Below are 45,368 nucleotides of genomic sequence, written 5' to 3' on the forward strand. Positions count from 1 at the left end.
CTTCTTCATATTCGTAGAAGTTCTCCCTTCCTTTTTCTGAATAAACGTAGAACTCCCAGTCCGGTGCGGCCATGGAAACCGGTCGTATCAGGATCTCAACTCTCCTGATACCCTTTGCAGCTAATGCTCCTGCGGCATTACCCACACTTGCAAATTCCGGTAATATGATCTCTGCATCCAGCAAGTTATTCATCTCTTCAAGATATGCGATCACAGGACCACCTATTAGCACCACTGGAACTCCTACTTTGAACTGGATGGGTGATTCAACATCGAAGATATTACGTATCTCATCCCTTGATATGTTCTCCAGGAAGAATGAAACAAGGTCCGCCGCCATGTTCTTGGCAAACTCCTTTTTGACATAGGATGCGAACTCCTCTGCTTCCATCTTACAAAGGGATCCGAGATACTGCGCACCGATGCGGGATGCCTCTGCATTATACTCCGTATATTCACCAAGCACATGCAAAGCATCCGTGGGTGTAAAATTGATGGGTTGTATTAGCCTTTTCTGCATGAGTATGTCCAGGTGCTTCGATGAAGGATATTTGTTTATGCGTTTGCGTATTTCCTTGAGGGATGTCGGCTCAGCCGGGATCGCATTAAGGATCTCTGTTTCTATATCGCTCAATTCCATCGGCTCATACTTCGTTCTTATGTAGAACTTGGTCGGCTGGAAGTTTATTCCTATTAAACCCTTTGAAGGCATTGGATTATTGGCAAGTTGTTCGACGAATTGGGGGAACTGTGCCGCTGCCCTGCATAGGGGTATGACCCTTCGCGGTCCGAAATTTACCTTTGATGTACGGACCCAGATATCACTGTCCCCTCCAAGTGCTGATGTTTCCATTCTGATGGCCTTGACCCTCGTCTTCCATCCGCCTACAACAGCGCCGGCTTCACTCATTTCCGGGACGCCATCTCTTATCACGGACACGTCAGTACTCGTTCCGCCTACATCTATGACTGCACAGCTATCTCTCTTTGAAAGGAAAGAAGCACCTACAAGACTTCCGGCAGGACCCGAGAATATAGATTCGATGGGTTTTTCCAGTGCACCCTTGATGCCAACTACCGACCCGTCACATTTGAGCATGAATATCTTGGCTTTCATTCCACGGTTGCGGATCTCGGATTCCACACTGGACATGAACTTCTCCGTTATGGGCAGCAATTGTGCGTTGAAGAATGCCGTCACAGCCCTCTCAAATGCGCCAAGGTCCTGTGAAAGCTCATGTGCACATACCACTGGCATGCCTGTGGTCTTCCTGACGATTTCCTTGACCCTCAGTTCATGCTCATGGTTTCGAATGCTGAAATATGAAGAAACAGCAAATGCTGCAACATGCTCCTTTGTCCTCTGTGCAAATTCCCTTACTGCATTTTCATCAAGTGGCTCTGCTTCAGCACCCTTGCTATCGTGCCCTCCTTTGACCTGTATAAAATGTTCTGTGGGCAGGTCTGTGCTGATAAAATAGTCTCCTACGAGGATGAGTCCCACAGGGAAACCGGTGCCTTCAAGGATCGTGTTGGTGGAGAGGGTGGTCGATACTGACACAACATCTATCTGTGAAAGAATGTTCTGATCGATCCCGTCAAGAGCTTCACGAATACCATCCAGTGGATCTGGATAGGTTGTCAAAGCCTTATAGGACGCAATTATAGAATCATCCGGGCTTCTTACAACAACGGCATCTGTATAAGTGCCTCCTGCATCAATTCCAAGATTTAGTTTCATGCTGATCTCCATTTATATAACTCGTATTCATGTCACAGTTCCTTAAGCCTGTAATCTGAATAAAGCGTATTTTCTATTTTCTGTGGGTTCTTTCTCATTGATACAAGGCGTGTTTTGCCATATCTTCCCCTGCTTCGTACAGGTGCGGAAATGATCCCTTTCATGTCGAACTCTGAGACAATCCCGGAAACGCTGGTGCGTCCCAGGGGATTAGTGCCTATCCGGTCACAAAATTTCCTGTAGAGCGTCTCAATTTGCCCTGTTGTGATCTTGTCGTTCAGCTCTCTGGTCAACCTGATGATGCTAAGCAATACAAGTTTTGAATGTATTGGAAGATTTTCCAGTGAACTTACGAGATAGTTATCTCCCATCTCTTCATTTGCGAGTAGCACATGGTTCTCAGTAACCTTTTCTGCATTCGAACTATCGGCGATGTCCCCAGCCCTTTCTAACAATCTCAGGGATTTTCCTGAATCATGTTCTTCCCCGGATAGCTCTGCACACAATGGGATGACTTCCTTTTCAACGATATCTTCCTCAAACGCAATGGCACAGCGTCCATTCAGTATTTGCTCGATCTGAACCTTGCTATATGGGGGATATACAATGTTCCTGTGTTGAAGTGATGAAACAATATTCTGCTCAATTCTCCCCGAAAAGAACATATCGTCAGTTATTCCAATGATGCCTATGAATATATCATCTTCGATGCTCATATTCTCACCGGCATGGCTTAGGTCGTAGAGTATGCTGTGGTTCTTCAGCGCTTCGATCTCATCAAAGACCACAATGATTGTAGTTCTCTTTTCGTTCAGTGCTTTCCATAGCGCTCTATAATATTTGCCCATGGAAAGCCCGGTCTTTGGTACTTCTGTTTCTGGTGATACTTTATCCAAGATCTCAAGTATGATCTTGCTGGTCGTGTTGATCTTCCGGCAGTTGATAAAGACGGGCACAACATTAAGCCCTTCTTTCTCAATGGTCCCGGTCAGTTGTTTTAGAACAAATCTAACAACAGTTGTCTTGCCGGTTCCTTTTTTTCCGGATATCAAGGCATTTACAGGTTCTCCGTGGTGGAGTACAGGCCTGATCAGCGAAGCCACTTCTTTTACCTGCTCTTCTCTTCCAACAAGCTGGTCCGGAAGATATTGTGAAGATAGCACAGACCTGTTCCTGAATTTCTGTATTCCGTTTATTCCGAAAATATCATTCATGATAATTCCACGAATCTTATTCAATACCGCAGTATCCGCTAACCTCTGCAAACACATCCCTGTAGAGTCCCATATATTCATCTGTGGGTCTCATCTCATATTCCGATCTTACGTCATAGCATTCTCTGAAAGGTTTACCTTCAGGAGCATGTACCAGCAAGTTCTCATATTTTTTGTAGATCTTTCGGACAGCTTCATCTGCTTCTGCAAGTGACAGGCTTGTAGCCATGTGTGCTACTTCTCCCATGAACCGGGATTCAAGTCCAGTGGAGTGGTCTGCACCCGCTCCGCGAGCTCCGACAGGTCCGATAAGCATGTCCCTTCCGGAAACAGTATCTCCAATAGCCTGTGCAGCGGTCTCATAGAACATCATGTCAGTACAGCATCCTGCAAGATTCCAGTAATATCGTGCTGTGTAGTGGTGCATGTTGCGTGAAATGGCAATGGATGATAGATTAGATCCCCACATGATCTCTTTTGTTGAGGATGAATTTGTATTCACATGCACAGCACCGGATACGTGTACACTTGCACTGGTAAGTATCTTTGACTGGATGGTCTCTGCTACATCAACGATGGCCAGTCCTTCAGGTGTACCAATACCTGTACCCCCGAAAACCGGACATTGCCCGCTCAGGAAATGATTTCCGTGCTCAAGGTGGAATATGGATTTGTAGAACGTTTCATAGTCGGTCTTTAGTTCATCCAGCTGATAGACCTCCTGAACATCTGCACTGGAGTAAAGTTCATCAGAAGATACCAGCATGTATGCCGGTGAAATAGTTGGTGTTCCCGGCCCCATCAATGCAAGACCTTCACGTCCTGCAAGTTTTGTTGCAAGCCTTTCCTCCCTCGCTTCTTTCAGGGCGGCAAGCATCTCAAAAGGTGTTTTACCGCGTATTCCTTTTCCACCCATCTTTTCCAGGGCGCCTGCATATAAGCCCTGTACGATAGGCTCCATGGCCGAGCTTAAGTGAACTTCAAGGAAGTTTTCCTCGGAAACCGTACCTCCCATGGGACCTCCGATTATAACCGGTGGTTCGGAGTCCATTGTGTATCTAAAAGGAACGATGACCTTTTCCTTTAGTCTTCCGATCTCAAGCATCTCAGAGGTGTTCAGGGATTTGATAATATCCTCTTCTTCGATCTTTATCGTTTTCTTTGTGTCGATACAGTAGATCCCCTGGGATCTCAAAAGCTGGACTGCAGCTTCAAATACAGAGTCTGCAAGGCTCGTATCAGTTGGAACGATACTCTCGCCATCATATTTGATATCATATTCCTCTGCCAGTTCCTGTGATCGCATGAACACTTCCATGTCATGTTTTTCTTCGGACTTTTCTTCCCCGGTGGTAGCATATTTGAGGTATTTGTAGATATTATTCATAATATTGACTCCTTTGTTTTTCATTAATGGTTTTGTTTTTATTTATGGAAATTCCATGCAAATGTACTCTAAACCTCTATTGACATGAAGCGGTACATATAACTTTCCATGTTTTTATTATCTGACCACAATTGACATGGAAAATCTTTGGTAATAATGTCTAATTATTTGTTATCTTTAACATATGGCAGAAAACGGCAGAATACTTTCACCCCGCTTGGCAGTCATTAATATATCCAGAAGTAATACTGTTAATTGAGGTGAAATATATGGATGATTTCTTTACAGAACTGGTAAACAGGGCAAGATACTATGAACAATTCGAAGAATTCGTAAGAGCGCACAAATGAGCTCGTTTAAGCACTGGCCGTAGTTCCTCCATCCCGTCAGGATTGTTTGCTTTCGCTGCGGCCCCTCTTTTTCAAATTGTTTTTTCTCTTGAATAACGTCTGTTTACTTTCGCTTTGATGTATTCGAATGTGTTCGATGATCAATATTAGCTTTTATTCGTTTTCCTTATCTTACTAAGAAAACGCGTTGTTCTATGCTGTTCTTTCCTTTTCTGTTCAGCCAGGCGTGTCTGGTAGATGCGAATTGAGCGTAAGAAATCGATCTTGCGGAACTCCGGCCAGAATGGTGCACAGAAGTATGCGGCACATTCATTCCCGTTGGCCTGCCACGGCAGGAAATTTGATACTCTTTCATTTCCTCCTGTGCGTATTATAAGGTCAACGTTGGATACGGCTGCTCCTTCTGCAGGACAAAAATGGTCGCCAATTGTGGTTTCATTAATATCGTCCAATGATAGCTGACGCTTCAGTACCTTATCTGCCATTTTCCTGACAGCCTGTACGATATCCTGTCTTCCACCATATGCTAGGGCAACGTTCAGGTTGAATTTGTCATAATCCTTCGTCGCCTGTTCAATTCTTTCAGCGGATTCCTGAAGGTCCTCTGGCAGGAGGGTGCGGTCTCCTATCACACGCACTCTGATCTTTTTTTCATGTGTGCGTTCGCTCTCTCGCATATGATCGAACTTCTTTCCAATAAGCTCAAAGAGTTGCACTGTTTCATCGGTGGAACGATTGAAGTTCTCTGTAGAAAATGCATAAATAGTAAGTTCCTTAACACCGATCTCATATGACCATTCTATAACCTGCTCGGTTATATCGGCTCCTCTTGTGTGTCCGTAATTTGTCTTTTTCCCAAGTTTGTTGGCAAACCTGCGGTTTCCGTCCATAATTATAGCTATATGTTCCGGGACAGGTCCGCTTTTAACGTCTCTTGAAAGAGACCTTTCATAAGTGCCATAGAAAAGGTTCAGTATGGATCTTATCATGAAGATTCCACCCAAAGAACTAACAAAAGAGAATGGGTAACATCCTGTGGATGCTCAATAGTTGTCAAGAACTGCCTTAACTATAGGTTTATAGTCTTCTTTCAGCAGGTAGATATTATGATCACCGGTTACGTCTATACTGAGTATGCCAAGTCTCGTGTTCATGAGACCAACCATTGCTGAAACGCCTCTGTAACTCACATCAAATTTTTTCTCATTAAGATGTTTGTAGACATCGCCTGTAGTGAAGGTTCCTCCTTCCAGGAAGAGTTTCAACACATCTTCACGTATACCTGTATCATCACGGCCTAAATATTTAATAAGCCTTGCTTTAACCCGGTCTTCAATAGTCTCCAGCACAAACACCTCATTTACATCTATGTAATTTCTATTTATAAACTTATGCTAATTTATTTGTTTTATGATACAGAACGCGTTCCCACTACAACATTAATCCTTATAAATGTTGGTATCAGAGTGGGATTACCTCAACAACCAGTCCATTCTCAAAAGGATATCTCTCAATGATCGATGGAACAAATCCTTCATCCTTTAATTCTTCTGCCATGTCCTCGATGAGCCACCAGGGTAACTCTATAGTTTTGTCCTTTACTTCGAACAGGTCATCAGATAGTTCGAACTGATGTAATACCTCAATCATCCTGTCAGTATCAGCACCTTCAATGGATCCATAAACAATGGTCCCTTCTTCCGTTATCTCATCGATCTGGCGTGCTGTCTTTCTGGCTATCCTGAGCAGACGTTCACGCAGTTGTCCTGCATCCTTATATCTTGACGAACAAAAATGTATCTTTGGAACATTGTCTGCAAGTTCGATCGCATATGCTTCCGATCCTTCCACAGCGTTGCTCATGTCGTTCTTAAGCAGGAAATTCCTCTCTTTCATAGCTATTGCATTCGTATCCGCGAATTCGAGTTCGTTGAGGTTCAGGAAACAACCTGTGTCTATGACAACATCCCTGACATCGCTCACCCCTTCTATGGAGGGGATTTCCATACCCACTTCCATGCCAAGTTCAGTGGAATCCTTTATTGCACGCTCAAATTCAGATCCTTTAAGCTTCTTCCACAAATGTTGTGGTGGGTGGAACCTGATCTCATCCAGCCCAGCTTCTGAAAGGGCTTTTAGTAAATTCCTGTCAGGGGCGATCGAAGTGTACAGATGTATGTGATGTTCTTTACCAAACTGTTCTTTCAGAAGTTTGATGTAATGCAGGACTAGGTCCGACCTTATAAGTGGCTCTCCTCCGGTAATGCCTGTTCCCAAAGCATCCATCTGGAGCACTTCATTGATAACATCCTCATCGCTTTTCACCAGACGTTCATTGGCATAGGTGACATCCTTCTTTCGTTCCTCTGAAAGTGGACAATAGAAACATCCCCTGCCGCATATACCAGTAATGAAAAGCACCATCTTGGCACCTTTCTGGCACAGTTTGCAGCCTTCTGTGAGATAATTGTAGAAAGACCCTTTATCCGTATGGATGATTCCTTTCATATTGTCGTTCATATTTCCTCTTGTATATAAGTCTGGTTTAGATGCAAAAGCGTATCTATTTTGTGATATTATTGTTTGAAGATGAGTAAGGCAGAAGGCTGTATAGCTGTCATCGGATGCAATAATTGTGGCAAATGTGATAACATTTGTCCCTACGGGGCTTTACAACGCAGGGCTGGAAAGGTCAGCATTGATCATAGCAGATGCACTGTTTGCATGAAGTGCATCAATGTCTGTCCTGTGAAAGCTCTTGTCTATGTGGATTGATCCCATTTTGAATGTTGTTTTTTGATCATTCTCTTTTGAATATCGAGTTTTGGAGATTGCTTTTTGAACATCGGGTTTTGGAATTTGCTCTTGCAATACTGCTTTTTGGATATTGTCATATAAGCCCTCTGAAGAATATCCTTGAGACTATTGCAGTGACAGTAAAAACTATTATGGAGATCGGCAGAGACTGCCCGAGATCATACATGAATTGTGTTCTATCTCCTCCATTTTCGATCGTACTTGAAAATCTCACAAGAATGGCTGTGATGAGTATGAGGTATATCCCAATTGACAGCATGAACAGGTCTGGTGATATTGTCTGGTCAAGATTTTCAGGAGATATCTGTGCAGGTCCGGGGACGATGTTCTGAGGAAGTCTTGAAACTCCTTCTGCAACGTTCTGGAGGATCCTGGAGATAACTTCCGAGAGCGCTATCGTCACACCTGCGATAAGTGGTGCAAATATGCAGGCGGTCGTTCTCATTGTGGATGTCATATCATACAATGAGTGCTTGATGTTCTTCTCCACAGCCTGCAACTCTTTCAGATGGTCAGCAAGTTTGATAATTGCAATACCTGCTGAAAGATGACTTTTATGAACGCTCTCCGTGAACATGATCATTGTGGTCTGGATCCTGTCTGAATATATGTCCTTGAAAGCCCCGAACTCTTCATCGAATATTGCAGCCCTTATATTCGTTCGCATGGTTATCAGGTTGATAGAGATCCTTTCGAACACTTTTCCGATATGTGAACCTTTCATGGTCTTAGATGTGTGTGCAAATGATTCTTCCGCAGAACGCCCTTCTGATATCCTTCTGCCAAGTATGAACAATGCATCTGCAAATTCACTTTCCATCTTGTGGATATCGTCGCGTATCTTCTTGTATGGGGAATATGCCGCATTCATGTAGATGGAAAAAGCAATTACTATTCCCCAGATGATGAGCAATGTGGGAGGCATTATCCCTTCAAGGGTTGCTGTTGAAATTATGTTCAGGGGATTTCCAAGATACGTGTAAATGTAACCTGAAAAACTGACGAAGAGTCCGATCATAACTGCCATGGTAGTTGCAACTTTCCTCTTTTTCCTTATGTCCTTTAGCTGGGGATGGGTTTCCGGAATGGTTTGGGGAAGAAATGTTGCCGGTCGCTGCATCAGGATATATTCAGCATATACAAAAGTGGCAAGTGGCAGGATCACATTATAGAGTATTACAAGGGTCAAAGCGTCGAACCTTATTCCTACAACGGTAATTGCAGGAAGTAATGCCACAAGTGCCAGGGGGATAAGTATGAAGATCGAATACAGGACGTATGTTGGGGTCTTCAGGCGTGCTGCATACTGTTCCATCATTTCCTTTGTACCATCCAGCACGATGTCTAGGGCGCGGTTTAGTGTAATGACCCTCTGGGCTTCGTCAGGTTCGCTGGTTGAACTTTTGATAAGGTGAAGGGAACGTTTGAAATGTTCACTGTTCTTTCCCCACATCTCTGCAAAATCCAGCAATGCATCATCCATGCTTGAATACATGCGCACCTGCAGGTTCCAGAGCATCTTCCTGAGATCATTTGCAAGTGGCCTGCTTGAGTTCAGCGCAGCAAAATGGATTGCCTTTTCCATGTTCGAGACAAGTCTCATGGACATTACCACGTAGCTCAGGACTTCGGGGATGTCTCCTATGGATCGTATCTTCATGTATTTGGCATGAATCTTCACATACTCGCTCAGGTAGAGCAGTATTCCGAAAGGTACAAGCAATGTCATCAAGGCTACGAATGTCAGTACAGTTGGGTTGAACGTGGTTATCTGGAACAGCACTGCATCCAGGGTGAGAAATATGATAAGTGCTATCAACGAACCTGCGTAAGAGAAAAGCACGGTTTCGAAAGGCTCTATCACAAATCCTGTAAAGATGATCGCATCCCGGTATTCCTGACTGACCGATCCTTCGGTCTTTTTAGAAAAAGCATTGATGTCTCTTATGAATCTGGAAAAGTGAAGTGATGTGAATTTGCAGCTACGCACATACCAGTTCTCTGACATTCCTGTTTCCATTTTACCACTCCTGTTAAAAGTAGACCGAGGAGAAATTGTCGAACCAGCTGTTCCATTTCTCATAGACCTTTTCATAGTCCGGTCCGCCGACATTGTTCTTTTCCATATCCATGTACAGCCAGAAAATGTTGTTTGCTTTGCTCACCACATCTGCTTCCACAAGTCTGGGATCCAGTGAACCCGCATGGGCTATTTTCTGCTTTATCCTTGCTCTTATACGTATGTTGAGCGACGCATCATCGATGTTGATCCCCCATTTGCGTGCGATCTTCTCAATAAGCTCGGACTGTCCCCTGTCCAGTATATCTGTAGGGATCAATGAGTCATCAGCAGCGTTGTATTGCATGATCTCTGCAAAGATCTCCTCCGGGTCAGCATCGTCATCCCAGCCAGTGGTAACCTCTGAGATCTGCGTCAGTCTGCGTTTCTTGCTCATGCCTCCTCCGACCCGTGTGTTGGTACAGACCACCACTGCATCAGTTGACTTGAAAGATGCAGGTGGCACTCCAAGGGTGTGTACTATACGCTCATAAACCGCTCTTGTGGATGCTCCGTGTATGGTTCCCAGAACAGAATTGCCTGCAGTACCTACCTGCATTGCTTCATAAAGCACTTTGACCTCAGGTCCCCTGACCTCTCCAATAACGAGCGAGGAATTTCCAAGACGCAGGGCTGCACGTAATGCAACGTCAGGGCTCACCTCTATACTGGTATTCAGTATCGATGAGCGTGAGCTCATGCCTTGGATCTTCCATCCCAGCTGCTGCAGGTCCTCAATGGGAATCTCTCTTGTGTCCTCTATTGTCAGGATACGATATTTCTGAGGGATCTCCATCATCATTGCAGACAGCAGTGAGGTCTTGCCTGCTCCCACGTCTCCTGCTACAAGTATCGATGCTTCCCCGTCCATTAGGAAGCTCAGGAGGCCGGCTGTAAGAGGTGAGATCGATCCGGTATTGATGAGCTTTGGTAATGTCCATGGTGTCCTTGCATGTTTCCTGAAGGCATAAGCAAGCCCATTGGCACTTAGAGGATCACCGATAACGGATACACGAACTCCGAATTCCGGAAGCTCCATCTCCAGTATGGGAGTTGCTTCCCCGAAAGGTCTGCCGCTAATGGCTCGAAATCTTGAGACCATGGAGTCCAGATCATCCTGTGAAAGAAAGATGTTGGTGATACATTCATCTCCATCCACTACTACATGGACCGGGTTGATGTCTGCAGGTGCATTCACATAGACATCCGTGATCTTCGGGTCTGAAAGCACATCTTCCAGTATTCCCAGACCAGTGGTATATTTTGCAAGAATGTCAGAATATGTCCTCATTTCAAGTGGATTAAGCGTGATTCTATGAACCTTTGAATCCTCTTCAAACATCTGTTTTCCGATCCTGCGGATGTATTCCCTTGAGTTCACAGGATCTGCGAAGTTCATGTTGTCAGGACGGAATCTTATCAGCTTTTTCCTGACCCGTTCGATCATGCCGAGGTCTTCATGGGACAGGTTGTATTCAAGGGGAATCACCATGTACAGCTTTTCAGGTCGGTCCGTCATCTCATATATGGAGATCTGAAGCATCCTTCCATCATTGTTCCTGACGTCATAACATTCCATGAATCGGGTATTCTCGGGCGGTTCCGTGTATATGCGGGACGTTGAAAAGGCGGGTCTTACGTGAGGTTTGATCTGTTTATCATAATCATACCCAATTTGATCGCTACCATCGCTACCATCGTTGTCAGTATCAATGTCATCATCGCAGGCAATTTCGCAGGTAAGGTCGATGTTAAGTTCAGAAGTAATCTCCTGCATTTCCCTGACAATGGAATGGAAGTTTGCAATACATCCTGAGCATTCCGGATGGTCAGGCATCTCGATCATCTCAATGTTGATCTCTTTAAGGAGCTTGTATGATACTGATGGTTCACTCTTTGAGCAACTGATGATGTTATTGATAAGTTCCTTTCTATAAGAAATGCAGTTGTCATATTCCCTGTGTGAACAATTGCATGTAACCTGGACATTATTGTAGTTTGCAAGAGCATCTCCCAACTTTGCAAATTCATACAGGATCGCAAGTTCCTTTCCTTCATAGTCGCGCTCGTAAAGGTGGGAAAGAATAAGCCTGTTCGATATGGGTTCTGTAAGAATTGTATTGAATATCATCTCACGGCAGACTGGGTCATTAAGGGTAGAAGTGCGGTTGCATTGAGAACAATTAATCTGTATGGTCCTCTGGTTCTTCGTCTGGCGGACCCTATACTGACAGATATTTTCTGATTCCGCTTTCCTTTTTCGGATTGGATTGTGCAAATAACTTCGGAGTTTCACGTTTTTTATCCTTAGATGATTTGCACAAGCATATTGTCAGCAATTATTAAAGTATTCCTAGATTCTTTAGTCTTCATATAAATTTAATATTAGTTCTATAATGTGGGGTAGATTCAGTTGCTAAAAATAGGTGAAGAAAGGCTGGAATTCTGATCGTACTGCTTTCTTTCTTTCTTTTCTCTTCTCGGCTCAGTTCAGACTACTGCCGATCAGTTTTAAAGTGTTCTTATGGTCAGATTGTTCAAACGATCGGATGGTCGTTCTTGTCTCCCCTTCCAATCCCCTTGTACACAAAGCCATTACTGATGTACGTATCCGGATCTACAACATTCCTTCCATCGACAATTATTGTATTTTCCTTTCCAGTCAACTGTTTTAGTTGTTCTGGTCCAAGTTCAAAGTAACCGGAATGCCCGGTCATTATTGCAATAACATCTGCACCTTCTACAACTTTATCAAGGTCTTTTATGATCTCCACGCCAGGATAGTTCAGAACATGCGGATCATGTACCAATACCTCAGCTCCTCCATTTACCAGAAGGTCCCTGTAAGGCTCTGACGGTGGGTTACGTGCATCATCAGAATCATTGATAAATGCCCATCCAAGAATAGCTACCTTTGAACCTTTTACTTCCCTATCGATGCGCTTCAAGGCTTCCTTTGTCAGATGGTACATGTGTTTTGGCATAAAGTCATTTACCTTTCTTGCAAGTACAAAAATGGAATCCGTGTCCTCAGGGTAATCAAGTGTTCCTTCGCTGGTCGCAACTCCTCTCTCGAGATGGTATGTGTCCTTGGTCAGGCAATGCCCTCCCACACCTGCGCCGGGGTATAGTATTGCACGTGTGATCCCTTCACCTTTGAGACTGTCAATTCCTGCTCTCACATCGTAAACATTGATGCCCATGGCCTCGCAGTACAATGCCAGCTGGTTGATTGCTGCTATCTGCAGGTCCCTGAAAGTGTTCTCCGCGGTTTTGGTAACCTCTGCGGCCCTTGCTGTCATCGGTATTATCTTGCCTTTTGTTAGTACCGGGCTGTAAAGTTCCACTGCGCGCTTTGTGCTGGCTTCATCGATGCCACCCACAATACGGTCGTGTTCCTGTATGTTCTTCAGCAGGCGACCAACCATGACTCTTTCCGGAGCATGTGCAAGTGCAAAGTCCTCACCGGCTGTCAGTCCTGATTCTTCTTCAAGGATCTGCCTGGCAAGTGTATCTGTGGTTCCGGGGGTGATGGTAGATTCCAGTACTACGAGCATACCTTCTTTCAGGTACTTTCCTACATTGCGTATGCCGTCAGTGAGTGCACTAAAATCTGGCTGGAGGCTTGCAGGGTCGGAGAAAGGTGTTTGTATTGCAAGGGTAACTGCATCGAGTTCGGATATTCTTGAAAAATCCGGCGTGCATTTAAATTTGCCCTCGTCAACTACTTTCTTTAGTAGTTCTTCCAGACCGGGTTCTTCTCCTTTTAGAGGACTTTCTCCATGGTTAAGCATTTCGATCTTATAACCGGAACTCTTAGAGTCCCTCTGGAATCCCAGAATATGGTCAAATTTATCGGAGTTGGCAAAAAGAGCAGCTGCAGGGATTCCCACGTACCCCATTCCAAGCACACCTATCTTTTTGATAGGACCTCTGTTTTCAAGGATCAAACCTAATTTGTCTGTCATGGTCATCACTTTTTATATTTTATCTTAATTCATGCACAAGTACCATAGTATATATTATTTAGATAGTATTTAATATCTGTTTTCATCAATGTTCATGGGGTCCGGAAATAATATGAATTAAAAGAGCAGGGCAAAAATTGAAAAATAAGAATGCTATCTATGATTCTGAAAGCATTTTAAAAATACAGTTATGTTTTCATTCCGGTGGATGTCAGGCTATCATTTGATGAGCTTTTTGGATAAAAGGACTGAATTAAGAGCATCAACCAAATCAGTTCTTTTCTCCAAGGTCAGCACGATCCGCTCTGGCAATTTAAGAATGGATGTTCTGTATCGGGTTGCAACAAAATAGCTTAGCGAAGCCAGTATAAAGCCCCCGATCATGTCAGTGATCCAGTGTATTCCAAGATACAGTATCGTAAATTGGATAGCAACTGTGGTTGCCAGTGAAAATATCTTGAACCTCGTAAGATTGGTTCTGAACACCATTAACATGGCCATGGCAGATAATGCTGCATGAAGGCTAGGGAAGCAATTGTCAAGGAACGGGTCGACAATTGTAACGCCTTGCAGGATTATGGGGCTAAGGTCATACAACAGGGGTACAACATTTGGCAATGTAAAACCTGTTACTGGGACAGGTACATAAATATAAAATGGCAGTGCTACCAGGTAGATCGCGACGAAAGCGATAGTATATTCCTGCAAAACCTCGAGGTTTTGTGTATACATGAGTAATAAGAATGTAAAGATCAGCAGAAAGGAAAATCCAATTAAATAAACGGTCGCACTGGCGTATGTCAACATTGGGGTAGCAAAATTCTGGAAATAGGCGACCGTATCACCTTCGATCAGGATCATATATCTGGCATAGTTGGTGTATGTTCCCCTGTCCAGAAAATTGATGATTGCCAGCTGGGATTTTACAAGTATGTAGATAAAGCATGCTGACAAAAGATATGGTAATGTATCCAGGGAAAACATCCCTTTGTAGTTCCTCTTATGATCGTTTTTAAAATTTTCCGGCACAAAGATGTAATAAGCCACAGCTATCAAGCAGATCAGTATGGGCATCATTATTAAAGGCATTAGATATGAAGATGTCATTTCCTATCAATCCGTGTCGTTCAAATAAATCGATCAGACAGGCTTTATTTTAACATACTTCGGGTATAAGTGGTTTATGTACATTTCATCAAAATTTTTCTTACAAATAAAATAATCAAAAGAGGATAAGGTATGTAAAAATGTGATGTAAGGGCATGTTACATGAGTTGCCGAAAAAGCATGTTCATGTAACAAATGGATCTTATGAGAATCAGTTCACTTCTTGCTTTCTTTCTTTTTCTGAACGATCTTTTCCATCTTTTTGGCCCACATGTCTTCGTTCATATCAGTGTATTCACATTCAAGATAGTGCTCAACAGCAATGGTTAGTGCTTCTTTTGTAGATGAGCTGTTGCATTTTTTCTTTAATTCCTGTAGTTGCTCTTCTGCAAGGACTGTTTGTGCGTGTACTATCTTCATATGTTTATCTCCTGTTTTTGAAGTAATTCTCCTCACTGCCCATCATAATAATAATCATATATAGCTTTGTCGAATTCTCCTTCCGGGAAGTTTCTAGAAGCAAATTCATTCTTATATCTTTATGTATATGTAACAATAATAATTCACTCTTCAAATGATCTACAGCGTTCTTTTGTCCTGCATTTTAACCAATAAGTTTAAAAGAATGATTAACATTACAGGAGTAGCGCGAGGGCGTGTGGCCTAGCCAGGATATGGCGGCAGCCTCCTAAGCTGTAAACCAGGGGTTCAAATCCCTTCACGCCCGCTATTATTCTTCTATCATTTTTACAAAAACAGGAGCTTGCATATTGATAAGGAAAGCTGAACTAAAGGATGTTGATGCCATTAAAAAGATCATCAATTATTATGCAAGCCAGGACCAGATGCTTCCTCGTTCGGTCAGTGAACTCTATGAGGCTATCCGTAATTTCTATGTTTATGAAGTAGAAGGGGAATTCGTTGGTTGCTGTGGGCTTCAGGTCCTATGGGTGGATCTTGCCGAGGTCCTGTCCTTTGCGATACTTCCGGAATATAGGGAAAAAGGAATCGGTACCCAACTTCTGGACGCCTGTCTTAATGATGCCCGGGAACTTGGTGTTACAAAAGTGTTCACATTGACCTATGCACCTGTTTTTTTTGAGAAGAATGGGTTCAAACGTGTGGATAAATCGTCCCTTCCTCATAAGATATGGAGTGGCTGTATCAAATGTCCGAAGTTTCCGGATTGTGATGAAATAGCGCTTTCCATGCATATTTCCTGATCTTCTGATCGATGTGTAGTATTTATAAGTTCTAAGATACATCTGTTGAGTTAGTTTCAATAACCGTGGGTAGATCACAATGATAAAGACACGTATCAGAGATTTCATTATTACAAAAGATGACTGGATATTTGCGGTGGCAGATTATTTTCATCCTGAAGGGGTGAGGTGTGTACTGAGGTACGTTCCGGATGAATCCGGTGACCGTCAGCTAAATGGGATGAAGTATCGCAAATACGATTTCGATGTTGCCTTCGACTTTATGCGTGAGAACAGGCCTGAGTGGGTGCAGGATGTACACATCGTTCCCGAGGATCAGGTGAAAAAAGTTCTCTATCCTCCAGATCCTGTCCCTGAACTCGTAAACCAGGATGAGAGAGTGAAGGCTGTTGCAGATGTGCTACTCAGTGCTGGCATTCCTCTTGAAAAGATGGGTGTTACCGGTTCATTCCTGCCGGGATTGCAAAATGATCAATCTGATGTTGATTTTGTTGTCTATGGTAATGACTGGTTCAAGGCAAGGGATGCAATTTCAGCTGCAAAGAAGCAGGGCGGTTTTATTGAGGATATCGATGAGGCGATGTGGCATCGTATTTATAACAAGCGAATTCCTGAGATCTCCTATGAGGAATTCATCCTTCATGAGAAACGTAAGGGCAACAGAGGAATGGTGGGAGGTACCTATTTCGACCTGCTGTTCGTGCGAGATTGGGATCAGATCAATGAGCCACTTCCACGAGGCACAGACGTTGGTACAATGAGGATCGAAGCAACAGTTACTGATGCTGAACTTGCTTTCGATAATCCTTCTGTTTACAGGGTCGACCACGATGAGATCGATCATGTGTTATCATACACTCATACCTATGCGGGACAGGCGCTGGAAGGAGAGGTCATCGATGCACAGGGTGTCGTCGAACAGGTGGGTGACATTAAGAGACTTGTAGTGGGCACTTCCAGAGAGCCGAAGGGCGAGTGGATAAGGTCCCTTACATTGCTTGAGAAGAACCGGTAAGAATAGAGTACTAGTGTTCCAAAATTTATAATGTGCTGTGCTTTATCAGAAAGAGAAAGTGTTAGAAAATAAACAATTACAAAAAAAAGGTTAACAACGGAGGCAGGAAAATTAACCTCCTCCTGTTGCCTGGAAAACTTCTTCCAATGTGCTTGATTGTGCAGCTTCGGCTTGCTCTTTGATACGTTCTTTCATATCTTCTTCGGAAACAGCGTATTGTTTGCCTGCACTTGCTTTTTTGTCTGTGATCTGTAAAGTATCCACCCTGTAGTAGAGTTCGGTTGTGTTGAGAAGTGCCCATGTGCCTTCATCATCTGTTTTGATGTCGGTAATTTCTCCAATAGTATCTGTGTTGATATACCTGACATTGCTGCCAATAGTTATTGGAGCACCGTTTATATCGACAGTTGAAACCTCTTCATCCAAGATGTGATCGCTCCTTAGTTGTTCTTTATCTCTTCCCTTAGTTCGCCGAGAAGTGCAACCCTTTCTGCAAATGCATTATGCCTGTGTATGCTCTCTTCGTTGATCTGCTTGATCGTAACAATAGCATCATCAGGAACATGTTCGAATTCGCTGACAATTTTTTTTGCCATTGTCCTGACACAATCTTCAACGAACTTAGGATTTTTGTGAGCTCTTTCCACAACGACTGCCTCGTCTGCACGTTTGAGAAGCTCGACAATACTGGAGCTCATTGAATTTTCAATGATCTCAATAATTGTATCCAGTGAGATCACTACGTCACCGCTGACCTCAAGTGAGATTATACCACGTCCTCTCTGGTTGTGAGTTGCCATTGGTACTTTGTTAAGGAAATTAATAACAGTCTCGAGGTCGACACCAAGTTCACGCAGTGCTGCCTTTGCATTGTCTCTCATTATTTCCTGAGCACAAGGACAGGCGGTCATGCCGACAACTTCTGCACCGATGAGCTTTTTGACATCGATCTCTTCTTTGTCCGGTCTTGTGGCAATAGCTTCTGCAAATATCTCCACAACTTCCTGGCACTTCATTTTTGTGGATGGGGCTTCCCTTCTGACCACGTATTCACTTTTCATACGCACTTCGGAGCAGGTGGCATACTCGTGCCTGCCCAGAAGGTTCCTTGCAACATCGCTGCAAAGTTCCTCTATCTCATAAACAGGCATATTGATAGCCTTTTCAAGAACCTCATCGATCGCCTCAAAATTACGAGAGAGATTTGCACCTTTACGATCTGAAGGTAGGTCCACGAAGATTTCAAAAGTTGAAATAAGTACGATCGGACGCTTGTCCTTTCGTTTGATCTCAACAAGTTTTTTAACTCCGGTCACACCTACGCGTGTAAGGTTTATGGGTATTTGTGGTTTATTTGCTTGTACGTCAGGGAATTGCGCAACTGGAAGCTCCATTTTTATGACCTCTAATAAGAAATTAAAATAAATTATGTTTAAGTTATGCTTTTTGGATTAATAACAACCACAAACATATTCATTACATGTAAATGTTTTGTTGTGATGCAGCATTTTAACATCGGGTGCTGGGTGCCGCAACAACATATTTTTCGATTTTGGGTAAAGATATGAATTCATTTGCATTATTTTCCAGAGCAGTGGGTATATCAAATTAACTTGATTTACAGAAACATAATCAAAAGGCTACATTAAAAGAAAACTATTTATATTTCGTAAGTACAAGTACATATAACCGATAACGGGTAAGTAAGGTGATAAAATGTCTGAAACAAGAAACTTTGTGTTACGAGACAGTAAGGGTAAAGAACATGGCGTATTCACCGGTAAACAGCCACGTCAGGCAGCTCTTAAAGTTGCTAACCGGGGCAAGGGTACCAAATCCAAGCCAGAAAAGATCATGCTTCGTGAGCGTGGCACTAAGAAAGTACACGTGTTCCTTGGCTGGAAGCAAATGGTAGCTGCACCAAAGAACAAACCTGACTGGATGCCTGACAAGATCAACAAGCCATTCGTCAAGAAACAGAAGCCAGGTATTGTCAAACTGGACAGTATCTAATCTTCTTACATTTATTGGTGAGGGTCCATTTACGGACTCTACACATTCTACTTTTTGAGATAATTGATCTGTTTCTTTTTATTTTTCTTTTCGTTCTCCGTTTATCCATAGCCTTTATGGTATTCTAAGGGTAGGGCTGTTCCTATCTCAAAAAGCTTTATAAACTGGACTCCATTATTGTATCCATATGACGAGAAAAAGAGAGCACGTTCTGATCGAGGCCCTTCCATATATCCGGGATTTCCATAATTCTGTAATGGTGATCAAGGTTGGGGGGCATGCAATGGTCAATCCTTCTGTTATGAACGACATCATGCAGGATGTTGTCCTTTTGCGTTTTGTGGGTATCCATCCGGTCATTGTTCATGGCGGTGGTCCTGAGATCACTGAAAAAATGGAGCGCATGGGGAAGAAACCTGAATTCGTAGGCGGATTAAGGATCACTGATGATGAGACCATGGAGATCGCACGCATGGTCCTTGTGGGCAACATCAATACGAAGATAGTGTCCCTGATCGGAAAACATGGTGGAAAGGGTGTAGGCCTTTCAGGAAAGGACGGCAAGATGATACTGGCCAGGAAAAAGCCCACCCAGCGAATTATGATCGAAAATGTCGAGCATGATGTGGACCTGGGCTGGGTCGGGGAAACCGAGATAATCAATCCGGAACTTATTAACATTGTCACAGCTAATGATTATATTCCTGTTATCTCGCCGATCGCAATGGATGCGGAAGGGAATGCATTGAACATTAATGCGGATACGGTCGCAGGTGACCTTGCAGATGCCTTGCACGCAAAGAAATTGATATTAATGACGGATGTCCCGGGAGTCCTCAGGGACCAGTCGGACAGATCCAGCCGTATCTCCCGCATCAGTGTGGATGAAGTGGAGTCCTTGATAGAAGAAGGCATTATCAGTGGTGGAATGATCCCTAAAATGAGGAGTGCCGGAGCAAGCGTACTTGGCGGCGTGGAGCGCGTCCACATAATAGATGGCAGTGTGTCCCACTCAGTCCTGCTCGAGCTTTTCACAGATCAGGGAATTGGCACAATGGTATATCAGGACACGGAATAAGCGTGTCCTTCTGTGTTCTTCTCTCTTTTACTTTTTAGCGTTGATATCTTAGTCCAATATGGGGCTTCCATAGGTAAGACCGTCCAGCTCAAGAACTTTCTTCCATAGCTCTTTGCATTCACAGTTGAGTCCTTCAAGTACACTCAAGTCCTGAGTTCTGGAATAAAGATGTACAGCATCCGATACATCCCTGCTACATTTCTTACAGTTATGCGGACCGCGCTTTGAGCCTGCACCTACAGGATCTGAAGTGATCACAAGTTCTGGATGTTTTTGTTTAGTTCGCTGGAGTATCTCGACAATGCTCCATAGCCATGGTGGCCTGTATTGACCTCTTTGCCATAGATGTTCCACATAAGTACCGTTCTGCACATTGCACAGGTTGATGGAAATTGTCTGTGCATGTTCTGCGACGTCATCGATGGTCTTCACGATATCTTCCAATGCTTCCTTTTCCGAGAGGAACAGTGGTTTTAACAACAGGTAAGCTTTCATGTTTACTCCATTGTTTCTGGCCACGGTTGCTGCATTGGTATAATCAGTGAACTTGAATCCCTTGTTTATAGAATTCTTGCGGATGTCGTCAGAACTTGTTTCAAGCCCGATAGCGACCTCAAATGGTGTATCTCCAAGAGCATCAATGCAGGACTTCAGGATATCGTCTGTGACGAATTCCGGTCGGCTTTCAACGATCACTTTGAACACACGCTCATCAGTTGCCAGCTTTCCCAGGATGTTAGCTCTTGTCTCAACCGGTATCTCTTTCTCATCGAGGAAACTGCCTGAAGTGAATATCTTGACCATGAAGCGCTCAAGTCTTTCACCTTTCTGCATGGCATTCTCAAGCTGCTTCTCAAGTTCTTCAGGTTTTGGGGGGATCTTTGCGCTATCATAGACAAAGCCACACATAGTACAGCCTCCCGCCTTTCCCCACCAGCATCCTGATGTCTTGAAGATGATTGTCAGCGTATCCGCTGTTTCTCCGTTGAAGTGGTCAGTGCTTCTCCAGACGGCAGCAGGATACTCATTAGATGATGGCTTTATACGCTGGCGGTTGCGTATCTCCAGTACGGCTTTGTTGAGTGACATTATTCGAACTCGATTGTTGCAGGTGGTTTTGGTGACAGGTCGTAGAGTACTCTGGCAACAGATGGTATCTCGCCGGAGATCCTTGTTTCGATTCTTTTGAGTACTTCCCATGGAAGCTCAAGTGCTTCTGCGGTCATACCATCCCTTGAGCCTACTGCACGGACTGCGACTATCCAGCCATGTACCCGGACGTCACCTTTGACACCGGTTCCCTTGCCGACAACAGCAGCAAAGGTCTGCCATGGTTTGAACTGTTCAAGCAGTTCTTCCTCAACGATGGCATTTGCCTCGCGCACCACGTCCACTTTCTCCTCGGTAACCTCTCCGATTATCCTCACAGAAAGTCCTGGTCCCGGGAATGGCATCCTCTCGCAGATCTCTTCTGGCAATTCAAGTGCCCTTGCGACCTCACGTACTTCATCCTTGTACAGGTCATCTATAGGTTCGATGATATGCTTGAAATCGATCTGCTCAGGAAGTCCTCCAACATTGTGGTGGGATTTAATGCCGCCTTCAGATTCGATCTTATCCGGATAGATGGTTCCCTGAATAAGGTATTCTGCTTCGAGTTCGCGTGCCTCTTCTTCAAAAATGCGGATGAATGTCTCACCGACGATCTTCCTTTTTTCCTCAGGGTCCTTAACTCCCACCAGTGCTTCAAGAAAACGGTCCTTGGCATCGACTACCTGAAGGTTCATGTCTGAGAATATCTCCTTGATGACCTCGGTCTCACCTTTTCTCATAAGGCCTGTGTCAACGTAGATCGGTATGAACAGATTACCGATGGCACGGTGTGCAAGTATTGCACAGACCGAGCTGTCGACTCCGCCGGAAAGTCCTACGATCGTCTTTCCTTTGGCTTTTTCTTTTATCCTGTCTATGGCTTTTGGTATGAATTTCTCGACTTTTACCATGAAAATGAACTCCGGTTATGATGTGATGATGATCAACATTAGTTTATACTAATTTCTTAAATAATGCTGTGCTTTAATATGTTTGTTGGTTTTAATAGTATCGATGGAACATTGGATGCAATATAAAACATTTTAATTAAATGCATCAGACCCTATTTTTTATATTTTGCATCTTTTGTGTCCATTCGTTTTCATATTACGAAAATACGTGGATCACTTTCACCCCGCATGGTCTGCTCTTAAATATCTGTAACTTCTTTAGTAGAGTAAACATTAGATGATCATCGGTATTTACATGCACAGGACACTCCAGAAATATTTCGGCTACAGCGAATTCCGCCCCCTTCAGGAGGATATCATTAGTGACGTCCTTAACAAAAAGGACACATTCGTACTGATGCCTACCGGGGGCGGGAAGTCTATTTGTTATCAGATCCCTGCGCTGATGATGGATGGTCTTGCGATCGTCGTATCCCCTCTGATATCCCTTATGAAAGATCAGGTGGATGGTCTGGTTAGTAATGGGATTGCTGCAGCTTATCTTAACAGCACATTGAGCTACCGTGAGGTTCAGGAGACCACTCGTGCTATCCTTGATGGTCATATGAAGATACTTTATGTTGCACCTGAAAGGCTTTGCATGAAAAGTACAATGGATCTTCTCAGCTACGTTAATGTCAGTTTATTCGCTATTGATGAAGCACATTGCATTTCACAATGGGGCCATGACTTCAGACCAGAATACCGTCGAATGGGATTCCTGAAAGAGAAGTTCCCTGATGTTCCTGTCATTGGCCTGACGGCGACTGCTACTCCAAAGGTCAAAGATGATACGATCAAGCTGTTGAACTTAAAGTCTCCTTCTGTCTATGTGGCGAGCTTCAACCGAAGCAATCTTTCCTATGAAATAAGGCCAAAAAAGGATTCATATGGAAACCTGGTCAACTATATTCAAGGTCAGGCTGGGAATTCCGGTATTATCTACTGCAACAGCCGAAAGAGTGTAGAATCCCTTTCCAGAAAGCTCAACAATGAAGGTTTTCATACATTGCCTTATCATGCAGGTCTGTCTGATTCAAAAAGACATGAACATCAGGAACGTTTCATAAGAGATGATGTTGACATTATTGTGGCAACAGTGGCATTTGGAATGGGTATTGACAAACCGAATGTTAGATTTGTCATTCATTATGATCTTCCCAAGAACATTGAAGGCTATTATCAGGAGACCGGAAGGGGCGGTCGTGATGGTCTTGAATGTGAGTGTATCCTGTATTTCAGTCGTGGTGATTGGTACAAGATCAAGTACTTCATCGATCAGATGTCGAAAAAGTCCGAGCGTGATATTGCAACTGTGAAGCTTCGGGGAATGATCGATTATTGTGAAAGCACGACATGCCGCAGGAAGGTCTTGTTAGGTTATTTCGGAGAGAAACTGGAATCCGATAATTGCGGCGGATGCGATGTCTGCCTTAAGCCACGTGATACCTTTGATGCTTCGGATGCCGCACGAACACTGTTATCCTGTGTGGATGAGGTCAATGAACGTTTCGGGATGACCCACATAGTGGACATTATTTCAGGTTCCATGGCAAAGAAGATAAAAAGTTATAAGCATGACAGGCTCAAAAGCCATGGCACTGGTGACGGGTACAGCAAATCCGAGTGGCTTGATATGGCAAGGGAGATGGTCCGTCTTGGTTATCTTGACGTGAAAGGAGCACGCTATCCTCTCTTAAGCCTGAACAAAAAGAGTCGCGAAATACTTGCAGGCGGCGAGGTCTACCTGACACGCCCGTCTGGTGCTGTTGATGTGAAAACTCCGAAAGTCAGGAATACCGGGCCAAAAAGATCGCCTGCTCCTAAAAAACCAAAGAGGGTACCTACTCCGATATCACGTCCTGATAAAGGTCTGTTCGACAGGCTTAAGAAATTGCGAAAACAGCTCGCGGAGGACGAAGATGTCCCTCCCTACATCATCTTTGCGGACACCAGCCTTCGCCAGATGGCAGCAAAATATCCCCTAAAGAATGAGGAGTTCCTGGACATTACTGGTGTGGGTGAGTTCAAATTGAAAAAATACGGGCCGGTTTTCCTGGAAGAGATAGCCCGCTATTTAAAAGGGTCAAAGTAAGTTTCATCACAGCAGGAAGTTTAGGGTAAGCTGGAAAATAAGATCCCCATATATCACTGCTGCTATGAACCCTGCAGTTATGGGTATCATAAATGGCAGGCCGGGTGTGACCCATACCCTTTCATCAATAAGACCTTTTTCTGCATACTCTTTCATTTTGGAGATGACATCCTCATCAAGCTTTGTGCCTGCGGTTGTGAATTTTTTCCTGATCCCACTGTCAACTTCCTCGAAGCTTTCCATAAGCCTTATGTGTGGTTTGTCCAGCTTTGAAACCTGACATCTGTATCCAACGAACATGTAATGTGGTTTCTTCAGGGTCTCTTTCAATGAAGGCTGGGTAATGTTGTAAAGGAACAATCCTATGGGTACTATTATTGTCAGGATAACTGAATTGCCAAAGACACTAAATGTGAAAAGGTTAAGCGGTGGTATCCCGTAAATTGGCAATTGTCTGCCGAATAGTTCCATTGCAGGATATATTGGCAATATAAGGGAGATCACCATCAGGACCTTCGCATCGGCGCCTCCAAAGGCATTCATGTAGAACAATATATAAACGAATGTAAAGATCAGTATGAAGGAAATGGCTGTCCATTTTATATAGGGTATGCCGTATCTGAAAGCATCATATATCATGAATATGGCACCTGCTCCAAGCATCTTGGGCCAGAGGCTGTTTGTCACTCTTCGTGTCTTGATATCAGAGTAGCAGGCATAGATAAGGAAGGGAGCGCAGACAAGCACTTTAAGTAGTTCGATCATTCACATTTTCTCCCATTTCTTAAGTTTAAGGACCTCGGAAAGCGTGCTTCCACGTTTGATCTCCTCGTACAGGCGTTTCTCGTTCTTCTCAACCTCTTTTGCACGCCTTGCTATCTCATATGCTCGCTCCTTTTCAATCACAACAACTCCGTTGTCATCACCTACGATGTAATCTCCGGGGTTGACGACCTGTGACCCGCAGTTGATAGTGGCATTGATCTCTCCGAAACCTTTTGGATCTCCTGCATTAGGGACGTTGCTGGTTGCAAATACGGGCAGTCCTATCCTTCTGATCTCATCAATGTCCCTTACAGCACCATCAATGACGATACCTGCAATTCCTTTGTTCAGACAACTGAGTGTGGCAAGCCCGCCCCATGGTGCAATATGGTGACTTCCGTTGTAGATCACAATGACATCTCCCTCTCCTGCGACCTCGATGGCCTCAACACTTTTTGCCCAGTCCCCTTCGAAGGTCTGTACTGTGACAGCTGTGCCGACCATCTTTTTGTCGGCTACCATGGAATGGATGTTCTTCATCGCACCTTTTCGATGCATGGCATCTGAGATATTTGGTGTGGAAACCTCTGATAGTAACTTCCTGGTTTCCTGTTCCAGTGTCTGGCGTTTAAATTCAGGGATCTCAATGGCATCAACACTTTCACGTATCTTTTTTGCAGACTCTGTCACATCATCTGATTGTGTGATATTCCCTCCGACAATGACAATACTTGCGCCTGCTTTGGTTGCTTGTGCAGATGTGATGGCATCAAGTCCGCCTGCAGCTGCTACTGGTATATTGACTACCTTCACGATTCTTTCGAGCAAGGGGGTAGGGTCCTTTCCGGTCATCTGCTGGTCTATCCCGGCATGCATGTTGATATAGTCAATCCCCATCTTTTCCAGCTCTTGTGCCCTGGTAACGGGGTCTTCTACGATGATCAGGTCAGCCATAAGTTTGACACCGTATTTTCGTGCAGATCTGACTGCATCCTTGACCGTAGAATCGTCTGCATTACCGAGCAACATTACAATATCTGCACCAGCTTTGGCGGCCATCTCCACTTCAAATGCACCGGTATCTGCAATTTTCATATCAGCAAGGATGGCGTGGTCGGGAAATTCCTTTTTGAGCTGCCGGACAGCATTCATCCCTTCGCTTTTGATAAGTGGAGTTCCTGCTTCGATCCAGTTAGCGCCTCCCTGGACCGCTTCTCTTGCGATCTGTATGGCTCGGTCGATCTCCAGCAGGTCAAGTGCTACCTGAATTATTGTATTAATATGATCACCCTTTTGGAGTTTAATAACGTAGTATACCTGAATAAGTATAAATCTAACCGGGTATATGGTTATAATACTTAAAAATTGATGGTATTTTATTCGGCAATATAGATCTGGTGAGTATGGTGGGAGATCAGCTAATAACCAAAGATCAGCGTGCAAAGCTTTTAGCCCGACTTCACAGGCACTTGTTCTGGTGTGGTGAGAGAATACCTGATGAGGTTGAGATCGAAGGCAAAAAGATACAACTACATGAGATCACATGGAAGCTTATCAATAAACCGAAGCTGACCGAGGAAGATAGGGAACATATTGATCACTGTATCGTTGCTCTCAGGAAAAAAGCAAAGTCTTGTGAAAATTACCTTGAGAGAACCGATATGACCCTTGATCAGGCCAAAGAAGTTTTTGACAGGACCGCAGGACTTCTGCGTGCCATAATGGACCTTAAGGACCTTGAAGAGCTTTCCGGTCCCGAACGCATGAAAAAGTATCAGGAAGAAGCTGAAAAGTGCAAACTTAAGGATGCAAAGAGCTGGATGAATTTCATAGCTGAGCTTGAAGAATGATCTTTGATTGTTATCGTGAAATGTTTGCTTTTCTTTTTACGTTCCCTTTTCTCATAGGCAAATATTATATTTCATGCAATTCTTTTCTCTATGAATGACATTCAAAGACCTTCATATCATTTCTATGAAATCCTTTTCACGGGATATGATCGATCATATCCTTGATACTGCTGAAAAACTTGAACCAATAGCAAGCAGCAAATCGAAGTCAGATCTGCTGAAAGGTAAAGTGTTGGCTGTCATGTTCTTTGAACCCAGTACTAGGACACGCATGTCCTTTGAGACCGCAATGATGCGTCTTGGAGGGGATGTTCTAAGCCTTGGTTCTGTTGATGCAAGTTCCATTGCAAAAGGTGAAACACTTGCTGATACTATCCGTGTTGTGCAAGGCTATTCCAATGCTATTGTACTGCGGCATAATAAAGAGGGCGCTGCCCAGCTTGCTTCGGAGTTCTCATCGGTTCCTATTATCAATGCTGGTGATGGTGCAGGTCATCATCCTACGCAGACATTCCTTGATCTTTATACCATTAGGCGGGAAAGTCATCTTGAGGGGTTGAAGATAGCCCTTGCAGGTGATCTGAAGTATGGTAGGACTGTACATTCATTGTGCTATGCTCTTTCCCTTTACGGGGCTGAGATCACACTGGTGTCTCCGAAAGAGCTCCGTATGCCTGCTGAGATAGTAGATGACCTCAAGAGCCACAACATAAAGGTCAGGGAAACCGATTCGATCGAAGAGGCCATCACGGATGTGGATGTGCTTTATGCTACAAGGATACAGAAGGAACGTTTCCCGGATCCTGCTGAGTATCGTAAAGTTGCTAACAGCCTTCAGATAACTCCTGAGCTTCTGGAAAAAGCAAAACCGGAGCTTAAGGTCATGCATCCTCTTCCAAGGACAAATGAGATCGACCCAAGGGTTGACGACACGCCCCATGCCTGTTACTTTAAGCAGTCTTTCTATGGTGTTCCGGTAAGGATGGCATTACTTGCACTTGTCATGGGGGCATTGGAATGAGTCTGGAAGAAACTCCTATCCCGGAGATCCGGGTACATCCAATAAGGAATGGAACGGTTATCGATCACATTACTGCGGGACAGGCACTGAATGTGCTTAATATCCTTAATATTCCCAACCCCTCTTCAGGTGTTGTGAGTGTACTGATCAATGCTCCGAGTGTGCATGGGATAAAAGATGTCGTCAAGATCGAAGGCAGGGAACTGAATGTAGAAGAGGTTGACAGGATATCCCTGATCGCACCGAATGCTACTATCAATATCATCAGGAATTTTGAAGTATCGGAAAAGACGCATGTACACATTCCGGAAAAGGTGAGTGGTGTGGTGAAATGCATAAATCCAAATTGTATTTCCAACAGTAACGAACCTGTCACATCCAGATTTACTGTTAAGCCGGATGGACGAAAGATAACTCTTCGTTGTTCATATTGTGAAAGAACAATTTCAGAAGGTATCGGGGATCACCTTCTCTGATCTTTCTGTTCTTTTTTTATTGAACTTTTTCGATACATTCTCGAATTCTCTAAAAATCAATGTCGGAATAGAACCCTCAATACAATTGTAAATGAGGTTAATATGAAGAATTAATTCAGCTTAAAAAAGAGTTAGAATCCCAAGATATCATCCATTGTATAGATGCCTGGTTCTGCGTTTGCTATCCAGATAGCTGATATTACAGCTCCTGATGCAAATGCATTTCTGGAATGGGCCTGATGCTTAATCTCTATGCGTTCACTGCCACCGGCAAAGAGAACCGTGTGATCACCTACGATATCTCCACCGCGTACTGCGTGTATGCCGATCTCTTTTTCCCTTGGGGCGAGACCTTCGCGTCCATACACGAAATCCTTTCCACCCAGTGTTTCACTAATAACTTCAGCTGCCCTCATTGCGGTGCCGCTGGGTGCATCCTTTTTCTGGTTGTGGTGGGCTTCGATTATCTCTATGTCATATTCTGAAAGGTATTTTGCAGTTTCCTGCAGTATCTTGAAAAATACATTAACACCCACAGAATAATTTGGTGAGATTATTGCAGTTGTGTTGTTTTTGATAACTGCATCCTCAATAAGGGAACGTTGTTCCGGGCTAAAACCGGTAGTTCCAATTACAAGATCAACACCTGCTTCTGCTACTACAGGTGCGTTTGCAGCAGTTGCATTGGCAATGGTAAAGTCGATTACTACATTCGTTTTTGATTCTTTGAGAACGGTTGCCATATCAGCAACATCGGAGATCGGAACATCAAGCTTTCCTACTTGGGCGACCTCTCCGGCATCCTTGCCGATATTCGCAAGGTCGAAGGCAGCAGAAAGCTGGATCCCTTCCATCTTGATTATGTTCTCGATGAGGAGTTTCCCCATCCTTCCTGAAGCACCGGTAACTGCTGCGTTGATCATCAGATACACCCAAGTCCTTTCAGGCAATCGATAAGGTTCTGTTCATTCTCACTGCTGATAGGTGCAAGAGGCAATCTCAGATGACCTGTATTAAGTCCGATAAGCTCTACTGCACGTTTGACAGGGACCGGATTTGTTTCCGTGAACAATGCACGTATAAGTGGTGCTATCTCGTAGTGGATCTGTCTTGCTGTTTTCATGTCACCTTCATTGGTGGCATTTACCAGTTTGACCATCCTTTCCGGTACAACGTTTGCGACCACGGAGATAACCCCGCTTCCGCCAAGGCACGTTATGGGCATGGTCAGGCCATCATCGCCGGATATGACGTTAAAGTCCTCATCCATTGTATTCTCGATGATCTGTGAAACCTTGTCCAGATCGCCACTGGCTTCCTTAATAGCAACGATATTATCCACTTTTGCAAGTTCGATGATGGCATCAAGTGGCATGTCCTGACTTGTGCGTGATGGTACGTTGTAAAGGACGATGGGCATTTCCACAGCGTCTGCGATAGCCTTAAAATGAGCAATAAGTCCTGCTTTGTTCGGTTTATTATAATAAGGAGATATTACAAGAGCGCCAGCTGCTCCCGCATCTTCTGCATGCTTTGTCAGCTCTATTGCCTCTGCCGTGTTGTTAGAACCGGTTCCGGCAAGAATAGGCACCTTTGCACAATCAACTGCGATATCAATAAGTTCCATGTGTTCCGCTGTGGACAATGTGGCTGATTCGCCAGTTGTCCCGCAGGCGGCAATTCCGGAAACCCCACCATTTTCGACAAATTCGATATTCTGCTGTAGACCTGTCTTGTCTATGGTGTCAGCTTTTGTGAAAGGAGTTATAATAGCAGGTAATACTCCTTCGAACATAAAGATCCACTTCCCGAAGTTAGATCTTCTTTGGGTGTGTGATCTTGCGTGTAACGTAGCCTGCGACACGGTTTCTGATGACCTTGCTCTCGATTGTTGTGTACTGTGAAACGAGAAGCTTGTTCTGGTCAAAGTCTGTTGTGAATACGTCTCCGTGGTTGTCGATCAGGCGAAATGTAATGTTCTTGATGTTTGTCTGTCTAATATTTCCCATTATATATCTCCAGTATAATTTAGATAGATATGATTAAGATTATCGCCATAATAGAAAACCTTTACATTTATATCTTTTGGATTGAGAGTACATTTTCCAGCTCTTTATCTGCTTGCATGTACTTACTCTATGTCCGTTTTCCCCAAAAGACGCTCCTGAGTGGTAGCATCATTGAAAACATTCTCGCGCACTCCTTTGCGATTTATATAGAGGCCTATGAACACAATTACCAGTCCAAGTTCGGCATTCATGCCTACGAGGATGATGCCTGCAAGTATCACGGTAGATGCCACTAGCCCTTTGAGTGCGCCTTTCCTGTATGATGGCAACCTTGTGCGACGGAATATCCTGATATCTCGCAGGGTCAGGAAAAGGACTACACAATATGCTGCGATGGCTATGTATTGGTACATTTTAACCTTCCGGATCTTCTTGATACTTATGTCGATATCTTACTCATCTTCATACATTCCATGCATAAAATCCTTTGCCAGGCTCAATGATATTTGAGCAGTAATGGTATTTGGGTAGCTAATAAGTGTGTTCCTGGTAATGTCCATAAACATTTTTAATAATGCCACTCATGAGCTTGGCTGGTGAAAAACATTAAGATAATCTTCCATGTAGATATGGACAGCTTCTATTCATCCGTAGAGGCCGCAGCAGACACGAAGCTAAAGGGGCTGCCTGTAGTTGTGGGTTCTGATCCAATGAACGGGGAAGGCAGGGGTGTCGTTAGCACCTGCTCCTATGAGGCACGTAAATATGGGATACATTCAGCTATGGCTATCTCAAAAGCCTACCGTCTTTGTCCCGATGCTGTCTATCTGCGTGTGAATATGCCCCTTTACAAAAAGGTCTCCGCAAGTATAATGGATGTCCTGAGGAGCTATTCTTCTAAGTTCCAGCAGGTTAGTGTGGATGAGGCCTATCTTGATATGAGCGAAGTGGTATCGGATTTTGATGCCGCGGCAGATCTGGCATTGAAGATCAAGGAAGAGGTCCATCTCCAGGAAGGGATCACATGCTCTATAGGTGTAGCTCCTAACAAGTCCATTGCAAAGATAGCTTCCGATTACCAGAAACCCGATGGGTTGACCGTGGTAAGACCGGAAGATGTGAGAAGTTTCCTGTTTCCACTGGATGTTTCAAGGGTATCAGGCGTAGGGAAAAAGACCTCTTCCTTGCTTAACGGGATCGGGATCCGAACCATTGGTGATCTGGCAGGATACAATGTGCAGGCTCTGCGTGAATGTTTCGGTAAGTTCGGCCTTGTGATGCACCAGCTTGCAAATGGTGTGGATGATCGAAGTGTCATAGAGAGGGGAGATGTAAAATCGATCAGCAAGGAAGATACCTTTGACCGGGACACTTCTGATATGGATCATGTGGAAAATGTGATCGATACCCTTTCAGAGAATGTGCATGCTTCCCTTTTGAAAAAGAAATACCTGTTCAAGACCGTTACCATAAAAGTAAGACTTGAAGACTTCACAACATACACAAGGGCAAAGACCTTGGGTGCTTATTCAAGTGACCTTTCTACCATCAAAAGGACTTCAAAGATGCTACTTCAGGAATTCAGAGGCAGGGGCAAGCTTCGGCTGGTGGGTATTGGTGTTACTAAGCTTGACAAAATGGATGAAAAGCAAACACGACTTACTGATTTTATTTAATTTATGGGTGAAGCTGGTTCAGGTCTGTAATACCTGCGACGTACAGTAATATCACAAGTAGCGGCTGATGCAACAAATAGATCAGCAATGACCTTTTTCCCATGTAACATAGAGTTTTGACAGGCAACAGGTCTGAAATGTTCGGTATCCTGGATATCGGGGGTGTCCGGTTGTAGTTTGGATAAAGGGAATTTCCCAGAAAGATCCCGAGGAGTAAAACTCCGGACCACGGGAAAAGGGGGAAGTAATCATATGAATGGAATCCGTCCGGTCGGAGTCCTATCCAGAAAAGCCATGTACCTCCTATGGCAAAGGTCTGCATCCACGATCCTATGGCAATAACAGGTATAGCCAGCATGAGGTTTGCTGCCTTATATCTCAGGAATGGGTATGCAAGGATGATGGCAATTCCAATGAAGTGGAGTATGCCAAATACGATCACGCCGTCCCTGAGGAAAATGTAGCTGCCGGCAGTTATGATCATTCCCCAGAGAAATATCTTCAGACCTCTTTTGGTATATTTGAGGAATCCGGATTCCGGGTCGTATATTTTCCGCTTTCTGGAATAACTAAGGGACAGCGAGATGCCTGCGATCATTATGAACAGTATTGCACTGAGCCTTCCTGCCATGAATCCTGGTCCGGAGGCGAGGTTGATATCATAGGCGCCCAGGCAGTTGATGTCGTATAATAGATGAAAACCAACCATCATTATAATGGCTATACCTCTTAGAAGGTCGATCTCCCAGAATCGTTCATGAAGTTCTGTCATCCGCTCCCCGGCTTTCAGAAATTAAGTTGTAATGTCCAAAAAATGCATACTAAAGTAAACAGACTAAAGTATAAAATGTGAATGTGAATGCGAATGCATCATTCAGTTTTTTTTCCTTTTCTTGCGGAATGCAGATGAGAGGTCAACTGCGTATGTTCCATCCTGTTTTATCGCCATCACAATTTCGTCACGCTCAAGAAGTGAGCTAAGGTTCAGTTCATAGGATCCCGGTCCAAGTATCCTGACGGATTCCACACGTTCTCCTTCTTCCTCAACAACCTCTCTTTCCTGATGCTCGATGCCGATGATGTCATCTATTTCCCTGATGAACTGATCTGCGGGATTGGTTATTTCTGTCTCTTCCTTTTCAGGCAACTCTTCATCAACAGTATCTTCGATGTCTGCTTTTGGTTCCATGTCCTTGACGTAGAGGAATTTGTTCCATCCACAGTTCGGACAGCCGCTTAGAATTACCTCGGCCCCGTCTTCAAATATTTTTTCGCATCGGGTACATTTGTGTGGCATCTATTCACCAATTCTCCTATTGGTTGTGATATATTTAAAGATTTATGGCATGAACTTATTTTTGATCATTGTATTTTTTGTAAATATGGCGAAAATATCGCCGCGGATGCGTGATATGCGCAAACTTTATCTACCATCACCCCGTTAGAAGGGCTACAAGCGTGAATACTCACTCTGAAGCGGGGTGGGGTAGCCAGGAGATCCCGACGGGCTCATAACCCGTAGACCGATGGTTCGAATCCATCCCCCGCTATATTCTTTCCTTTTGGTATTTATTCAGATATTATTCTTCAGATTCTATTATGATGATGTTATTCTGATAAGGGATTTCTCTGTTCTTCGAGCCTTATTATTGAACTATGAATGGACTTTGATCTTTGATCGTTCATCTTTGATGCGTTGGCAACCTTTATGTACCATCACTTCGTTAGAGAGGCTGCAAGCGTGAATACTCACTCTGAAGCGGGGTGGGGTAGCCAGGAGATCCCGACGGGCTCATAACCCGTAGACCGATGGTTCGAATCCATCCCCCGCTATATTCTTTCCTTTTGATATTTATTCAGACAAGAGCTTTCTATGTGTTTTTCTTGTTCTTAGAGGCCTTTTTTTCAAAAGGTTATTAAATAAAGATGGCGTTTTTGTGTCAGGTCAATTTAATATTTACTACTTTCATATGAAAATTATACAGGATGATTCTTAAATGGTAATGGACAAACTCGGCAGCTCCCTGCAGGATGCACTAAAAAAACTGGTTGGCGCCGGCCGTATAGATGAGAAAACGGTCAATGAGGTTGTAAAAGATATACAGAGGGCATTACTTCAGGCAGATGTCAATGTCAAGCTTGTTATGAAGATGTCCAATCACATAAAGGAGCGTGCATTGAAGGAGGAAGTTCCTTCAGGCATGAATCCACGTGAACATGTCATCAGGATCGTCTATCAGGAACTTATCAATATTGTAGGCAAGAGTGCAGATATTCCGTTAAAGCCGCAGAAGATTATGATGGTCGGTCTGCAGGGTAGTGGTAAGACAACTACGACCTCAAAGCTTTCACGCTATTTCCAGAGGAAAGGCCTGAAACCCGCTGTTGTTTGTGCTGATACCTTCCGTCCGGGTGCATTCCAGCAGCTCAGGACCCTTTGTGAAAAACTGAATGTGCCTTTCTACGGTGAAGAAGGCAATCCGGATGCAGTTGGCATTGTGGAAAGAGGCCTGAAGGAACTTGAAAAGAACGATGTCCTTATTGTGGATACAGCTGGCAGACACTCGCTGGAAGCGGATCTCATCGATGAGATGGAGCAGATCCACGAGGTCGCACAGCCTGATTATAAATTGCTTGTACTTGACGGTGCTATTGGTCAGCAGGCGAGTGAACAGGCAAAGGCATTCAATGATTCGGTTGGGATCTCAGGTGTTGTGATCTCTAAACTGGACGGTACCGCCAAGGGTGGTGGTGCACTGTCTGCAGTTTCTGAAACTAATTCATCCATTGCATTTATTGGTGTAGGTGAGACTCCGGATGACCTTGAGAAGTTCGAGCCGGACAGGTTCATTTCCCGACTTCTGGGAATGGGTGATATTAAATCCCTTATTGAAAAGGCCGAGGAGGCACTTACCGAAGAAGACATTGACATGGAAGCCATGATGAGGGGTCGTTTCACCCTTAAGGATATGTACTCCCAGCTTGAGGCCATGAACAAGATCGGTCCAATGAAGCAGATCATGCAGATGCTGCCTATGGGTGGTATGGGTGTGAAACTTTCTGATGATGCCTACAAGGTTACCGAGGATAAGATGGGGCGTTACCGTGTCCTGATGGATTCCATGACCGAGGAAGAGTTGCTTAACCCAAGGCTTATCGGAAGTTCCAGGATCAAAAGGATCTCAATGGGTTCAGGCAGCGGTCCCGAGGACGTGCGTGAGCTTTTGAAGTATCATAAGATGATGCAAAATGCAATGAAAGGACTTCGTGGTGGTAAGTTCAACATGCAAAAAATGATGAAAAAATTCGGTATGTGAATGGATATGGGGGTATTATGACCTCCCATCATATCACAAATAATATCACTAACAGATACGATCTGTTAGCATTTTCAATATTTCTTTTTTTATTTAGGTTCGGATTTTCGCAGGTCTGATTTTGCCATCATGTTGGATCCGAATACGTATAGAAGAAGAATCATACCGAACACCATAAAATGTTGTCCGATGTCAGCTTTATCAACATATTTGAGCAAAAGACCGGTACCAAGGATCAGCATGTCTATTTTAGCAAGCTTCCTGTTCCTTTTTGTGATCTCAAAATATTCTTGTCTTGCGACATTGTATTCTTTTTTCTCTGTTTTCAATGGATCCCTTCCGTTTATACGTTGATTATCCTATCAGCTGCTTTTCTCAATCGGTTAAAGACTGCTGTTCCGATACCTTCCTTTTTCAGCGTCCCATCGACGATGATGAGATCTATTTCCTTATCATCAAGATGTCGCAGACCCATAAATATACTACGGGCTGCCTGAGATGGTATGTTCCTTTTTCCAAGAGAGCATATTTCATCTGCATTGACCACTTTCGCAGTTTCCTCGGTCACAAAAAGTCCTACCCTTCCTCCTTCCCGATGACAGTCAGACACAATCTCAGTCATTGCTTTGTGGACATCTTTAATGTTACCTTCGATAAGAATGACCTTCGTTTTTGGTGAGTAGTGAGTGTATTTCATGCCTGGTGAGCGTGCGACCTCACCCTCTTCAAGTGTCCTGTCCCTGTATCCAATGCGTACATCACCAACACATTTCCTAATATCTTCAGCACTAACGTGGCCCGGGCGTAATATGGTAGGCACCTTGTCGGTCATATCAACAACAGTGGATTCAAGCCCGATATCTGCCGGCCCGCCGTCCAGGATGGCATCTATCTTTCCATCAAGGTCGTGAATAACATGCTCAGCAGTTGTGGGACTTGGACTTCCGGATGTGTTGGCACTGGGTGCAGCTAACGGCGTATCTGATCTTCGGATAAGTTCAAGAGCTACAGGGTTGTCTGGCATCCTCAGGCCCACGGTGTTAAGTCCACCGGTAGTAACATCAGGTACAACATCCTTTGCCTTCAAGATAAGTGTAAGTGGACCCGGCCAAAATGTTTCCATGAGTTTTATGGCATCTGCAGGTATCTCTTCTGCAAGCTTAGAACACTGGTCTATATTCGCGATATGGACGATGAGGGGATTGTCGGCAGGTCTGCCTTTTGCTTTGAATATCTTGTGCACTGCATCAGCGTTCAATGCATCGGCACCGAGACCATATACGGTTTCTGTTGGGAAGGCAACAGTACCTCCTGTCCGGATGATATCAGCAGCCTTTAAAAGACCTGCTTCAAAGTCCTCATCACCGCTCTTAAAGACCAACGTCCTGTTCTTCATGTTCATTCTATTGGATACTATACTGTGACTTGACTTTTAAGTTGTACGCAGGCACCATGTTCATTTTTTATGGTCCTGGCCGTACTCGTCGATGACGGATCCTTTACAAAGACCGACACCATGCCTGTGAGCTGCCCTTCCGATCATATGGGCTGCAATTGGTGCGGTTAGGAACAGGAAGAGGCCAACTGTTATGGCCTTTACTCCCATGGGGCTAAAACCTACCTTTGCAAGTATGCTCATCATCACTCCAAATGTTCCGAGAGTACCGATCTTTGTGGTGGCATGAAGCCTGTTATAAACATCAGGCAGGCGGAGGAGTCCGACCATACCAAGGAATACGAAGAAGACCCCGATGATCAGCAGGATAGTGCTTGCGATATCCAGTGCAATGTCTATGGTTGTCAAAAGACCACCCCCTCATCAAGGTATTTGGATATAGTAATAGTCCCGATAAAGGAAATGACTGCAAGTACAAGGGCTACATCCATGAAGAATACAGAGCCCTGTACGTATGAGTAAATACCAAGCACAGCAACGATAACTGTTGTCATGGCATCCACAGCGATCACACGGTCAGGTATTGTCGGTCCTTTGATGATCCTATAAATGCATGGTATGATTGCGATTATCATGAATGTCAATGAAATGTCCAGTAGTAATGAGTTCATTCGAATGCCTCCAGTACATATTTTTCCAGATCGTCCCTGATGGAATCGCGGACTCCCTGCGGATCAGATGCATCGATAGCATGCACATAGAGCACTTTCCTGTCATCGGACACATCAAGTGTAAGTGTTCCGGGAGTGAGGGTGATGGTGTTGGCTATGGCTGTTATGCCTGTATCTGTCACCGTGCGTATGGGTACTGCAACTATTCCTGGTTTGATGTCCATCTTTGGACTAAGTACGATCTTTGCGACCATGATGTTCGCTTTTATGATCTCTATAAGAAGTACTGACAGGAACTTCAGTTGGTGCGGTATCTTTCTTACTGTGTTGATGTATGTCTTCTTTCTGGTGAAATCATACAGTTCCCTGAAGGGGTATATCACGAAAGGTCCAAGTACCAGTCCCACCAGGAAGTTGGTGGGAGTTATTGTTCCATGGACAAAGCACCAGATCAGTCCAAGAGCTATTGAATAAATGAGATATCGTTTCATCTTACCACCCTCGTCATCACTGCATCGATATATGGTTGCGGATCGATCAGTTGTTCTGCTATTGCCTGTGATAGAGCTATCAGCGGTTCAGCATAGATACCAAAGATAAAAGCCAGTGCTGCAAGTGTTATTATGGGTATTGTTATCATGTAGGAAGATTTGTGTGAGGAGTATTCCCCGTATTTTTCAACATCCCTTATCTCTCCCCAGAACATCAGGAGCCATGCCCTGAACATGTAGAACAGGGTGAAGACTGCAAAGAACAGGGCGATCGCAATGGGTATGTAATACTCTGCAAGAAGTCCTGCGTCAAAGAGCACGAACTTTGCAATGAATCCGCCCATTGGTGGGAGTCCTGCAATGGACATGGCACCTATCAGGAAAGCCACGCTCATTACTGGTGTTGTCTTGATCATACCGCCCATTTTTGTCATGTCCCTGGTTCCGGCATGGTGGATGATGCCTCCTGAAGTAAGGAACAACATTGATTTTGCAATTGCATGGTTCACAAGGAACACAAGGGCTGCTGCGAGTGCATGGACTGTGCCGAAACCAATTCCAAGGAAAACATATCCTATCTGGCTGACACTGGAATATGCCAGCAGTCTTTTTACGTCCTTCTGTCCGACAGCAGATACTGCTCCGATGATGATCGTTGCAAGTGCCAGGAATATTATGATAGGCTGGAACAGGAACAGTGCATCCCTGAAGATCAGGAAGAAAACCCTGAGCATGCCGTAAGCACCGACCTTTATCATGACTCCGCTAAGCATTGCACTGATGGGTGATGGTGCAGTGGGGTGCACATCGGGAAGCCAGTAGTGCATCGGGAATATTGCTGCCTTGTTCCCGAAGACTACGATGAAAAGCAATGCAATGGCGAATATATGCCATGGCAGGGTGCCGGCAGCGCTCATTGCACTGATCTTGACCGAAAGATCTGCCATGTTGAGAGTTCCTACGGTGGCGTAAAGGGAGGCTACTGCTATAAGCATCACAATGGAGCCGATCATGTTCAGTACAAGGTATTTGAATGTGGCTTCCATCTTGTCGGAACTCTTTGTGACACCTCCTTTCTCGTTCGCGACCACGAGTGCGCAGGAGGACAACAGGAGTATCTCAAAGAATACGAACATGTTGAAGATGTCCCCGGTCAGGAAAGTTCCGTTAAGACCGGCTACAAGCAGGTTGAAGAGTGAATGGTAACTGGAATTCAAGGACTTGCCTTCGATGTAGTCCAGTGAGTAGAGAAGTGCAAGGAAAGATACCAGTGAGCTTAGCACTACCATTCCTGAACTTAAGAGGTCAGCCACAAGTATGATCCCGTATTTGCCCCATTCTCCGACTTCATAGACCTGGATGCCTCCGTTCCAGACCTGCCAGAGGAGCACGAAGCTGAGTGCCATCATAACGAATGATACTGTAATGTTCAATCCTTTCTGCACTCCTTCATTGGAACGCAAAAAGAGCATGAGAGCTGCCATGAGTATGGGCACAGCTATCAGTATTATAGGCAGGTGTGACATTTCTGCGATCATCCCCACAGCCTCCTGAGCTCACGTATGTCAGTGGTCCCATATTCTTCATAGATCCTGTATGCAAGGATCAGTATGAATGCTGTTGTTGCAAGGCTTATCACGATGGCTGTGAGTACAAGTGCCTGAACAAGCGGGTCAACGAAATCAACATGTGTTGAAGCGGAAACCACAGGTGCCAGAACTCCATCGGCAAGATTATCGTTGAATATTATACCGGATGCTTCGCCTTCATGTCCGGAGCCGGTAATGATGGGCACTTTGGTGCCATCGAATATTCCAGTCGAGACAATGAGGAGGTTCACTGCATGGGATAAGACGGATAGTCCGATTATGACCTTTATGATGTCCCTTCTTAGCATAAGGAATGTGCCTATGCCGAAGAGGAGTGAGATCGTAATGGTAAGTAATGTATTATTCATTGTCATCACCTACGTTCTTGAAGATGAATAGCAGTGATCCTATCACTACGAAATAAACGCCGATGTCAAAGAGACCGGCAGATACGAGTTCGATTTCCCCGAACAACGGAAGGTGGACGAACTCCACAGCACTCCTGAAGAAGTTATGTCCGAAGAACATTGCTGCAAATGCGGTCAGGGATGCCAGTGTGAGTCCGAATCCGAACCATTTGGCCCAGTCGGGGTTGAAGAATGTTTTTACATATTTCAGTCCGAATACTACGTACATCAGTGCAATGACCGACGCGAACATCACGCCTCCGATAAATCCTCCTCCGGGGTTGTTATGACCTGCGAGTAGCAGGGATATGGAGAACAGGATAACCAGGGGGATGCAAACTTTTGTTATTGTTTTGGTTATTATTGTGGTCATTGTTCCTCACCTCGGCTGTGTATCAGGTTGTATACTCCGAGTGCTGCAAGACAGAGTACTGATATTTCTCCAAGGGTATCATAACCTCTGAAATCCACGATGATCACATTGACTATGTTGTGCCCTCCTGCAAGCGGAAGGCTGTTCTCAATGAAGTAGTGGGACAGGGATTCAAATGGTGCCACTATTCCCTGTGTTGCATTGAGCAATACGACAAATACGCTTGCTGCAACTGCCAGGGATATTGCGAGGTCCCTGAAAAGGACCGATTTAGGGATCTTCTCCCTGTACTTCTGCGGTATTTTTGTGATCGCAAGCAGGAAGATTATGGTGGATAGTGTTTCCACCAGTACCTGTGTCAGGGCAAGGTCCGGTGCTTTCAGGTAGATGAAAAGCAGGCTCACGCCATATCCAAGTGCAGATAGTGCAATGATGGATGGCAGGTATTTCGGGAGAACTGCTGATGCCAAAGCTGCCACAATTAGCAATAGTAGTAGTATTGCTTCATATGGGGCGATGTCAAAGTTCAAAGTAGAAGGTACAATGTTGGTAGCAAGGGTAATAACAGGAATTGCTACTACTGTTATCATGAGCAGCAGCATTGCGGTCATGTAGTATTTGATGTTTCCTGGCTGTGTGATAGTGGAGAATTTGAATGCTCTTCCTTTTGCAGAATCCACTGCATCGTCATAGTAGTAATTAACGCTGATCCATGGGAACCTTGCATTGAAATTATCCTGCAAGGCAGCGATCCTGTCGTATCTGAAGTATATAAGGATACCCAGTATGAAGGTGACAATGGTCATCATAAGGGATGTTGTGAAACCATGCCAGAGCTTTACATGCAGATGTGCTGTTTCCAGCAGGATGCCTGATACGGTTGGTTCAATTATGGTGTGTACCGGCAGGGATGGAACAAGTCCGAACACTATCACAAGCAATGCCAGGAACGCCGGTGGTATCAGCATTGTGAGTGGTGGTTCGTGGATATGTTCCGGGAGATGCTCTTTTGAGCGTTCTCCAAGGAATATCCCGTCAATTAGTTTAATAGAGTAGGCGAAGGTGAACACACCACCAAGCACTGCGCAGGCAGGGATCAGGAATGTGAATCCGCCTCCAAGGAGTGCTCCCATCTCAAGGGATGATTCATAGAACATCTCTTTGCTCAGGAAACCGTTAAGTGGTGGTACGCCTGCCATTGAAAGGGCGGCAATGCTAGCCACGATGAATGTTATCGGCATCTCCCGCCGTAATCCTCCAAGCTTTCGTATGTCACGCGTGGCTGCTTCATGTGCAACGATACCTGCGACAAGGAAAAGACAGGCTTTGAACGTTGCGTGGTTCAGGAGATGGAATGTTGCTGCTGCCACTCCGATGCCTGGTTCGTGATGTGTGGTGTAACCATACATGGTCATCATGTAGGCCAGCTGACTTATGGTGGAATATGCCAGGATACCTTTAATGTCGGTTTGCCTGAAGGCAAGGAATCCGGCTACCAGCATGGTCAGGATACCTATGCCGCTTACCAGGATGAACCATGCATCTGTTCCTGAGAAGATCGGGTGTATCCTTGCAACGAGATAGATGCCTGCTTTGACCATTGTTGCTGAGTGCAGGAACGCACTGACTGGGGTTGGGGCTTCCATTGCGTTTGGAAGCCATATGTAGAAAGGACCCTGTGCAGACTTTGCTGCTGCACCGATCAATATGAGTATAAGTGTTATCAGGAATAATTCGTGCTCCTTGACCGCATTGATAACCTGTGGATCACTCAGTATGGCTGCAAGGTCGAAAGAGCCTGTGATAGTACGCAATAGCAGGAAACCTGCAAGCATTGCAAGTCCACCGGCAGCGGTGATAAGAAGGGATTTGGTGGCACCATAGATGGATTCGGGCTTGTGCCTCCAATATCCGATAAGCATGAAAGATGTGATGCTGGTAAGTTCCCAGAAGATGAACAATTGTATCGTATTTGCGGAAAAGACCATTCCGATCATGGATCCCATAAAGAGAAGCAAATACTGGTAGTATCTTTTCAGGTCCTCTTTCTGGGACATGTATCCATTGGAGTAGGACATGATAAGTACGCCAATACCGGATGCAATAAATCCGATAAGCATTGCGAGTCCGTCTGCATAGATCGCAAAGTTAACTCCTGCAGAGGGTATCCATGATATTGAACCCTGGACTATATGTCCTTCCCCAAGTACTTCCGGTGCTGCCAGGCCGATGAGTATGAAGGATGCAAGGGCTGTGGCTGCTGCAAACCAGCCCACGCGTTGCTTTAATAGCTTTTCCATGACAGGTATAAGCCCGGCAAATATGAACGGCAGGAATATGGCTACCGTTATTGCATTAAATGAATCCATGTCTCCTCACTAAATAGAGTTCCTATATATAACTGTTTTTCATTACAATTATAAACCGTGACAAATCCCTTTTCCATCTCCGGTCTATTTATAAGATTTTATAGGTATATATTAGATTTATGAAATTAACTTCTGATCAAAAGGAAAGGTATGCAAAGCACATCATTATGAAGTCTATGGGTGAGGAAGGGCAAAAGCTGTTGCTGGAGTCGCGTGTTCTCTGTGTGGGCTCAGGCGGACTTGGCTCTCCTGTGATACAGTATCTGGCTGCAGCAGGCATTGGAACTCTTGGTATTATCGATGACGATGTTGTGGAAATAAGCAATCTACAGCGCCAGGTGATCCACGGTGGGAACCTTGGCAAGCCAAAAGTAGAGTCGGCAAAGGAATTTGTAGAACGTTTGAATCCCGATGTTACAGTCGTAGCTTATAAAATGCGCATGGAGCCTGGTAATGTTGAAGAACTGATCAGTGATTACGATGTTGTTGTGGACTGCTCTGACAATTTTGCTACCCGCTATCTCCTGAACGATGCATGTGTGTTGCACAACAAACCTCTATTCCACGGCAGCATCTTTATGTTCGAGGGTCAGGTCATGACCATTCTTCCTCATGAAGGTCCATGCTATCGCTGCATCTTCTCCACTTCCCCATCTACTGATGCTGCAAGGACTGCCGGGGTTATGGGTATCCTTCCCGGAGTGATCGGGACCATGCAGGCAACAGAGGTTGTGAAGTACATTTCCCGTCTTGGGAAGCCGCTGGTAGGGCGCATGATCTACTACGATGCCCTCGGAATGAGGTTCGATGAGATTACTGTGAACAAGAATCCGAAATGTCCAGTTTGTGGTGATAACCCTCAAATAACGTCTATTGATGCTGAAAATTACTAAAAGCCCGTGTTTTCGTATCCTGGGTGAAATAGTACCCAAAGTCCCGTTTAGTGACAAAGTTTTTATACCTTAAATCGGTTATAGGAGTTTGCTTCGGGCAGCATGGTTTGAAGCAAATACGAAACAGAAGCGTTGTTCAGGATTTAATCTTACTGGACAACAAACAAGCAAATTGGGCTCGTGGTCTAGATGGTTATGACGTCGCCTTGACATGGCGGAGGTCCGGAGTTCGACTCTCCGCGGGCCCACCACAAAACTTTCAATTATGTCGATTCGATAAGCTTATATCAAAAAACGATATGTATTGGATGCTCCCAAAGCCCAGGTAGCTCAGTGGGAGAGCGCTGCCCTGAAGAGGCAGTTGTCCCCGGTTCGAATCCGGGTCTGGGCACCAAAAAGTGCATATCACACCAGTAGTGTAGCGGTTATCACCGGGCGTTGCCAACGCTCGAACCCGGGTTCGATTCCCGGCTGGTGTATAATTTATAGGGTTGTAACCCTATCATCTGTTTCTTATCTTTTAAACATCAATTCTTGTTAATGCTCATGTTCAAGTAATCCATTTATTTTCATAAGATTGCCGGCAGTCAAACAACGCATCCTTTTAATCATCACAGGGCGAGAGTATGATAGCTGAACAAGTTATTGTCATTACTATGCGATTTTTTTAAGTAATATATCATTGATAAATATCAATGGGGAGTTGATGTTGGCATTAATGAGTATCTGGATCTTTCTGTTCTTGCTTTCAATAGGCATATTTTCCGTTCTTGCGGTGCTTTTGCACAAGAACCTCTCTGAGGCATTGAAGCTTGGCCTGTATCTTGCGATCTTTGATTTTTTCTTTGAGAACCTGGGTGGTTACTTTGGTCTATGGACCACTAAGAACAGTATTCTTTTCTTGGGCTTTGTGCCGATCGAGGTATTTTTCATTGCAACCCTCGCAGGAGCGACCTATTATCTGCTGTTCCCTAGGAACTGGGATACGGCTACCGCCCTGTCTACGAGCTTTCTAATTGCTGTTGTGGGTGCAATGCTTGAAGCAGGACTTGTTTCTGGCGGTTATTTGGAGTATATGAACTGGTGGAACTCATATTGGGCGGTGCTTGCATATTTCCTGACATTTTTGATGATGTATAAGGTGAATCTATTAATTACAAAAAGCTGAAGATTTGACGGTCATGAATTTGTGTTAAATGATCCGGAAAATGTATTCCGATGCTGTTCCTGTAGAATATGAGTTAATTCCAAGGTCATCATATTTCATCTAAAATTCTCTGAGCAGGGTTTAATGCTCATTTTACATGAGGTAGTTGTTCTGTTCCTGTATGATGGGATATTTTGTGGGGGTGGGGTAATATATCCTCTATCAACATACTTTGGGAGTTGAACAAAGATCGCTGCATATGTCACAGCTTCGTATTATTGCGAGTAAACTTACATTGATAACTAGTTCTAAAAAAGCAATGTTGGCACAAATCTGCATTAGTATTCGATCGTTTGAAGCATCGAATTAGTCTTACATATATACCCGTGTCACTCTTTGACACACAACGTATAAATACAAGGCTACTGTTGTAGGGGTGCTCTCAGTGAGCTGGTCGCTGTCGATTCTGACGCGATCTATTGAGAGTTTGAAAAACGTCATACATTTCATGTATATCGACACATTGTCCAAAAATGTGTCAAAACCTTCCGGCTCGGAAGGTATATATGCGATGGGATGTATCAAGAGAATCCCGCACAACGTGTGTGGAATTTCAATCACCTCCATATCAGAATCATTAGTGGAGACCGGAGCTTTTCCGGTCTGACGTTGAATGTGGCAGTTCGGTTAATTCTGACTGATAGTGACTTTATCTATCAATGAATTAACCAACTATTGTGCATAGAAAACAACTCTCTAATTAAACAAAGAGTTCTTTTCCGACAATTCTTAGTTAACTTCCAAATTTG

At 44.3% G+C, this 45,368-nt stretch carries 45 protein-coding genes and 6 tRNA genes (1 of these 51 cut by a window edge); 19 read left to right on the forward strand and 32 right to left on the reverse strand.

What is annotated here, in order from left to right; translation table 11 throughout:
- From BMX02_RS10310 to BMX02_RS10335, 6 genes are all read right to left on the reverse strand, one after another.
- Positions 1-1,741 carry the 5' portion of a hydantoinase/oxoprolinase N-terminal domain-containing protein gene (locus BMX02_RS10310; RefSeq protein ID WP_091690642.1) on the reverse strand. Its footprint begins 188 nt before the window's first position, so only the first 1,741 of its 1,929 coding nucleotides appear in the window; it begins with the start codon at positions 1,739-1,741; its stop codon lies off the left edge, out of view.
- A gap of 32 nt (positions 1,742-1,773) precedes the next feature.
- Entirely contained in the window at positions 1,774-2,955 is a 1,182-nt protein-coding gene (locus BMX02_RS10315; protein WP_167879338.1) for a Cdc6/Cdc18 family protein, read from the reverse strand.
- Positions 2,956-2,971: 16 nt separating this feature from the next.
- Positions 2,972-4,342 (reverse strand): monomethylamine:corrinoid methyltransferase, encoded by a 1,371-nt coding sequence (locus BMX02_RS10320; protein ID WP_091690601.1) that lies wholly within the window; start codon positions 4,340-4,342, stop codon positions 2,972-2,974.
- Between the two features lie 496 nt (positions 4,343-4,838).
- Complete coding sequence (gene uppS, locus BMX02_RS10325) at positions 4,839-5,681, reverse strand: polyprenyl diphosphate synthase (RefSeq protein WP_091690602.1); 843 nt, start codon at positions 5,679-5,681, stop codon at positions 4,839-4,841.
- A gap of 54 nt (positions 5,682-5,735) precedes the next feature.
- On the reverse strand, positions 5,736-6,047 hold the full coding sequence (locus BMX02_RS10330; protein WP_177165267.1) for a DUF2551 domain-containing protein: 312 nt from the start codon (positions 6,045-6,047) through the stop codon (positions 5,736-5,738).
- Positions 6,048-6,153: 106 nt separating this feature from the next.
- The gene (locus tag BMX02_RS10335; RefSeq protein ID WP_091690643.1) at positions 6,154-7,200 is read right to left on the reverse strand and encodes a radical SAM protein; all 1,047 of its coding nucleotides are present in this window, start codon (positions 7,198-7,200) and stop codon (positions 6,154-6,156) included.
- Positions 7,201-7,281: 81 nt separating this feature from the next.
- Between BMX02_RS10335 and BMX02_RS10340 the strand changes: the two genes are divergently transcribed.
- Positions 7,282-7,467, forward strand: coding sequence for a 4Fe-4S binding protein (locus tag BMX02_RS10340; protein WP_091690644.1), 186 nt, complete (start codon positions 7,282-7,284; stop codon positions 7,465-7,467).
- 115 nt (positions 7,468-7,582) lie between these two features.
- Here BMX02_RS10340 and BMX02_RS10345 read toward each other — a convergent pair whose 3' ends face one another.
- From BMX02_RS10345 to BMX02_RS10365, 5 genes are all read right to left on the reverse strand, one after another.
- Positions 7,583-9,529 (reverse strand): hypothetical protein, encoded by a 1,947-nt coding sequence (locus BMX02_RS10345; RefSeq protein WP_244625300.1) that lies wholly within the window; start codon positions 9,527-9,529, stop codon positions 7,583-7,585.
- Positions 9,530-9,542: 13 nt separating this feature from the next.
- Positions 9,543-11,699, reverse strand: coding sequence for a type II/IV secretion system ATPase subunit (locus BMX02_RS10350; RefSeq protein WP_091690603.1), 2,157 nt, complete (start codon positions 11,697-11,699; stop codon positions 9,543-9,545).
- Between the two features lie 406 nt (positions 11,700-12,105).
- Complete coding sequence (locus BMX02_RS10355) at positions 12,106-13,536, reverse strand: nucleotide sugar dehydrogenase (protein ID WP_091690604.1); 1,431 nt, start codon at positions 13,534-13,536, stop codon at positions 12,106-12,108.
- A gap of 219 nt (positions 13,537-13,755) precedes the next feature.
- A complete protein-coding gene (locus BMX02_RS10360; protein WP_244625301.1) occupies positions 13,756-14,520 on the reverse strand; it encodes a phosphatase PAP2 family protein in 765 nt (254 codons plus the stop codon).
- A gap of 339 nt (positions 14,521-14,859) precedes the next feature.
- On the reverse strand, positions 14,860-15,063 hold the full coding sequence (locus BMX02_RS10365; RefSeq protein WP_091690606.1) for a DUF5371 family protein: 204 nt from the start codon (positions 15,061-15,063) through the stop codon (positions 14,860-14,862).
- Between the two features lie 232 nt (positions 15,064-15,295).
- On the opposite strand from BMX02_RS10365, the gene BMX02_RS10370 reads away from it, so the two are divergent.
- From BMX02_RS10370 to BMX02_RS10380, 3 genes are all read left to right on the forward strand, one after another.
- Positions 15,296-15,370 (forward strand) — tRNA-Arg (locus BMX02_RS10370).
- Positions 15,371-15,413: 43 nt separating this feature from the next.
- Complete coding sequence (locus tag BMX02_RS10375) at positions 15,414-15,866, forward strand: N-acetyltransferase (RefSeq protein WP_091690607.1); 453 nt, start codon at positions 15,414-15,416, stop codon at positions 15,864-15,866.
- A gap of 79 nt (positions 15,867-15,945) precedes the next feature.
- A complete protein-coding gene (locus BMX02_RS10380; protein ID WP_091690608.1) occupies positions 15,946-16,881 on the forward strand; it encodes a nucleotidyltransferase domain-containing protein in 936 nt (311 codons plus the stop codon).
- A gap of 111 nt (positions 16,882-16,992) precedes the next feature.
- On the opposite strand, the gene BMX02_RS10385 is transcribed toward BMX02_RS10380, so the two are convergent.
- Both BMX02_RS10385 and mptA read right to left on the reverse strand, forming a co-directional pair.
- Positions 16,993-17,307, reverse strand: coding sequence for a DUF2098 domain-containing protein (locus BMX02_RS10385; RefSeq protein ID WP_091690609.1), 315 nt, complete (start codon positions 17,305-17,307; stop codon positions 16,993-16,995).
- Between the two features lie 14 nt (positions 17,308-17,321).
- Entirely contained in the window at positions 17,322-18,275 is a 954-nt protein-coding gene (gene mptA, locus BMX02_RS10390; protein ID WP_091690610.1) for a GTP cyclohydrolase MptA, read from the reverse strand.
- Positions 18,276-18,597: 322 nt separating this feature from the next.
- Here mptA and BMX02_RS10395 point away from each other — a divergent pair, with 322 nt between their 5' ends.
- A complete protein-coding gene (locus BMX02_RS10395; RefSeq protein WP_091690611.1) occupies positions 18,598-18,894 on the forward strand; it encodes a non-histone chromosomal MC1 family protein in 297 nt (98 codons plus the stop codon).
- A gap of 187 nt (positions 18,895-19,081) precedes the next feature.
- On the forward strand, positions 19,082-19,972 hold the full coding sequence (gene argB / locus BMX02_RS10400; protein WP_091690612.1) for an acetylglutamate kinase: 891 nt from the start codon (positions 19,082-19,084) through the stop codon (positions 19,970-19,972).
- A gap of 48 nt (positions 19,973-20,020) precedes the next feature.
- On the opposite strand, the gene BMX02_RS10405 is transcribed toward argB, so the two are convergent.
- Entirely contained in the window at positions 20,021-21,061 is a 1,041-nt protein-coding gene (locus BMX02_RS10405) for an archaeosine biosynthesis radical SAM protein RaSEA (protein ID WP_091690613.1), read from the reverse strand.
- Positions 21,061-21,975: a glutamine-hydrolyzing GMP synthase gene (gene guaA / locus BMX02_RS10410; protein WP_091690614.1), complete on the reverse strand. Its 915-nt coding sequence runs from the start codon at positions 21,973-21,975 to the stop codon at positions 21,061-21,063. Before guaA ends, BMX02_RS10405 begins: the two co-directional genes overlap by 1 nt.
- A 277-nt stretch (positions 21,976-22,252) precedes the next feature.
- Between guaA and recQ the strand changes: the two genes are divergently transcribed.
- Positions 22,253-24,109: a DNA helicase RecQ gene (gene recQ, locus BMX02_RS10415; protein ID WP_244625302.1), complete on the forward strand. Its 1,857-nt coding sequence runs from the start codon at positions 22,253-22,255 to the stop codon at positions 24,107-24,109.
- Between the two features lie 6 nt (positions 24,110-24,115).
- Here recQ and BMX02_RS10420 read toward each other — a convergent pair whose 3' ends face one another.
- Entirely contained in the window at positions 24,116-24,874 is a 759-nt protein-coding gene (locus BMX02_RS10420) for an A24 family peptidase C-terminal domain-containing protein (RefSeq protein WP_091690615.1), read from the reverse strand.
- Positions 24,875-26,317, reverse strand: coding sequence for a 3-hexulose-6-phosphate synthase (gene hxlA, locus BMX02_RS10425; protein WP_394328889.1), 1,443 nt, complete (start codon positions 26,315-26,317; stop codon positions 24,875-24,877).
- Between hxlA and BMX02_RS10430 the strand changes: the two genes are divergently transcribed.
- From BMX02_RS10430 to pyrI, 3 genes are all read left to right on the forward strand, one after another.
- The gene (locus tag BMX02_RS10430; RefSeq protein WP_135644133.1) at positions 26,281-26,724 is read left to right on the forward strand and encodes a DUF5788 family protein; all 444 of its coding nucleotides are present in this window, start codon (positions 26,281-26,283) and stop codon (positions 26,722-26,724) included. The genes hxlA and BMX02_RS10430 overlap by 37 nt on opposite strands.
- Positions 26,725-26,818: 94 nt before the next feature.
- Positions 26,819-27,745, forward strand: a complete 927-nt coding sequence (pyrB, locus tag BMX02_RS10435; RefSeq protein WP_091690617.1) for an aspartate carbamoyltransferase — start codon at positions 26,819-26,821, stop codon at positions 27,743-27,745.
- Positions 27,742-28,221 (forward strand): aspartate carbamoyltransferase regulatory subunit, encoded by a 480-nt coding sequence (pyrI, locus tag BMX02_RS10440; RefSeq protein WP_091690618.1) that lies wholly within the window; start codon positions 27,742-27,744, stop codon positions 28,219-28,221. Before pyrB ends, pyrI begins: the two co-directional genes overlap by 4 nt.
- 131 nt (positions 28,222-28,352) lie before the next feature.
- Here the strand turns inward: pyrI and dapB are convergent, their stop codons facing one another.
- The 4 genes from dapB to BMX02_RS10460 all read right to left on the reverse strand — a co-directional run bounded on the left by dapB (position 28,353) and on the right by BMX02_RS10460 (position 30,643).
- Positions 28,353-29,144: a 4-hydroxy-tetrahydrodipicolinate reductase gene (gene dapB / locus BMX02_RS10445; RefSeq protein WP_091690619.1), complete on the reverse strand. Its 792-nt coding sequence runs from the start codon at positions 29,142-29,144 to the stop codon at positions 28,353-28,355.
- Entirely contained in the window at positions 29,144-30,016 is an 873-nt protein-coding gene (dapA, locus tag BMX02_RS10450) for a 4-hydroxy-tetrahydrodipicolinate synthase (RefSeq protein WP_091690620.1), read from the reverse strand. Before dapA ends, dapB begins: the two co-directional genes overlap by 1 nt.
- A 19-nt stretch (positions 30,017-30,035) precedes the next feature.
- Positions 30,036-30,230 carry a 30S ribosomal protein S17e gene (locus BMX02_RS10455; protein ID WP_091690621.1) on the reverse strand — a complete coding sequence of 65 codons (195 nt, stop codon included), beginning with the start codon at positions 30,228-30,230 and terminating at the stop codon, positions 30,036-30,038.
- Positions 30,231-30,352: 122 nt separating this feature from the next.
- Complete coding sequence (locus tag BMX02_RS10460) at positions 30,353-30,643, reverse strand: hypothetical protein (protein ID WP_091690622.1); 291 nt, start codon at positions 30,641-30,643, stop codon at positions 30,353-30,355.
- 183 nt (positions 30,644-30,826) lie between these two features.
- Here BMX02_RS10460 and dinB point away from each other — a divergent pair, with 183 nt between their 5' ends.
- Positions 30,827-31,906 (forward strand): DNA polymerase IV, encoded by a 1,080-nt coding sequence (dinB, locus tag BMX02_RS10465; protein WP_280176536.1) that lies wholly within the window; start codon positions 30,827-30,829, stop codon positions 31,904-31,906.
- 1 nt (position 31,907) lies between these two features.
- On the opposite strand, the gene BMX02_RS10470 is transcribed toward dinB, so the two are convergent.
- Together BMX02_RS10470 and BMX02_RS10475 are read right to left on the reverse strand one after the other, a co-directional pair.
- Positions 31,908-32,678: a heparan-alpha-glucosaminide N-acetyltransferase gene (locus tag BMX02_RS10470; RefSeq protein WP_091690623.1), complete on the reverse strand. Its 771-nt coding sequence runs from the start codon at positions 32,676-32,678 to the stop codon at positions 31,908-31,910.
- 102 nt (positions 32,679-32,780) lie between these two features.
- Positions 32,781-33,203, reverse strand: a complete 423-nt coding sequence (locus BMX02_RS10475; protein WP_091690624.1) for a Zn-ribbon domain-containing protein — start codon at positions 33,201-33,203, stop codon at positions 32,781-32,783.
- A 178-nt stretch (positions 33,204-33,381) separates the two neighbouring features.
- Between BMX02_RS10475 and BMX02_RS10480 the strand changes: the two genes are divergently transcribed.
- The 3 genes from BMX02_RS10480 to BMX02_RS10490 all read left to right on the forward strand — a co-directional run bounded on the left by BMX02_RS10480 (position 33,382) and on the right by BMX02_RS10490 (position 35,223).
- A tRNA-Met gene (locus tag BMX02_RS10480) sits at positions 33,382-33,456 on the forward strand.
- 208 nt (positions 33,457-33,664) lie between these two features.
- A tRNA-Met gene (locus BMX02_RS10485) sits at positions 33,665-33,739 on the forward strand.
- A gap of 164 nt (positions 33,740-33,903) precedes the next feature.
- On the forward strand, positions 33,904-35,223 hold the full coding sequence (locus BMX02_RS10490; protein ID WP_091690625.1) for a signal recognition particle protein Srp54: 1,320 nt from the start codon (positions 33,904-33,906) through the stop codon (positions 35,221-35,223).
- Between the two features lie 89 nt (positions 35,224-35,312).
- Here BMX02_RS10490 and BMX02_RS10495 read toward each other — a convergent pair whose 3' ends face one another.
- Genes BMX02_RS10495 through mbhE form a run of 9 tightly spaced genes read right to left on the reverse strand, consistent with a single transcriptional unit; the run spans position 35,313 to position 42,519 of the window.
- Positions 35,313-35,552 carry a hypothetical protein gene (locus BMX02_RS10495; protein ID WP_091690626.1) on the reverse strand — a complete coding sequence of 80 codons (240 nt, stop codon included), beginning with the start codon at positions 35,550-35,552 and terminating at the stop codon, positions 35,313-35,315.
- A 14-nt stretch (positions 35,553-35,566) separates the two neighbouring features.
- The gene (locus BMX02_RS10500) at positions 35,567-36,619 is read right to left on the reverse strand and encodes an L-threonylcarbamoyladenylate synthase (protein WP_091690649.1); all 1,053 of its coding nucleotides are present in this window, start codon (positions 36,617-36,619) and stop codon (positions 35,567-35,569) included.
- Between the two features lie 60 nt (positions 36,620-36,679).
- Positions 36,680-37,027, reverse strand: coding sequence for a monovalent cation/H(+) antiporter subunit G (mnhG, locus tag BMX02_RS10505; protein ID WP_280176537.1), 348 nt, complete (start codon positions 37,025-37,027; stop codon positions 36,680-36,682).
- Positions 37,024-37,290, reverse strand: coding sequence for a cation:proton antiporter (locus BMX02_RS10510; RefSeq protein WP_091690627.1), 267 nt, complete (start codon positions 37,288-37,290; stop codon positions 37,024-37,026). The genes mnhG and BMX02_RS10510 overlap by 4 nt, the downstream gene beginning before the upstream one ends.
- Complete coding sequence (locus BMX02_RS10515) at positions 37,287-37,781, reverse strand: Na+/H+ antiporter subunit E (RefSeq protein WP_091690628.1); 495 nt, start codon at positions 37,779-37,781, stop codon at positions 37,287-37,289. Before BMX02_RS10515 ends, BMX02_RS10510 begins: the two co-directional genes overlap by 4 nt.
- A complete protein-coding gene (locus tag BMX02_RS10520; RefSeq protein WP_091690629.1) occupies positions 37,778-39,319 on the reverse strand; it encodes an NADH-quinone oxidoreductase subunit M in 1,542 nt (513 codons plus the stop codon). The genes BMX02_RS10515 and BMX02_RS10520 overlap by 4 nt, the downstream gene beginning before the upstream one ends.
- Positions 39,316-39,738 carry an NADH-quinone oxidoreductase subunit K gene (locus tag BMX02_RS10525; protein WP_048193323.1) on the reverse strand — a complete coding sequence of 141 codons (423 nt, stop codon included), beginning with the start codon at positions 39,736-39,738 and terminating at the stop codon, positions 39,316-39,318. Before BMX02_RS10525 ends, BMX02_RS10520 begins: the two co-directional genes overlap by 4 nt.
- A complete protein-coding gene (locus BMX02_RS10530; protein WP_091690630.1) occupies positions 39,731-40,150 on the reverse strand; it encodes a monovalent cation/H+ antiporter subunit B in 420 nt (139 codons plus the stop codon). Before BMX02_RS10530 ends, BMX02_RS10525 begins: the two co-directional genes overlap by 8 nt.
- The gene (gene mbhE / locus BMX02_RS10535) at positions 40,147-42,519 is read right to left on the reverse strand and encodes a hydrogen gas-evolving membrane-bound hydrogenase subunit E (protein WP_091690631.1); all 2,373 of its coding nucleotides are present in this window, start codon (positions 42,517-42,519) and stop codon (positions 40,147-40,149) included. The genes BMX02_RS10530 and mbhE overlap by 4 nt, the downstream gene beginning before the upstream one ends.
- A 119-nt stretch (positions 42,520-42,638) precedes the next feature.
- Between mbhE and BMX02_RS10540 the strand changes: the two genes are divergently transcribed.
- From BMX02_RS10540 to BMX02_RS10560, 5 genes are all read left to right on the forward strand, one after another.
- Entirely contained in the window at positions 42,639-43,412 is a 774-nt protein-coding gene (locus BMX02_RS10540; RefSeq protein WP_091690632.1) for a HesA/MoeB/ThiF family protein, read from the forward strand.
- Positions 43,413-43,586: 174 nt separating this feature from the next.
- Positions 43,587-43,663: transfer RNA gene (locus BMX02_RS10545), tRNA-Val, on the forward strand.
- A gap of 68 nt (positions 43,664-43,731) precedes the next feature.
- Positions 43,732-43,806 (forward strand) — tRNA-Phe (locus tag BMX02_RS10550).
- 13 nt (positions 43,807-43,819) lie between these two features.
- A tRNA-Gly gene (locus tag BMX02_RS10555) sits at positions 43,820-43,891 on the forward strand.
- 227 nt (positions 43,892-44,118) lie between these two features.
- Positions 44,119-44,580: a hypothetical protein gene (locus BMX02_RS10560; protein WP_091690633.1), complete on the forward strand. Its 462-nt coding sequence runs from the start codon at positions 44,119-44,121 to the stop codon at positions 44,578-44,580.
- Positions 44,581-45,368 lie beyond the last annotated feature (788 nt).

The sequence above is a fragment of the Methanococcoides vulcani genome, assembly GCF_900111645.1.
Taxonomy (GTDB): Archaea; Halobacteriota; Methanosarcinia; order Methanosarcinales; family Methanosarcinaceae; genus Methanococcoides; species Methanococcoides vulcani.

Bases quoted from the DNA above. Each gene is read 5' to 3' on its own strand.
- BMX02_RS10365 (WP_091690606.1), bottom strand. From the start codon at position 15,063: ATGAAGATAGTACACGCACAAACAGTCCTTGCAGAAGAGCAACTACAG.
- BMX02_RS10530 (WP_091690630.1), bottom strand. From the start codon at position 40,150: ATGACCACAATAATAACCAAAACAATAACAAAAGTTTGCATCCCCCTG.
- BMX02_RS10345 (WP_244625300.1), bottom strand. From the start codon at position 9,529: ATGGAAACAGGAATGTCAGAGAACTGGTATGTGCGTAGCTGCAAATTC.
- dapA (WP_091690620.1), bottom strand. From the start codon at position 30,016: ATGTTCGAAGGAGTATTACCTGCTATTATAACTCCTTTCACAAAAGCT.
- BMX02_RS10335 (WP_091690643.1), bottom strand. From the start codon at position 7,200: ATGAAAGGAATCATCCATACGGATAAAGGGTCTTTCTACAATTATCTC.
- BMX02_RS10320 (WP_091690601.1), bottom strand. From the start codon at position 4,342: ATGAATAATATCTACAAATACCTCAAATATGCTACCACCGGGGAAGAA.
- mptA (WP_091690610.1), bottom strand. From the start codon at position 18,275: ATGGAGCTTCCAGTTGCGCAATTCCCTGACGTACAAGCAAATAAACCA.
- BMX02_RS10500 (WP_091690649.1), bottom strand. From the start codon at position 36,619: ATGAAGAACAGGACGTTGGTCTTTAAGAGCGGTGATGAGGACTTTGAA.
- dapB (WP_091690619.1), bottom strand. From the start codon at position 29,144: ATGATCAACGCAGCAGTTACCGGTGCTTCAGGAAGGATGGGGAAACTC.
- recQ (WP_244625302.1), top strand. From the start codon at position 22,253: ATGATCATCGGTATTTACATGCACAGGACACTCCAGAAATATTTCGGC.
- BMX02_RS10470 (WP_091690623.1), bottom strand. From the start codon at position 32,678: ATGACAGAACTTCATGAACGATTCTGGGAGATCGACCTTCTAAGAGGT.
- uppS (WP_091690602.1), bottom strand. From the start codon at position 5,681: ATGATAAGATCCATACTGAACCTTTTCTATGGCACTTATGAAAGGTCT.
- BMX02_RS10360 (WP_244625301.1), bottom strand. From the start codon at position 14,520: ATGTTTTCCCTGGATACATTACCATATCTTTTGTCAGCATGCTTTATC.
- BMX02_RS10490 (WP_091690625.1), top strand. From the start codon at position 33,904: ATGGTAATGGACAAACTCGGCAGCTCCCTGCAGGATGCACTAAAAAAA.
- BMX02_RS10455 (WP_091690621.1), bottom strand. From the start codon at position 30,230: ATGGGAAATATTAGACAGACAAACATCAAGAACATTACATTTCGCCTG.
- pyrI (WP_091690618.1), top strand. From the start codon at position 27,742: ATGAGTCTGGAAGAAACTCCTATCCCGGAGATCCGGGTACATCCAATA.
- BMX02_RS10405 (WP_091690613.1), bottom strand. From the start codon at position 21,061: ATGTCACTCAACAAAGCCGTACTGGAGATACGCAACCGCCAGCGTATA.
- BMX02_RS10515 (WP_091690628.1), bottom strand. From the start codon at position 37,781: ATGAAACGATATCTCATTTATTCAATAGCTCTTGGACTGATCTGGTGC.
- BMX02_RS10560 (WP_091690633.1), top strand. From the start codon at position 44,119: ATGTTGGCATTAATGAGTATCTGGATCTTTCTGTTCTTGCTTTCAATA.
- BMX02_RS10420 (WP_091690615.1), bottom strand. From the start codon at position 24,874: ATGATCGAACTACTTAAAGTGCTTGTCTGCGCTCCCTTCCTTATCTAT.
- BMX02_RS10395 (WP_091690611.1), top strand. From the start codon at position 18,598: ATGTCTGAAACAAGAAACTTTGTGTTACGAGACAGTAAGGGTAAAGAA.
- BMX02_RS10475 (WP_091690624.1), bottom strand. From the start codon at position 33,203: ATGCCACACAAATGTACCCGATGCGAAAAAATATTTGAAGACGGGGCC.
- BMX02_RS10315 (WP_167879338.1), bottom strand. From the start codon at position 2,955: ATGAATGATATTTTCGGAATAAACGGAATACAGAAATTCAGGAACAGG.
- pyrB (WP_091690617.1), top strand. From the start codon at position 26,819: ATGACATTCAAAGACCTTCATATCATTTCTATGAAATCCTTTTCACGG.
- argB (WP_091690612.1), top strand. From the start codon at position 19,082: ATGACGAGAAAAAGAGAGCACGTTCTGATCGAGGCCCTTCCATATATC.
- BMX02_RS10460 (WP_091690622.1), bottom strand. From the start codon at position 30,643: ATGTACCAATACATAGCCATCGCAGCATATTGTGTAGTCCTTTTCCTG.
- BMX02_RS10340 (WP_091690644.1), top strand. From the start codon at position 7,282: ATGAGTAAGGCAGAAGGCTGTATAGCTGTCATCGGATGCAATAATTGT.
- BMX02_RS10540 (WP_091690632.1), top strand. From the start codon at position 42,639: ATGAAATTAACTTCTGATCAAAAGGAAAGGTATGCAAAGCACATCATT.
- BMX02_RS10355 (WP_091690604.1), bottom strand. From the start codon at position 13,536: ATGACAGACAAATTAGGTTTGATCCTTGAAAACAGAGGTCCTATCAAA.
- BMX02_RS10350 (WP_091690603.1), bottom strand. From the start codon at position 11,699: ATGATATTCAATACAATTCTTACAGAACCCATATCGAACAGGCTTATT.
- BMX02_RS10520 (WP_091690629.1), bottom strand. From the start codon at position 39,319: ATGATCGCAGAAATGTCACACCTGCCTATAATACTGATAGCTGTGCCC.
- BMX02_RS10510 (WP_091690627.1), bottom strand. From the start codon at position 37,290: ATGAACTCATTACTACTGGACATTTCATTGACATTCATGATAATCGCA.
- mbhE (WP_091690631.1), bottom strand. From the start codon at position 42,519: ATGGATTCATTTAATGCAATAACGGTAGCCATATTCCTGCCGTTCATA.
- BMX02_RS10380 (WP_091690608.1), top strand. From the start codon at position 15,946: ATGATAAAGACACGTATCAGAGATTTCATTATTACAAAAGATGACTGG.
- BMX02_RS10525 (WP_048193323.1), bottom strand. From the start codon at position 39,738: ATGAATAATACATTACTTACCATTACGATCTCACTCCTCTTCGGCATA.
- guaA (WP_091690614.1), bottom strand. From the start codon at position 21,975: ATGGTAAAAGTCGAGAAATTCATACCAAAAGCCATAGACAGGATAAAA.